This is a genomic window from Dactylosporangium aurantiacum, from assembly GCF_000716715.1.
Classification (GTDB): Bacteria; Actinomycetota; Actinomycetes; order Mycobacteriales; family Micromonosporaceae; genus Dactylosporangium; species Dactylosporangium aurantiacum.
Window position 1 is genome coordinate 112,083 of the sequence record NZ_JNYJ01000024.1, and the last position, 57,221, is coordinate 169,303.

The 57,221-nt window shown below is 73.7% G+C and carries 48 protein-coding genes (2 of these 48 cut by a window edge); 13 read left to right on the forward strand and 35 right to left on the reverse strand.

Annotated features, from left to right (window positions below; genetic code table 11):
- The 5 genes in view from OP18_RS26530 to OP18_RS26550 are tightly spaced (at most 6 nt apart) and all read right to left on the reverse strand, a layout consistent with a single transcriptional unit that may run on beyond the window.
- Positions 1-170: the start of an ABC transporter ATP-binding protein gene (locus OP18_RS26530; RefSeq protein ID WP_052387360.1), read on the reverse strand. The gene continues 670 nt to the left of window position 1, outside the view; only the first 170 of its 840 coding nucleotides appear in the window; it begins with the start codon at positions 168-170; its stop codon lies beyond the left edge, outside the window.
- Positions 167-1,054: an ABC transporter permease gene (locus OP18_RS26535; protein ID WP_052387361.1), complete on the reverse strand. Its 888-nt coding sequence runs from the start codon at positions 1,052-1,054 to the stop codon at positions 167-169. Before OP18_RS26535 ends, OP18_RS26530 begins: the two co-directional genes overlap by 4 nt.
- Before the next feature lie 6 nt (positions 1,055-1,060).
- A complete protein-coding gene (locus OP18_RS26540) occupies positions 1,061-2,131 on the reverse strand; it encodes an ABC transporter permease (RefSeq protein WP_052387362.1) in 1,071 nt (356 codons plus the stop codon).
- Entirely contained in the window at positions 2,113-3,012 is a 900-nt protein-coding gene (locus OP18_RS26545) for an ABC transporter ATP-binding protein (protein WP_156089799.1), read from the reverse strand. Before OP18_RS26545 ends, OP18_RS26540 begins: the two co-directional genes overlap by 19 nt.
- A 2-nt stretch (positions 3,013-3,014) precedes the next feature.
- Positions 3,015-4,535: an ABC transporter substrate-binding protein gene (locus OP18_RS26550; RefSeq protein WP_162189838.1), complete on the reverse strand. Its 1,521-nt coding sequence runs from the start codon at positions 4,533-4,535 to the stop codon at positions 3,015-3,017.
- Between the two features lie 198 nt (positions 4,536-4,733).
- On the opposite strand from OP18_RS26550, the gene OP18_RS53075 reads away from it, so the two are divergent.
- The 3 genes from OP18_RS53075 to OP18_RS26565 are packed head-to-tail and all read left to right on the forward strand — an operon-like array spanning position 4,734 to position 6,780.
- Entirely contained in the window at positions 4,734-5,456 is a 723-nt protein-coding gene (locus OP18_RS53075) for an enoyl-CoA hydratase/isomerase family protein (protein WP_052387363.1), read from the forward strand.
- Complete coding sequence (locus OP18_RS26560) at positions 5,453-6,271, forward strand: VOC family protein (protein ID WP_033361749.1); 819 nt, start codon at positions 5,453-5,455, stop codon at positions 6,269-6,271. Before OP18_RS53075 ends, OP18_RS26560 begins: the two co-directional genes overlap by 4 nt.
- Positions 6,268-6,780 carry a flavin reductase family protein gene (locus OP18_RS26565; RefSeq protein WP_033361750.1) on the forward strand — a complete coding sequence of 171 codons (513 nt, stop codon included), beginning with the start codon at positions 6,268-6,270 and terminating at the stop codon, positions 6,778-6,780. Before OP18_RS26560 ends, OP18_RS26565 begins: the two co-directional genes overlap by 4 nt.
- Positions 6,781-6,795: 15 nt before the next feature.
- On the opposite strand, the gene OP18_RS26570 is transcribed toward OP18_RS26565, so the two are convergent.
- From OP18_RS26570 to OP18_RS26610, 9 genes are all read right to left on the reverse strand, one after another.
- Positions 6,796-7,218 carry a GNAT family N-acetyltransferase gene (locus tag OP18_RS26570; RefSeq protein WP_052387364.1) on the reverse strand — a complete coding sequence of 141 codons (423 nt, stop codon included), beginning with the start codon at positions 7,216-7,218 and terminating at the stop codon, positions 6,796-6,798.
- A 43-nt stretch (positions 7,219-7,261) separates the two neighbouring features.
- Positions 7,262-7,747, reverse strand: coding sequence for a MaoC family dehydratase (locus OP18_RS26575; protein ID WP_033361751.1), 486 nt, complete (start codon positions 7,745-7,747; stop codon positions 7,262-7,264).
- Positions 7,748-7,749: 2 nt separating this feature from the next.
- Positions 7,750-8,463 carry an enoyl-CoA hydratase/isomerase family protein gene (locus OP18_RS26580; protein ID WP_052387365.1) on the reverse strand — a complete coding sequence of 238 codons (714 nt, stop codon included), beginning with the start codon at positions 8,461-8,463 and terminating at the stop codon, positions 7,750-7,752.
- A 5-nt stretch (positions 8,464-8,468) separates the two neighbouring features.
- Complete coding sequence (locus tag OP18_RS26585; protein WP_033361752.1) at positions 8,469-9,422, reverse strand: zinc-binding dehydrogenase; 954 nt, start codon at positions 9,420-9,422, stop codon at positions 8,469-8,471.
- Positions 9,419-10,126, reverse strand: a complete 708-nt coding sequence (locus OP18_RS26590; protein WP_033361753.1) for a nitroreductase family protein — start codon at positions 10,124-10,126, stop codon at positions 9,419-9,421. The genes OP18_RS26585 and OP18_RS26590 overlap by 4 nt, the downstream gene beginning before the upstream one ends.
- On the reverse strand, positions 10,123-10,884 hold the full coding sequence (locus OP18_RS26595; protein ID WP_063745595.1) for a nitroreductase family protein: 762 nt from the start codon (positions 10,882-10,884) through the stop codon (positions 10,123-10,125). Before OP18_RS26595 ends, OP18_RS26590 begins: the two co-directional genes overlap by 4 nt.
- A complete protein-coding gene (locus OP18_RS26600) occupies positions 10,881-11,846 on the reverse strand; it encodes a nuclear transport factor 2 family protein (RefSeq protein WP_156089800.1) in 966 nt (321 codons plus the stop codon). The genes OP18_RS26595 and OP18_RS26600 overlap by 4 nt, the downstream gene beginning before the upstream one ends.
- Positions 11,847-11,948: 102 nt before the next feature.
- Positions 11,949-12,587, reverse strand: a complete 639-nt coding sequence (locus OP18_RS26605) for a TetR/AcrR family transcriptional regulator (protein WP_052387367.1) — start codon at positions 12,585-12,587, stop codon at positions 11,949-11,951.
- 152 nt (positions 12,588-12,739) lie between these two features.
- Positions 12,740-13,378 (reverse strand): DUF305 domain-containing protein, encoded by a 639-nt coding sequence (locus tag OP18_RS26610; protein ID WP_033361755.1) that lies wholly within the window; start codon positions 13,376-13,378, stop codon positions 12,740-12,742.
- A 328-nt stretch (positions 13,379-13,706) separates the two neighbouring features.
- On the opposite strand from OP18_RS26610, the gene lepB reads away from it, so the two are divergent.
- Positions 13,707-14,231 (forward strand): signal peptidase I, encoded by a 525-nt coding sequence (lepB, locus tag OP18_RS53080; RefSeq protein WP_052387368.1) that lies wholly within the window; start codon positions 13,707-13,709, stop codon positions 14,229-14,231.
- Between the two features lie 67 nt (positions 14,232-14,298).
- Here lepB and OP18_RS26620 read toward each other — a convergent pair whose 3' ends face one another.
- From OP18_RS26620 to OP18_RS58725, 15 genes are all read right to left on the reverse strand, one after another.
- On the reverse strand, positions 14,299-15,099 hold the full coding sequence (locus tag OP18_RS26620) for a TIGR02569 family protein (RefSeq protein ID WP_156089801.1): 801 nt from the start codon (positions 15,097-15,099) through the stop codon (positions 14,299-14,301).
- Between the two features lie 147 nt (positions 15,100-15,246).
- Complete coding sequence (locus OP18_RS26625; RefSeq protein ID WP_033361756.1) at positions 15,247-15,861, reverse strand: hypothetical protein; 615 nt, start codon at positions 15,859-15,861, stop codon at positions 15,247-15,249.
- 381 nt (positions 15,862-16,242) lie between these two features.
- Positions 16,243-17,235 carry a class I SAM-dependent methyltransferase gene (locus OP18_RS26630; protein ID WP_081971142.1) on the reverse strand — a complete coding sequence of 331 codons (993 nt, stop codon included), beginning with the start codon at positions 17,233-17,235 and terminating at the stop codon, positions 16,243-16,245.
- Positions 17,232-18,167: a lysylphosphatidylglycerol synthase domain-containing protein gene (locus tag OP18_RS26635; RefSeq protein WP_052387370.1), complete on the reverse strand. Its 936-nt coding sequence runs from the start codon at positions 18,165-18,167 to the stop codon at positions 17,232-17,234. The genes OP18_RS26630 and OP18_RS26635 overlap by 4 nt, the downstream gene beginning before the upstream one ends.
- Positions 18,164-19,222, reverse strand: coding sequence for an endonuclease/exonuclease/phosphatase family protein (locus tag OP18_RS26640; RefSeq protein WP_033361757.1), 1,059 nt, complete (start codon positions 19,220-19,222; stop codon positions 18,164-18,166). Before OP18_RS26640 ends, OP18_RS26635 begins: the two co-directional genes overlap by 4 nt.
- Positions 19,219-20,223, reverse strand: coding sequence for a glycosyltransferase family 2 protein (locus OP18_RS26645; RefSeq protein ID WP_033361758.1), 1,005 nt, complete (start codon positions 20,221-20,223; stop codon positions 19,219-19,221). The genes OP18_RS26640 and OP18_RS26645 overlap by 4 nt, the downstream gene beginning before the upstream one ends.
- Positions 20,220-21,215, reverse strand: coding sequence for a glycosyltransferase family 2 protein (locus OP18_RS26650; protein ID WP_033361759.1), 996 nt, complete (start codon positions 21,213-21,215; stop codon positions 20,220-20,222). Before OP18_RS26650 ends, OP18_RS26645 begins: the two co-directional genes overlap by 4 nt.
- Positions 21,212-22,294, reverse strand: a complete 1,083-nt coding sequence (locus OP18_RS26655; RefSeq protein WP_063745596.1) for an endonuclease/exonuclease/phosphatase family protein — start codon at positions 22,292-22,294, stop codon at positions 21,212-21,214. The genes OP18_RS26650 and OP18_RS26655 overlap by 4 nt, the downstream gene beginning before the upstream one ends.
- Positions 22,291-23,319: a glycosyltransferase family 2 protein gene (locus OP18_RS26660; protein WP_156089802.1), complete on the reverse strand. Its 1,029-nt coding sequence runs from the start codon at positions 23,317-23,319 to the stop codon at positions 22,291-22,293. The genes OP18_RS26655 and OP18_RS26660 overlap by 4 nt, the downstream gene beginning before the upstream one ends.
- 38 nt (positions 23,320-23,357) lie before the next feature.
- Positions 23,358-24,311, reverse strand: a complete 954-nt coding sequence (locus OP18_RS26665) for a UbiA prenyltransferase family protein (RefSeq protein WP_063745597.1) — start codon at positions 24,309-24,311, stop codon at positions 23,358-23,360.
- Between the two features lie 13 nt (positions 24,312-24,324).
- Entirely contained in the window at positions 24,325-25,404 is a 1,080-nt protein-coding gene (locus tag OP18_RS26670; protein ID WP_260710387.1) for an NAD-dependent epimerase/dehydratase family protein, read from the reverse strand.
- Positions 25,401-26,717 (reverse strand): aspartate aminotransferase family protein, encoded by a 1,317-nt coding sequence (locus tag OP18_RS26675; RefSeq protein WP_211273687.1) that lies wholly within the window; start codon positions 26,715-26,717, stop codon positions 25,401-25,403. Before OP18_RS26675 ends, OP18_RS26670 begins: the two co-directional genes overlap by 4 nt.
- A gap of 161 nt (positions 26,718-26,878) precedes the next feature.
- The gene (locus OP18_RS26680) at positions 26,879-27,430 is read right to left on the reverse strand and encodes a hypothetical protein (protein WP_033361761.1); all 552 of its coding nucleotides are present in this window, start codon (positions 27,428-27,430) and stop codon (positions 26,879-26,881) included.
- 197 nt (positions 27,431-27,627) lie between these two features.
- Positions 27,628-30,819, reverse strand: coding sequence for an AfsR/SARP family transcriptional regulator (locus tag OP18_RS26685; RefSeq protein WP_052387372.1), 3,192 nt, complete (start codon positions 30,817-30,819; stop codon positions 27,628-27,630).
- A 229-nt stretch (positions 30,820-31,048) separates the two neighbouring features.
- Complete coding sequence (locus tag OP18_RS58725; protein WP_162189839.1) at positions 31,049-31,492, reverse strand: ester cyclase; 444 nt, start codon at positions 31,490-31,492, stop codon at positions 31,049-31,051.
- A gap of 183 nt (positions 31,493-31,675) precedes the next feature.
- Here OP18_RS58725 and OP18_RS58730 point away from each other — a divergent pair, with 183 nt between their 5' ends.
- From OP18_RS58730 to OP18_RS26705, 3 genes are all read left to right on the forward strand, one after another.
- Positions 31,676-32,104 carry a hypothetical protein gene (locus OP18_RS58730; RefSeq protein ID WP_052387374.1) on the forward strand — a complete coding sequence of 143 codons (429 nt, stop codon included), beginning with the start codon at positions 31,676-31,678 and terminating at the stop codon, positions 32,102-32,104.
- Positions 32,101-35,250, forward strand: coding sequence for a tetratricopeptide repeat protein (locus OP18_RS26700; protein ID WP_052387375.1), 3,150 nt, complete (start codon positions 32,101-32,103; stop codon positions 35,248-35,250). The genes OP18_RS58730 and OP18_RS26700 overlap by 4 nt, the downstream gene beginning before the upstream one ends.
- 167 nt (positions 35,251-35,417) lie before the next feature.
- A complete protein-coding gene (locus OP18_RS26705; RefSeq protein WP_033361762.1) occupies positions 35,418-36,860 on the forward strand; it encodes an FAD-binding oxidoreductase in 1,443 nt (480 codons plus the stop codon).
- Here OP18_RS26705 and OP18_RS26710 read toward each other — a convergent pair.
- Positions 36,848-37,468, reverse strand: coding sequence for a TetR/AcrR family transcriptional regulator (locus OP18_RS26710; protein ID WP_033361763.1), 621 nt, complete (start codon positions 37,466-37,468; stop codon positions 36,848-36,850). The two genes, OP18_RS26705 and OP18_RS26710, sit on opposite strands and share 13 nt — an antisense overlap.
- A 111-nt stretch (positions 37,469-37,579) precedes the next feature.
- Here OP18_RS26710 and OP18_RS26715 point away from each other — a divergent pair, with 111 nt between their 5' ends.
- Together OP18_RS26715 and OP18_RS26720 are read left to right on the forward strand one after the other, a co-directional pair.
- Positions 37,580-38,560 carry a zinc-binding dehydrogenase gene (locus tag OP18_RS26715; RefSeq protein ID WP_033361764.1) on the forward strand — a complete coding sequence of 327 codons (981 nt, stop codon included), beginning with the start codon at positions 37,580-37,582 and terminating at the stop codon, positions 38,558-38,560.
- A 331-nt stretch (positions 38,561-38,891) separates the two neighbouring features.
- Complete coding sequence (locus OP18_RS26720; RefSeq protein WP_033361765.1) at positions 38,892-39,863, forward strand: DUF6292 family protein; 972 nt, start codon at positions 38,892-38,894, stop codon at positions 39,861-39,863.
- Positions 39,864-39,920: 57 nt separating this feature from the next.
- Here OP18_RS26720 and OP18_RS26725 read toward each other — a convergent pair whose 3' ends face one another.
- Positions 39,921-40,211 (reverse strand): TraR/DksA family transcriptional regulator, encoded by a 291-nt coding sequence (locus tag OP18_RS26725; protein WP_033361766.1) that lies wholly within the window; start codon positions 40,209-40,211, stop codon positions 39,921-39,923.
- 183 nt (positions 40,212-40,394) lie between these two features.
- Positions 40,395-43,031, reverse strand: coding sequence for an ATP-binding protein (locus OP18_RS53090; protein ID WP_052387376.1), 2,637 nt, complete (start codon positions 43,029-43,031; stop codon positions 40,395-40,397).
- 452 nt (positions 43,032-43,483) lie between these two features.
- On the opposite strand from OP18_RS53090, the gene OP18_RS26735 reads away from it, so the two are divergent.
- The 3 genes from OP18_RS26735 to OP18_RS26745 all read left to right on the forward strand — a co-directional run bounded on the left by OP18_RS26735 (position 43,484) and on the right by OP18_RS26745 (position 49,681).
- Complete coding sequence (locus OP18_RS26735) at positions 43,484-44,062, forward strand: hypothetical protein (protein WP_033361767.1); 579 nt, start codon at positions 43,484-43,486, stop codon at positions 44,060-44,062.
- Positions 44,059-48,396 (forward strand): HAD-IC family P-type ATPase, encoded by a 4,338-nt coding sequence (locus OP18_RS26740; protein WP_052387377.1) that lies wholly within the window; start codon positions 44,059-44,061, stop codon positions 48,394-48,396. The genes OP18_RS26735 and OP18_RS26740 overlap by 4 nt, the downstream gene beginning before the upstream one ends.
- A 91-nt stretch (positions 48,397-48,487) precedes the next feature.
- Positions 48,488-49,681, forward strand: a complete 1,194-nt coding sequence (locus OP18_RS26745) for an MFS transporter (RefSeq protein WP_052387378.1) — start codon at positions 48,488-48,490, stop codon at positions 49,679-49,681.
- Positions 49,682-49,710: 29 nt separating this feature from the next.
- Here OP18_RS26745 and OP18_RS53095 read toward each other — a convergent pair whose 3' ends face one another.
- From OP18_RS53095 to OP18_RS53100, 3 genes are all read right to left on the reverse strand, one after another.
- Entirely contained in the window at positions 49,711-51,576 is a 1,866-nt protein-coding gene (locus OP18_RS53095; protein WP_052387379.1) for a DUF4118 domain-containing protein, read from the reverse strand.
- A gap of 282 nt (positions 51,577-51,858) precedes the next feature.
- Positions 51,859-52,983, reverse strand: coding sequence for a site-2 protease family protein (locus OP18_RS26755; protein WP_033361768.1), 1,125 nt, complete (start codon positions 52,981-52,983; stop codon positions 51,859-51,861).
- A 382-nt stretch (positions 52,984-53,365) separates the two neighbouring features.
- Entirely contained in the window at positions 53,366-55,861 is a 2,496-nt protein-coding gene (locus tag OP18_RS53100) for a glycosyl hydrolase (RefSeq protein ID WP_081971146.1), read from the reverse strand.
- Between the two features lie 474 nt (positions 55,862-56,335).
- Here OP18_RS53100 and OP18_RS53105 point away from each other — a divergent pair, with 474 nt between their 5' ends.
- Positions 56,336-57,221, forward strand: the 5' portion of a protein-coding gene (locus OP18_RS53105; RefSeq protein ID WP_052387381.1) for a cellulose binding domain-containing protein. It continues 869 nt past the right edge of the window; the window shows 886 of its 1,755 coding nt (coding positions 1-886); its start codon is at positions 56,336-56,338; the stop codon falls past the right edge of the window.

Sequence of the window (57,221 nt, forward strand, 5' to 3'; positions counted from 1 at the left end):
CCGACGACGCCGACGATCTGGCCGCGGCGGACCTCCAGGTCGACACCGTCGAGCAGGCGCAGCCGGTCGGTGGCGAGCCGGGCGGTGACGGACAGGCCCTCGATGTGCAGCAGGCTCGTGTCGGGGCCGGTCGTGAGGCCGGTCGCGGGGCCGGTCGCGGGGCTGGTCATCGGCGCCTCTTCCGGGGGTCGTGGTGGGTGAGCAGCGCGTCGCCGAGGAGGTTGACCACGAGCACCAGGAGGGTCACGGCGAGGCCGGGGAAGAACGCGATCCACCACGCCTGGCTCAGCTCGTCCTGGCCGGCCGCCAGCAGCGAGCCCCAGCTGTTCATCGGCGGCACCACGCCCAGGCCGAGGAAGCTCAGCGCGCTCTCGATCAGGATGGCGGTGCCGACCTGTAGGGTGCCGAGCGCGACGATGGTGCCACCGAGGTTGGGCAGGATGTGCCGGAACACGATGCGCAGCTCCGACGCCCCGGCGGCGCGCAGCCCGAGCACGAACTGCCGTTCCCGGATGGCGAGGGTCGCCGAGCGGGTGACCCGGGCACAGACGGCCCAGCCGGTGAGCGCCAGGACGAGGAACAGCACGGGCAGGGAGCTGCCCCGGTTCGCGATGATCGCCAGGGCGACGAGGATGAACGGCAGGGCCAGCTGGGCGTCGATGAGCACGGAGATGACCCGGTCGACCCAGCCGCGGAAGTACCCGGCGAGCAGGCCCAGCAGCGTGCCGGGGCCGATCGCGACGATGGCGCCGACCAGGCCGATCATGATGGTCAGCCGGCCCGCCTCGATGAACTGGGTGAGCAGGTCCTGGCCGAGCTTGTCGGTGCCGAGCGGGTGTGACCAGGTGCCGCCGGTCAGGAAGCCGGGTGGCCGGCGGGTCGCGTCGAGGTCCTGCCCGGCGTCCGGGAGCAGGCCCGTCAGCGGCAGGACGAACACGGCGACGGCGACCACGACGATCGGTACCGCCAGCCAGAACGCCGAGGTCCGCCGGCGTTTCACGGGTGGCTGGGTCGCGCCGTCGCTGGTTTTGATCTGGAGCTCGAGTTCGCTCATGTGGTGTCACCTCACCCTTGGATCGACGATCGAGTGGATGACGTCGACGAGCAGATTGAGCAGGACGAAGACCAGCGCGCCGAACACGACGATCGCCTGGACCAGGGGGAAGTCGCGGAACTGGATGGCCTGCAGGGCGAGCTGGCCGAGGCCGGGCCAGGAGTACACGTACTCGACGGCGACCGCGCCGGACAGCAGGATGCCGGTCTGCAGCACGACGATGGTGAGGATCGGCATCATGGCGTTCTTGAACGCGTGCCGCCACACCACCCGGCGGCCGGTGATGCCACGGGCCTTGGCGGCGTCGATGTACGGCTCGGCGAGGGCCTCGCTCATCGAGGCGCGGGTGAGGCGGGCGATCTGCGCCATCGGGTACACCGACATCGTCAGCGCCGGCAGCACCAGGTGTGCGGGGGTGCCGGACTGCCCGGCCGGCAGCCAGCCGAGGTTCACCGCGAACAGGACCACCAGCATCATCCCGAACCAGAAGACCGGCACGGACTGGCCGAGCAGGGCGACGGTGGACGCGGCCCGGTCCCACCAGGTGCCCTCGCGGGTGGCCGCGAGCACGCCGAGCGGGACGCCGACGAGGATCGCGAGGGCCATGCCGGCCGCGACGAGCTGCAGGGTGAACGGCAGCCGGTCCAGGATCATCGAGGTGTTCGACTGGTAGAACTGCAGCGACTGGCCGAGGTCGCCGGTGACGACGCCCTTGAGGTAGTCGAGGTACTGCACCAGCAGCGGCCGGTCGAGCCCGAGCTCGTGGCGCAGGGCCTCACGCTGCTCGGGTGTCGCCATCGGGCCGAGGATGGTGGTGGTCGGGTCGCCGGACAGCCGGCCGAGCATGAACGCCATGCTCAGCGCGATGAGCAGCGATGCCAGCAGCGCGGCGAGGCGGGCGGCGGCGCGGCGCAGCGCACCGGCCCGGCTGCGTCCCGCCGCGGCTGGGGTTGCCCCGCCGGTCGGCGCCGCCGGCATGCCGGGCCTGGTCAGCGGGGTCGCGACGTGGTTCGTCGCCGGGGGCGCGGGGCCCTTCGCCGGCGGGACCGGGCTGGTCTTCAACGGCGTGACCTCCATCGTGCTCCTGGCATCGCGGCGAGCAGCTCGCGGGTGTAGTCGTGCTCCGGCCGGGCGAAGACGGTCTCGCAGGGCCCGGACTCGACGACCCGGCCGTGGTACATGACGTGTACGACGTCGCAGAGCGAGCGGACCACGGCCAGGTCGTGGCTGATCATGAGCAGGGCCGCGCCCGTGTTCGCGCGGATCTGCTTGAGCAGGGCCAGCACGTCGGCCTGCACGGAGACGTCGAGGCCGGAGGTCGGCTCGTCGGCGACGATGAGCCGGGGCCGCATCAACAGCGCCCGGGCGATGCAGACGCGTTGCGCCTGCCCGCCGGAGAGCTGGTGCGGGTAGCGGTCGAGGATCGACGGTTCGAGCCGGACCCGTTCGAGCAGCTCGGCGTCCTCGATCCACGCGGTGCGCTCCGGCTGCAGCGAGCGCAGCTCCCGCAGCCCGGACCGCACGGACTGGCGGGGGTCGAGCGAGCCGTGCGGGTCCTGGAAGACCACCTGCGCCTCGGGCCGCAGCCTGCGCAGCTGCTTGCGCCCGACCGCAGACAGCGAGTGCCCGAGCAGCCGGATGTCGCCGTCGCCGCGGGTGCCGAGCCCGGTCGCGGCCATCGCGAGGGTGGTCTTGCCGGAGCCCGACTCGCCGACGACGGCGACGCTCTCGCCGGCGCTGATGCGCAGCGACACGTGGTCGACGGCCCGGAACACCTCGCCGGTGCGCCGGTTGCGGTGTTCGACGACCAGGTTGTCGACCTCCAGCACCGGGGTGCGTGAGTCCGGCTGCCGGTTCAGGTGCCGGTGGTCGGTGGCCGCCGTCGGGTCCGTGGTGTCCAGGGCGCGGGGGTGCCGGGCGTCGCCGCCCGGCATCCCCTGGTGCACGACGTCGGGCATCGTCAGCGGGTCGTCTGGGTGAAGTCGACGGTGTTCAGCGGGCCGAACACCAGACCCTTGACGCTGCCGGCGGTGGCGTAGTTGAACACCTGCCGGTACAGCGGCACGTAGCAGTGCTTCTCGACCACGCCGATCGTGTTGAGCTGCTCGTAGATCGGGGCGGCAGCGGCGGCGTCAGTCTGCTCCAGGGCCTTCTGGGACAGCTCGTCGATCTGCGGGTCCGGGCAGTTGCCGGTGATCGACTTGCTCTTCATGAAGCCGCTGGCGAAGAAGTCCGGGACGGCGACGTTGGGTACGCCGGCGAAGATGGCGATGCCGGGGACCTGGCGGCCGACGACCCGCTTCACCAGGGTGCCGTAGTCGATCGGCACGTAGGTGACCTTGAAGCCGGCCTTCTCGAGGGCGCCGCCGACCGCCTGGGAGACCTCTTCGATGTTGGTGTACTGCGCCGCCGGGTAGTGGATCTGCACGGCGGGGGCGGCGGCACCGACGAGCTCCTTGGCCTTGGCCGGGTCGGCGGTCACGCTCTGCGCCGGCTTCTGGCCGGGGCTGACGTTGAGCAGGCCGGCGTCGGCGACGGCCTGGCCGTCGAAGATGCCCTTCACGATCGCGTCCCGGTCGATGGCCAGGGCGGCCGCCTCGCGCAGCTTCGGGTCGTCGAAGGGCGCCTTGGTCGAGTCGAGGAACGCGATGATCTTGATCGCGGTCTCGGTGCTCGTCACCTGGATGCCGGCCTTCTTCGCCGTGGTGGCCTGGGCCGGCGGCAGGTCGAAGGAGACGTCCACACTCTTACTCTGGATCAGGGCCAACCGCTGCGCGGCCTCGTTCGCCCAGGTGAAGGTGATGCCGTCGTTGATCGCCTTCTTCGGGCCCCAGTAGTCGGGGTTCTTCTTGACCGACATGTCGCGGCCCGCGTTCGCGCCGGCCCACACGTAGGGGCCGGTGCCGACGGGGGCGGCGGCGAAGCCCGCCGAGCCCTTCTCCTGGTAGTACTTCGGCGGCACCAGGTACACGGTGGTGAGCAGGTCGGCGAAGTTGTACTGGGAGGTCTTGGTCTTCACCACGACCGTGGTGTCGTCCGGCGCCTGGATGTCGGCCACGTTGGTGAAGTAGGACTTGAGCTGCGAGGCCGCGACGTCCCGGGTGAGCGTGAGGGTGTTGGCGACCGCCGCGGCGTCGGCCTTCTCGCCGTTGCTGAAGCTGATGCCGGGCCGCACCTTGAACGTCCAGGTGGTGGCGTCGGTGCGGGTCCAGCTCGTGATGAGGCCGGTGTCGACGGCCTTGAGGTTGGCGTCGGTGTTGATCAGCGGCTCGATCATGGTGGCCCAGACGATCTGGGCCGACCGGGCGCCGACGATCGGGTCGAGGGTCGCGGGCTGGGCCGCGAGCAGCGCCCGGACGGTGAACGGGCCGGCCGACTGGGTGGCACCGGGCGCCGAGTCGCCACAGGCGGTGAGGCCGGCGGTCGCGAGGGCAAGGGAGGCGACCAGCGCCAACGGCCGCCGGGATCGCAAGGAGTTCATGAGCATGTATGGACGTCCTTCACAACGATGGACCCGTCATGTCGCCGCGAGCCGCGGCCGTGACGCTCGCCACAAAGTACCGACCAGCCGGTATCAAGTCAACAGGTCCAACCGGTGTCGCGCTCGTAACGACCGCGTGACAGACCCCTGCCTGCCAGCGTCGTTGTGTTCATACCGACTGGTATGTATGCTCGCGGCGTGGCCATCACCCTGACCTCCGAGCACGACGGTCGCATCGCCCGCGTCCGCTACGACAACGCGGCCCGCGGCAACTGCTTCGACGACGCCGCCCTCACCGAGCTCGTCGCCACGATGGAGACCGCCGCCGCGAACGCCGCCTGCGCCGTGATCCGGCTCGACATGGCCGGCCGGCACTTCTGCGGCGGCTGGGACACCACGTCGTTCGCCGCGCTCGCCGGCACCACCCAGGAGGCGGTCGCCGACGGGCTGCGCGCCAGCGACGCCGCGCTGCGCCGCATCCGGCAGCTGCCGGTGCCCGTGGTCAGCGCGGTCCGCGGGCAGGTCATCGGCTTCGGCGCCGGCCTGCTCGACGCCATCCACCTGCCGGTGGCCGCCGCCGACGCCCGCCTGTCGCTGCCCGAGGCCCGCTTCGGCTTCGCCCCCGCCGGCGTCGGCTACGCCATCGCCCGCGCGCTGCCCCGCCCGCACGCGTACGCGCTGGTGACCGGGGCCAGCACGGCGACCGCCACGCAGCTGCTCGGCTGGGGGCTGGTCGCCCGGGTGGTCGCCGACGACGACCTCGACGGCGAGGTCGACGCCCTCGTCGAGGCGCTCGCCGCCGTCCCGCCGCACACTCTGCGCGCGGTCGTCGAGGTGGTCGAATCGAGCCTCGCCACCGGCTCCCCCGAGCACGCCTACGACATCTCCGCCCGCACGATCGTCGCGGGCGTGACCGCGTGACGCGCGCGTTCCAGGCCGGCGAGGCCGTCTGGGTGGAGCTGTGCACCACCGACCCGCAGCGGGCCGAGGACTTCTACCGCGAGCTGCTCGGCTGGACCGTGCGGCACGAGCGGCTCGGCGCCACCACGTACCGGATGTGCAGCATCGACGGCCACGACGTGGCCGGCATCTCCGACGCGGCGGGCCTGCACGGCGACCGGCCCCGCGGCTGGATCGCCTACTTCGCCGTCGACGACGTGCGGCGGTCCGCGGAGCGGGCGGCCACGCTCGGCGGGGAGCTGGTCACCCCGCCGCGCTACCTGCCGGCGGCCGGCACCGGCGCCGTGGTCGTCGACCCGTTCGGCGCGGCGTTCGGCCTGTACCAGGGTGAGTCCCGCGCGGGGGTGCAGACGCTCAACACCGTCGGCGCCCTGTGCTGGAACGAGCTGGACACCGGCGAGCCGCAGCGCTCGGTCGCCTACTACCAGCGCCTGTTCGGCTACACCGCGTCGCAGCGCGACGACTCGCCGACCGCCCACCCGTACACGGTGCTCATGCTCGGCGACGTCCCCGTCGCCGGGGTCCTGGAACTGGACAACGAGTGGCCGAACATCATCCCGTCGAAGTGGATCACGTACTTCAACGTCGGCTCCCTCGACGACGCGCTGACCCGCCTGTCCGACCTCGGCGGCACCCCGACCGTCGGCCCCGTCGACAGCCCGCACGGGCGGCTCCACCTGGTGAAGGACCCCGGTGGGCACACCCTGTGCCTGGTGCAGCTCGAGGACGGCCTGCGCCCCGACCCCCACTCTTCTCACCCGGCGGTGGACCGATGACGACCGAGCCCCTCTTCGACTCCGCCGAGTTCCGTCAGGTCTGCGGGCACTTCCCCACCGGGGTGACCGCCGTGACCGCGACGGCGGCCGGCGGCGCCGTGGCGGCGCTGACCGTCAACTCGTTCACCTCGGTGTCGCTCTCCCCGGCCAAGGTGCTGTTCTGCGTGGCGACGGCGTCGTCGAGCTTCAAGGTGCTCGTCGCCGCGGACCGCATCGCGATCCACATCCTCGGGCAGGACCAGGAGGACATCGCCCGGCGGTTCGCCACGTCGGGGCTCTCCGGCGCGGAGAAGCTCAGCGGCGTGTCCTGGGCGCCCGGCCCGGACGGCGTGCCGCTGCTGCCCGGCACCCCGGCCATCCTGGCCGGCGTCCGCGATGACGTGATCACCAGCGGCGACCACGTCATCGTCCTGGTGGACGTCGACCACGTGCACCTGAAACCGACGAAGGTGCCGGCCCTGTCGTTCTACCGCGGCCGCTTCGTCGCCCCGACCGGCCCCACGCAGTAGCGGCCCGCCTCGGGGTCAGGGGGCGTCCTGCTCCCACAGCAGCAGCTGCCGGTGCTGCCGGAAGCCGTTGCGCAGGTAGAAGTCGACGGCGCGGCGGCCGGAGTGCACCGTCACGTGCAGCAGGCCCCGCGCCCGCGCCTCGGCGAGGATCGCGCGCATCAGCGCGCCGCCAATGCCTCGGCCGCGGTGCTCCTGCCGGACCATGACCGACTGGATGTCGCCGTGCCACCGCTGCGGCGCCCCGTGGCCGGGCACCCGCTCCGCGACCAGCAGCCAGGCGGCGCCGACCACCTGCCCGTCGAGCTCGGCGACGAACGGCAGGTGCGTCTCGGCGTGGGCGGCGATCCAGCCGGTGAACGCGGCGAGCTCGTCGGCGTCGATGTCACGCAACTGGGCGAGCGCCGCCGCGTCCGCCACGCCCGCCCTGCGCACGATCACCCGGCGGAGTCTACGGTGCGTGCGCCGCGGAGAGAGGGACCGGTCAGCTGTAGTAGCGGAACAGGATCTCCGCGGCGCAGCAGGTCTCGCCGTCGCCGGCGAACTCCACGACCACCGACGCCTTGGCCTGCACACCGGCGGGGTGGCCGGCGCCGGCCGCGATCGGTGTCGCGGACAGCAGCGTCGCGCTGCCCTGGATCTGCACGCCCGGCGGGAGGGGTTTGACGAAGCGGACCCGGTCCAGCCCGTAGTTGACGCCCATCGAGTAGGTGCGCACCTCCAGCACGTCGGCGAGCAGGCGCGGCACCAGGGACAGGGTCAGGAAGCCGTGCACGATGGTCGTGCCGAACGGGCCGGAGCGGGCGCGTTCGACGTCGACGTGGATCCACTGGTGGTCCTTGGTGACGTCGGCGAACCGGTCGACCTGGTCCTGGGTCACCACCTGCGGCTCGCTGGCGCCGAGGTCCTGGCCGACGAGGGCGAGCAGGTCGTCGGGGGCGGGCACCGTGGTGCATCTGACGGGTCGCATGGTCACTCCGATCCGGTGGCAAGGGCGGCGATGTGTTCGCTGAGGGTGCGCCATTCGCGGTCCCACGCGTCGGCGGCGATGACCGGCCGGGCGACGCGCAGCGTGCGCCGCACCGCCGCCTCGTCCAGGGCCGCGATCCGCTCGGCGAGGGCGTCGACATGCCGGTCGAGGTCCGCGGCGGGGACCGCCTCGCTGACCAGGCCCCGGCGCGCGGCGTCCGTGCCGGTCCAGGTCTCGCCGGCGACGAGCAGCCGCCGGGCGAGCGCCGGGCCGACGGCGAGCGGCAGCAGCACGCTGGAGCCCCAGCCGGGGACCTGGCCGGCGGCGAGGTGCCCGTCACCGATGCGGGCGGTGTCCGCGGCGACGGCGACGTCGCAGGCGAGCAGGAGCTCCAGGCCGCCGCCGAAGGCCGCGCCGTTGACGGCGGCGATGGTCGGTACACCTGCCGACATCACCGCACGGACGAGGCGGCGGCCCCGGTCCAGCCACGACAGCAGCGCGGGCAGGTCGCCGAGGAGCGCGGTGGCCTCATTGAGGTCGGCGCCGGCGCAGAAGCTGCGGCCGGTGCCGGTGAGCACGAGGACGCGGACGCCGGGGTCCGCGGCCGCGGCGAGCCACTCCTCGAGCCCGGCCATCACCGCGGCGCTGCAGGCGTTGCCGGCGCCGGGCCGGTCGATCCGCGCCCACACCGCGGCGCCCCGCCGGGTCAGCGTCACCGGCGTCATGCGACGCGCACGCAGAGCTTGCCGAAGGCGGCGCCGGACAGCATCCGCTCGGCCTGGGTGGACACCTCGGCGAGGTCGACGGTGCTGTCGACGGCCGGCCGGAGCCGGTGCTCGGTGACGAGGTCGAGCATCGCCCGGAACTCCGCCAGGGAGCCCGTCGTCGACCCGTGGACGGTGATCTCCCGGGCGAACAGCCGGGTGAGGTCGAGGCTCGCGGTGAAGCCGCTGGTGCCGCCGCAGACCACGATCGTGCCACCGGTGCGGGTGGAGCGGGTCGAGTGCTCGAACGTCGCGGCGCCGACGGTCTCCACGACGACGTCGGCGGGCTCCGGCAGCCGCGCGCCGGTGTCGAGGGCGGCGGCGGCGCCGAGCGCGAGGGCCTGCCGCCGCTTGTCCGCCGACCGGGAGGTGACAATGACGGTGGCGCCCGCGGCGGCGGCGAGGCTGACCGCGGCGGTCGCCACTCCCCCGCCGGCGCCCTGCACCAGCACCACCTGTCCGGGGATGAGGCCCGCCTTGGTGAACAGCATCCGGTACGCGGTCAGCCACGCCGTCGGCAGGCTCGCCGCCTCCGCCCAGTCCAGGTGCGCCGGGCGGGCCGCGACGTGCCCGGCCGGGACGGTGATGTGCTCGGCGAGCACGCCGTGCCCGGCGTCGGGCAGCAGGGTCGCGTGCGCGACGGCCCCCGCCCCGGCCGAGGGCAGCACCGGGTAGACGACGACGTCGCGGCCGCCGGCCACTCCGGCGGCGTCGCTGCCGAGCACGTGCGGGCCGGTGTGCGGGCGCCGGGTGACGCCGCGCAGGGCCCACAGGTCGTGCATGTTGAGCGCGCCGGCGCGCACGTCGACGCGGACCCAGCCGTCAGGCACGTGCGGCGGGTCGAGGTCGCCGACCCGGATGGCGGCGACCGGGTCGGCCGGGGACGGCTCGGTGACGTACGCGGCCCTCACGCGGACCCGGCCCGCTCGGTGGGGCCGTTCCAGAACGTCACGTCGGCGAGGTCGGCGCGGGCGGCGGGCCGGAAGTCGAGGCCCTTGGTGTAGGCGACCGGCAGCAGGGTGATCGGCCGCCAGTCCTCGGGCAGGCCGAGCACCTCCTGCACCTGCTTCGCCTTGTGCGCCAAAGCCGTCGCCATCACCGAGCCGAGGCCGCGGGAGCGCAGCGCCAGCTGGAACGACCAGGCGAACGGGAAGATCGAGCCGTAGTAGCCCGACGCGGTGCCGCCGAGCGGGCGCCGCGGGACCGGTTTGGTGCTGCACAGCACGACCAGGACCGGCACCTCCTCCAGGTGGTCGACGAGGTGCTTGACCGCGGCCAGCACCCGCGCCTGCCGGGCCTGCGCCTCGGGGTCCGGCCGCACCGACGGCGACAGCCGGGTGGTCGTCGCCGCCTCGCCGCCGGCCAGGGGCGCCTCGACGGTCTGGTGCCAGACCTCGGTGTACAGCGCGCCGATGCGGCGTTTCAGCGCGGGGTCGTCGACGGCGACGACGCGCCAGTCCTCGAGGTTGGAGCCCATCGGCGCCTGCTGCGCCAGGCGCAGGCAGTGCTCGACGACGGCGCGCTCGACGGGCCGGGTGAGGTCCATGCGGCGGCGCACCGCCCGGGTGGTGGTCAGGACCTCGTCGATGTCGGTGATCACGGCCGGGACGCTCATGTGACGTCGTCTCCTGTCAGGCGGTCGACGGGTTTGTCCACGTAGGGCAGCGGTTCGCCCCAGCGGTCGAGGTAGGCGACGCTGCTGACGGGCTTGCGGGCGGCGACCTTGAAGTCGGTGCCCTGGGTGTAGGCGACCGGCAGCATGGTGATCTGCAGGGCGTCCTCGGGGATGCCGAGCAGCGCGGCCGCGGCCGCGGCGTGGTGCAGGTGCAGGGTGGTGATGACGGTGCCGAGCCCGCGGGCGCGCAGCGCGAGGTTGAACTGCCAGATCGCCGGATACAGCGACCCGTAGACGGCCGAGTGGGTGCCGGGGCCGCCCTTGGCCGGGTTCGGCCGGGTGGCGCACGGGATGACCAGGAACGGCGCCCGGCCGAGGTGGTGCGCGAGGTGCTCGGCGCCGCTGAGGATCCGCGCGGTCCGGGCGCTGACTGTGCCGTGCTCGTCGACCCCGCCGAGGCGGCCGCGCACGGTCCGGCTCTCGGCACCCTCGGCGCTGTGCAGCGGCGCGTGCACGTGCTCCAGGTACGCGTCCAGGTACAGGCGGGCCAGCTCGGCCTTGCGGTCCGGGTCGCCGACCACGACCCACCGCCAGTCCTCGGCGGCGCCGCCGGTCGGGGCCTGCACCGCCAGTTGGAGGCACTCGCCGATCACGTCGAGGGGCACCGGGCGGTCGTAGTCCAGCCGCCGCCGCACCGACCTGGTGGTGGTCAGGACGTGGTTGAGGTCCGTGAACGGCGGTCCGGTCATCCCGCTCATCCCGCGACCTCCGCGTCGTAGCCCATGAGGTCGGCGATGTGCAGGGTGTCGCAGTACTCGCGGACCTGCGCGATGCCGTCCGGTGCGACGTCGACGACCCACAGGTACCGGTTCTGGTACCGCAGCCCGCCGCCCAGGGTCGCGTCGCCGCTCGCCTCGACGGCGACGAGGGTGTCGTCGGCGATCCACCGGTGCGCGGTGACGGCGACGGCCGCGGAGGCGTAGGCGCCGGAGGCGATCCGGGCCCGCATCGCGGCGAGCTTGTCGGCGATGGCGACGGTGCCGTGGAAGGGACCGTTCGCGGTGATGTCGCCGGCACGGTGCGGCCGGCCGCGCGCCCGGTCCCGGCCGGAGTCCGTCCACCACGTGGCGCCGGCGCCGAACAGCGCGCCGAACGCGTCGATGTCGCCGGTTTCCAGGGCCGGCCACAGCGCGAGCGCCAGTTCCTCCGCCCGGCCGCGCGGCTGCTGGTCGCCGGGGCCGGGCACCCGGTCCAGGGTGGTGCGGGGCACCGCGGCGGCGCCGCCGACCACGTGCTGGGCGTGGATGGTGTCGAGGTACTCGCGCACCGACACGATCGCCCCGGCGGCGTCGACGTCGAACACGAACGCGTAGCGGTTCGCGTACTCCAGGCCCGAGGTGTGCACGCCGTGCCCCTCCACCTCGATGACGCAGGTGTCGGTGCCGGCGACCACCCGCCGCGGGATCTGCCGGCAGCCGGTCGGGAACGCCGTCGGCCCGAGCGAGCGCATGAGGGCGAGCTTGTCGTCCATCGGCATCGTCCCGTGCAGCGGGAACCGTCCGCTGCCGCCGGGTGACACCGCCGGGTCGCCGCCGCGCCGGTCCGGTCCGGTGTCGACCCACCAGGTCGCGCCGGGCGCGCACAGCCGGGCGAGCCCGCCGAGGCTGCCACGGTCCAGCGCCGTCACGAAGTCCATGCCTGCCCGGACCGCTCGAGTCATGGACACCACCAATCATTCCGACTGGAAGGTATCTACCACACGGAGTGCGGCCCGCTCAAGGGTCCGCCCCGCCCCGCCATGGTCAGGCACGGCCAGGCACGGTCAGGCGTACAGGCCCTCCAGGACCATGGCGCTGAACTGGCGCGCCACTTCGTCCACGCTCAGCGGGCCGCTGAGGTTGAGCCACTGGTACGCCCACGCGCACATGCCGACCAGGCCGAACGTGGCGATGCGGGCGTCGACGTCCGGGCGGAACACACCCCGGGTGACGCCGTCCTGCACCATCCCGGCGAAGGCCGCCTCGACCAGGTCCCGCTTGCGGGTCACCTCGGCGAACAGCTCCCCGGTCAGGTACCGCCGCTCCTGGTAGAAGATCGTCACGTGGGCCCGGTACTCGGCCACGCTGGTCAGGCTGAACCGGATCAGCTCCCGCACCCGCACCTTCGGGTCGTCGCTGCCGGCCTCGATCTGCTGGATCGCGGTGAGCTGCGCCTCCAGGTACTCCTCCTGGATGTGCCGCAGGAGGTCGTCCTTGCTCTCGAAGTGGTGGTAGAACGCACCCTTCGTCAGCTGCGCGTGCTCCGCGATCTCCTGCACCGACGTGCGGTCGAAGCCGCGCCGCTCGAACAGCTCCAGCGCGCTCGCGATGAGCGACTTGCGGGTGTTCTCCGGGTCGTACCCGTCGGGCCACCGCTGCCGGCGGCGGGTCGACTCCGGGCGGGCGGACGTCGCACGAGCCATTTACGGCCTCCTGTGAATCACTGCGGGACGCCGCAGCCTACCGTCCGGTCGGAAGGTCTCCAGCGGAACCCCTCGGTTTCATCCGCCAGGGTACGGCCCCGGACCCCGGTTCGTGGGGACGGCCGGGAACCGCGACGTCCGGACCGGCGCGGCTACAGCTGGTCGAGCAGCTGCCGCATCGTGGCGATCTCGGCCTGCTGGGTCGTGACGATCCGGCCGGCGAGGGCCTTGACGTCCTGGTTGGCTCCGTGGGCCAGCTCCACCTTGGCCATCATGACCGCTGCCTGGTGGTGGGCGATCATCTCCCGCAGGAACAGCCGGTCGAAGTCCTTGCCGGTCGCCGCCCGCAGCTTGGCCATGTCGGCGCCGGACATCATCCCCGGCATCGCCGGCATCCCGCTCGGCATCATGCCGCTCGGCATGCAGCCCGCGCCGGGGCAGTCAGGCATCGTGGTCGGCTGGCCCTGGGCCGCCAACCAGCTCCGCATCGTCTCGATCTCCGCGTTCTGCTGGGTGCCGATCTGCGCGGCGAGCCGTTTGATCTGCGGATCGGTCGCCTTCGTCCCGGCGAGCGCGGCCATCTCCACGGCCTGCTGATGGTGCGGGATCATCATCCGCAGGAACGTCGCGTCGACGTCGTTGAACGCGGAGCCGGCGCTCACGCTGCCATGGGCCGGCGCGACGGGGTCGTGGCCGCCGGCGTCGGCAACACCGCAGGAGCTCAGTGCGACGGTGATGGTGAGGACGGCGCCGGCCAGTACGGCACGGCGACCGAGGGTGGCGTACTTCATGGGCGCACGACCCTTCCGGCTCGATGTGCTGCGTGAAGCTGCCCCGCCTGCGCCGCGATATGCGAGCGGAACCCACGACGGTCGCGGCGGGTGATCTGCCGGGCGGGCGCGGTGCGGGCGGGTCGAGCAGGCCGCCACAGGTGCGCCGCTCCTCTCCACCGACGTGTTCGACCCGGCGACCGGCCGCTACCGTGAGAGCGACCTCTTCACCGGTGAGGCGGAACTGACCGTGCCGTTCGCCGTCGAGATGGATCTCGGTCAGTTCTGACGGTGCCGCGCTGTCGATGCGGGGCCGCCCGCGCCGCCGTGCTCTGGCAGGATCGGCCGGATGAGATCGCTGGGGTGGGTGCTCGCCGTCGTCGTGGTCGCGGGGGCAGCCGGGTGCGGTGCGGCGGCCGAGGAAGAGACCGAACGGTTCACGCAGGGCGGCGTCAGCATGGAGCCGGCGGTCAAGGCCGGGCAGGTCATCACCGTCCGGAAGGTCGGCCGCGGCTACTCGCCCCGGCGCGGCGACGTCGTGCTGTTCCGCGACGCCGGCCCGCGCTGGGTCGCCACGTCGTCGCCGCTGCTCAAGCGGGTCGTCGCGGTCGGCGGGGAGACGGTCGCCTGCTGCGACGCCGCGGGCAAGGTGACGGTCAACGGTGCGCCGCTGGACGAGCCGTACGTGACCCAGGACGCGCCGCTGGACGTGCCGCCGAACCCGCAGTCGTGCGAGTCGCGCCGGTTCGGCCCGGTGGCGGTGCCGGCCGACGCCGTCTTCGTCCTGGGCGACAACCGCGCGAGGTCGAACGACTCACGGTGCGCCGGCCCGGTGCCGACGGCATCGGTGTTCGCCGTCATGACCGGCGGGTGACGCGGCACCCCCGTGCACGTCAGCGCCGCGGCGGCCGGCGTCCGGCCGCCGGCGTTGCCGTCCGATGTCACAGGCCGATGGCGGCGGCGGCCAGGTCGTACCGCCGGGCCTCGTCCAGCAGGTCGACCGCGGCTCCGGCGGCGGCGCGCTGGTTCGTCGTGGCCATCCGGAACAGCAGCGCACGGGCCACCGCCGGCGCCGGGACGTCCACCGCGTCCAGCACTGACGCCGGCGCGTCGTGCCAGCACAGCGCGTCGGCCACGACGACACCCTCGGCGTAGGCGGGTGGGCGCCAGTACGGTGAGATGTCGATGACCGCCGGCGGGAGGCCGGGCGCGAACAGGACGTTGTTCGTCAGGTCGCCGTGCACGAGCTGTGACGGTCCGAGTGGCTCGAGCGCGCCACGCAGCCGTCGCGCCAGCTCGGTGAACTCGGGTCGGAACGAGACCTCCAGCTCGTCCCAGGCCACCCTGTCCGCGGCTGCCCACGGGTCCTGCCGGGCGTCGAGGAAACCGGGGCGCTCGAGCTGGGCGACCGCCCGGTGCAACGCCCGGCCGGCGGCGATGACCTGCCGCCACGTCGACACCGCCGAGGTGTCCGGTGCGTCGCCTTCCACCCACCGCGTGGCCGACCACCCCGCATGTTCCCACGCGCCGGTACGGGTGCACACCGGCGCGGCGAGACGGAAGCCGTCGGGCACCACGTCGGCGAGGGCACCGGCCAGCCATCCGTGCAGCGGGCCGGCGTCGGGCTTCAGCACCAGATCGCCGGCCCTCCAGGAGGTGCCCTGCCCACCGTCGAGCGGCCGCGCCGGCCCCCGGACACCGAACGCCTGCAACACTTCCGGCGGAGGCTGATCACGAGACACCCGACCCACCGTAGGAAACGCCGGCCGGCCTGTCGAGGCGGATAACCGGGGCCGTGCGGGCGGGCTGCACGCGGAATGCACGCCGGCCGAGCCGGCGGACGCCGCGCTGCGGGCGGCCGTGGGGGTCGTGGAGACGACCCCGCCGGTCTACTTCCTGAGCTTCGGCAGCACGTCCTGGCAGACCTTGAGCAGGCGGGCGATCCGGTCGTCGGCCTTGGTCGTGACGTCGCCCAGCATGCCGAAGTTGGCCCGCAGCCACAGGTTGTCGTCCCGGGCGATGAGGTACTGACCCAGGTCCTCCTCGACGTAGGAGAACGCGGCCTGGCCGAGTCCCGGGACGTTGCGGGTCTGGATGCCCTTCTCCTGCGCGTACTTCTGCTGCCCTTCGTACAGCCGCTGGGGGCCGGTGGCGGCGTTCTGCGCGTCGAAGATGTCGACCTCGATGCGCACCGTGCCGGCGTCGAAGTCGTTCTTGCCGGAGCTGACCCCGATGTCGCAGCTCACGGCCGTGAAGGAGCTGCCCGGCAACGTGTTGGGCCGCCGCTCGCGCTCCTGCGGGTACGGCTCCTTGAACGGGCTCGTGTCCACCAGCACGCACAGGTCCGGCACGACCTTGTACGTGACGGCGCCGCTCGCCGCGCCCGTCGTGCCCGAGCCGCCCGCGGGGGTCGCCGATCCGTCCGAGTCGCGCAGGCTCCTGACCGTGAAGATCGTCACGGTCGCGCACAGCAGCAGGACCACCGCGAGACCGATCCCGCCCACGAGCAGCCACGTCCGCCGGCCACCACCGGGCGGGGAAGGCGGCGCATAACCCGGCGCCACGGCCGGCGGGTATCCCGGCGCAACGGCCGGCGGATAGCCCGGGGCGGTGGCCGGCGGATAGCCGGGTGGTGCGGCCGGTGGATAGTTCGGCGCGCCAGGCTGCGGTGGCCATCCCTCGTGCGGGCCGGACGTGCCCGGTCCTGTCGTCATCGCGTACCCCCCGTGGTGGTGAACATGGACGTCGCCCCGCCGGTCATCGCGCCGGGCGCGCCGACAGCCTGCTGGACCGGGCAGAGATTCGCAAATCGCGATCCCTGCCCGTGGACAGCCGGCGTCGGCGACGACCTCAGCACTCAGTGAGGGCCCGGCGCCGTGCGGTCGTCACGCGCCCACGGAGAGCCAGAACGACGACGGTTGCAGCCGGTCGGTCAGGCCGAGGTCGGCCCACAGGTCGTCGAACAGGCCGCCGAGCGCCGGGTCGTCGGCGAGGTACGCGTTGGGCAGCTCCACCACGTACCGGCCCTGGTCGGCGAGCAGGAACGCGGCGAGGAGGTACTGCTCGGAGTACGCCCGCCACCGCCACTGCGGCGGGTAGTCCGCGGGCAGCATGATGTCGTGGATGTGCACCAGCACGCCGGGGCGCAGCCGGGGCAGCACCTCGAAGAAGAAGACGGTGACGTCGGAGCCCATGAACGCCCGGTGGGAGCCGTCGAAGAAGACGATGTCGCCGGCCTCGAGGTCGTCGAACCGGCCGAGGTCGGTGGCTTCCAGGGGTTCGCGGATCACCGTGTCGCACAGCGAGTCGACCTCGGCCCGCGGCGCCGGGTCGATGGAGGTGATGGTGGTGCGCAGCCCGTGGTCGGTGACGGCGCGGCGGGCGAACTTCGTCGAGTTGCCCGAGCCGATCTCCAGGTAGCGGCGCGGGTTCGTCCGCGCCAGGAACCCGGTGAGCGCGAGCGCGTCCAGCGGCGGCAGCCAGCCGTTGCGCCAGTAGGGCGTGGGATCGGTCAGCTCGGCCTGTACGGGGATGGCCCGCAGCGAGTCGAGGTGGGCGCGGAAGCCGGACAGGTGGGCGCGGTAGCGCTCCTCCCCCGCCGCGAACCGGGCGGCGAGGCCCGCGTGCACCGGCCGCCCGTACCCGTAGCGGGGCTGCGGGTCGCCGAGGTGGTCGACGAACAGAGGGCGGCGCAGCCCGAACGCCGACAGCACCGCGCCGTGCAGGACCGGGTGGCGGTCGAGGTAGCGCACCGGCCGGCGCAGCAGCGGCAGCGCGTTGAGCAGCTCGATGCCGGAGGAGGTGCTGACGGCGGTGCGGACCCGCCGGCCCCAGCGGCGGACACCGGTGCGGGGGGAAGGCACGGACAGGGACGTCATGACGGGGTCCTTTCCAGTACGAGCGGAGCGGGGCGGATCACGCCGACCGCGACCAGCACGACCAGGGTGCTGATCGCGTCGACGACGGTGATGAGGATGCGGCTCAGCGCCACGACGATGACCAGGGCCGGGCCGGTGAGCAGGGTGGCCAGGGTGAGCCCGAGCACCAGCTCGCGCACGCCGAGGCCGGACGGGAGCACCAGGGCGAGGACCCCGGCGACCACCGAGAGCGCGAAGCCGCCGATGCCGACGGTGAGGGTGGCGGCCGGGTCGGCGCCGAGCGCGATGGCCAGGACCGCGACGTGGGTGCCGCTGATCAGCCAGCCCAGCGCCATCAACGCGGTGGCCTTGCTGAGCGCGGCCCGGCCGGGCAGCTGCAGGGTGGTGTCGCGGCGCAGCAGGCGGGCGCCCAGGCGCAGCGGCAGGCGCAGCGTGCCCGGCGCGACGACCGGAATGGCGGCGGCGGCGAGGACCGGCAGCAGCAGCCACCACAGCGGGTTGACCGCGACCAGCGCGGGCAGGGCGAGCAGCCCGACGAGGAGCCCGGCCACCACGGCGAGCCCCTGGCTGGCCAGGAACGCCGCGGCGAGGCGGGCCGGCGGCTCGCCGAGGGACGCGGCCATGCCGGCGTGCGCGACGGCCGGCCAGACCCCGCCGGGGATGTAGCGGGCCAGTCCGGCCAGGAAGTACACGCGCAGCGCCTCGCGGGTCGGCAGCCGGGTGCCGAGGCCGGCCAGCAGGACCCGCCAGCCGAGCATGCCGGGCACGCCGCCGACGCCGGCGAGGACCGCGGCGAGCAGGGCGTTGCCGAGCCCGATGGTGCGGATGCCGTCGGCCAGGCCGTGCCGGGCCAGCCACAGCTGGCCGCCGAGGAACAGCACGACGAGCACGTACGCGGCGGTGCGCAGCACCTGGAAGATCCGCCGTCTCATCGGGCACCCCGCACGGTGAGCTCGATGCGTTGCAGGTCGTGGTCGGACATGCCGAGCGGGTCGACGAACTCGTCGCGCCGCACCGTCACCTGGTCCGAGGTGAACGCCCAGTCGAGGCGCCACAGATCGACCGGCCAGTAGGAGCGCCACGAGGCCGGGTACAGGCTGCGGTTGGCGTCGGCCGCGTCGTTGAGGCCGCTGAACCGGCGCAGGTCGCCCATCGCGGGGCTGGTGTTGAAGTCGCCGGCGACGACGACCGGGTGGCGGTTGCCCCGCACGTCGCGCTCCAGTGCGGTGTACTGCCGCTGCCGGGCGTCGAAGCGCAGCCGCAGCTGCTGGCGGAAGCGGGCCGACAGCGGGTTGACCAGGTCCAGCGGGATCGGCATGTGCACGTTGTAGAGCGACACCGTCTCCTCGCCGGCGGTCACGTCCACGCGCAGCGACTTGACCTGCTCGTACACCTGCCGCCAGGTGCTGCCGGCGGCCGGCTCGGCGGGCAGGGCGACGACCTGCCGGACCGGCAGCCGGGTGAGCGTCAGCAGCTCGCCGCGCTCGATCGCGGTGTAGCCGGGGAAGTCGCCGGGGCGCAGGCCGTGCTCCTCGTACTCCTGCAGCAGGTACACGTCGGCGTCCTGGGCACGCAGGAACGCGAGGAAGCGCGCCGGGTCGTCCCAGGCGTCCCACACCTCCGCGTTCCACGACACGACCGTGAGCGGGGTGCCGGCGCCCCGCCCCGGCGCCGGCAGCAGCGCCGCCGGGTTGAGGCCGGCCTGGGCGCCGCCGACGACCAGACCGACCAGGGCGACCAGCAGCTGCCGCCGGCCGAGCCGCAGCGCGGCGACGCAGGCCGTGACGGCCGCCGGTACGAGCGCGAACACCAGCGGCGGCAGCAGGTCCGGCAGCAGCCACGGCCACCAGCGCCCGCTCAGCACCGCGTTCAGCACGGCGAACACCAGCCAGGCGACGCTCAGGGCCACGACCAGGCGCCGCCGCCGCGGACCGGCCGGCCGGGCGAGCGCCGGCGCCGGCGCCGGCGCGACGAGGGTCGCGGTCATGTCGCGAGCCCGGTGTACAGGCGCCGGAAGCGCGTGGAGGTGACCCACTGCGCCAGGCCGACGGCGATCCCGGCCGCGGTGGTCAGGTTCACCAGGTAGTGCAGCGCGACGACGGCGGCGGCGAAGCCGGGCCCCCGGTGGCGCAGGGCGGCGCCGAAGAAGCGGCGTTCGCCGAGGTACCAGGCGGCGAAGAAGGCCAGCGGGAGCAGCGCACCGACCGCGCCGAGCAGCGCCGGTGCCGGCGCGGCGGCCAGGGCGAGCGCCGCGGCGAGGCAGCCGCCGGACTGCTGGCTGGTCGCGACCTGGGCGACCCGGCTGCGGTCGAGGAAGAACGGGATGTGCAGCCGGGTGCGGTGGAACACCTTGCGCAGCACGATGCGCAGCGTCGGGTCGTTGTCGTGCTTGCCGCGCACCGCCGGGCTGAGCAGCATCCGGTGCCGCGCGCCCAGCCGCCGGCCGAAGTCGGCGCCCTCCGTCTCGCGCAGATGCGGCAGGAACCCGCCGACCTCGGCGTACACGATGGCGGGGATGGCCATGATCGCGGTCGGGACGAAGTCGTGCAGCTCGCCGGCGGCGGCCTCCAGCCAGTAGTACTGGTGGAAGTTGCGGTACCGCTCGACGACCCCGGCGACGATGAGCGGCTCCGGCTCGTACAGGCCGGCGACGACGCCGGTGCTCGGGTCCGCCCGCAGCGCGGCGACGGCGTTGGCGACCGCGTCGGGGTGCATGGCGACGTCGGAGTCGACGAAGACGAGGATCTCCCCGGACGCCTCGGCCGCGCCGAGGTTGCGGGCGACGGCGACGCCGCCGTTGACGCCGGTGGACACGACCCGCGCGCCGAGCGCCCGGACGACCTCGACGGAGTCGTCGGTGCTGCAGTCGTCGACGACGAGGATCTCGATCGGCTGGTACGTCTGCCGTTGCGCGGCCTGCACGCACAGGCCGATCGTGGTGCCGTAGTTGTAGTTGGGGATGATCACGGTGACGAGTGGGTCGGTCATGACGTGGCACCAATCGTGACGCGGCGGCTCGGGCCGAAGGTCGGGTCGGTGAGGATGCGCAGCAGCCCGCGGGCGCAGCCGGCCAGCATCGCCAGGTGCAGCAGCAGGTTGACGCCGGTGAAGTACGCCAGGTAGGGCCAGCCCTTGCGGCGGGCCACGAACCGGGACAGCGGCGGGTCGGCCACCGCGAAGGCGGCCAGCAGCGCGCCGGGCACGGCCAGCAGCGCCGGGTCGGCGAGGCCCAGCGGCAGCGTCGCCAGCATGAGCGCCACGGCGGCGACCCCGCCGGTGCGGTTGATGGCCAGGCCGGCGCGGCGCATCCGGTTGCGGGCCGAGAACGGGATCAGCTGCGCCCGCCGGTACTGCTCGTGCAGCGCGTCCGGCAGCCGGTCGACCTCGTCGTGGAAGCCGACGACGGTGTCGGTGAGCCGGATGTGGTACCGCTCGCGGAGCCGTTCGCTGATCTCGTCGTCCTCGGCGCTGCGCAGCCGCTCGTCGAACCCGCCGATGTCGTCCAGGACGCGGCGGGGCACCGCGGCGAGGGCGAACACCGCCGTGTCGGTCCGCCCGACCTGCCGGGTCAGCGCGAAGTGCAGGTGCAGCACCCGGTGCCGCTCGACCGGGCCGTCGTCGATGAGCGGCTCCGGCCCGTACACGCCGAACGCGCAGCCGCAGTCCGGGTCCCCGGCGAGGACCCGCAGGGCCTGCTCGATCGCGTCCGGGGCGAGCGCGACGTCGGAGTCCAGGAAGAAGATGACGTCGCCGCGGCTGGCCGCCACGCCGGTGTTGCGGGCGGCCGACACGCCGCGGTTGACCGGGTGCCGGATCACGGTCGCTCCGGCGGCCTCGGCGATGCGGACCGAGTCGTCGGTGCTGCAGTCGTCGACCACGATCACCTCGATCGGCGGCACGGTCTGCCGCTGGACCGAGCGCAGGCAGCGGCCCAGGGTCTTGGCGTAGTTGTGGTTGGGGATGACCACCGAGACGTTCATTGGTGTCCTTTCAGCGCGATCCGTACCCGTTGCGCACGGTGATCGGACAGCCCGTCCGTGCCGACGAGGCGGTACCCGTCGGCGGCCAGGCCGGCCGTGGTGAAGGTCCAGTCGATCCGCCACAGCGGCAGGCCGGCCGGCCACGACCCGGGGTACAGGGCCGTGCTGGCGTCGTGCAGGGTGTCGCGCAGCACGGCCAGGTCGCCCATGGCGGGGCTGGTGTTGAAGTCCCCCGCCACGATCGCGGGGTGCGCGTTGCCGGCGAGGTCGGCCCGCAGCCCGGCGAGCTGGCGGCGGCGGGCCCCGTCGCGTTCGTGGATCAGGGCGAAGAAGCGTGCGCTGACGGCGAGGTCGATCTGGACCGGCAGGTGCACGTTGTAGGCGGAGACGACCTGCCCGCCGACCTCGAGGTCGGTGCGCAGCACCTTCGCCGTGGCGAACACCTCGTCGAAGCCCGCGGCGCGGCCGGCGAGGTCACGGTCCGGGCCGACCGGCGGGGTGGCGACGATCGGCCGCCGGCTCAGCGTCAGCAGCTCGCCGCGGCTGGCGATCGCGTAGCCGGGGAACGCCGCCCGCAGCGCCGCCTCGTCGTCGACCTGCCGGGCGCCGTCGAGCCCGGCCGTCTCGTCCCAGTGCAGGTACTCCTGCAGCAGGTAGACGTCGGCGTCCTGGGCCCGCAGGAAGGCGTAGAACCGGTCGCGGGGGACGTCCTGGCCCCAGTACCCGGTGTTCCACGCGAACACCCGCAGGCCCGGGCCGGTGCCGTCCGCCGCGTTGGCGACGCTGACACCGCCGATGCCGCCGATGCCGTTGTACGGCCAGCCGAGCGCGGCGGCCACGACGGCGCCGGCCAGCACCACCCGGGCCGCGCCGGTCGGCACCCGGCGGCGCAGGAGCCGCGCGGCGGGCAGCACCGCGGCGAGCAGGACCGGCACGAGCAGGAACGTCAGCGGCGGCAGCAGGTCCGGCAGCAGCCAGAGCCACCAGCGGCCGGTGAGCAGGTGCTGCAGGCACACGAAGGCCAGCCAGGCCACGGTCGCGGCGACGGTCACCCTGGTGGCCCGGCACCATGTGCTCATGCCAGTTCCGCCGTGAGCGGCCGCAGCCGCGGCGCCTGGTCGTACAGGCCGCGGAACTCCCGGGACACCAGCCACTGCAGCACGCCGACGCCCGCGCCGGCGGTGATCGCCGTGTTCTGCAGTACCTGGACGCCGGTGAAGAAGAGCCCGACGGCGATGCCCCGGCGGCGGAACACGAACCGGTACATGTCGGCGTCCAAGCCGATCGACACCGCGAGCAGCACCGCCGGGACCAACGCGAGGACGGCGCCGGCGGCGAGCACGGGAAGGCTCAGCACCGCGGCGGCGGCGGCGACGCTGCTGTAGATGCGGGCGGAGGTCTCGAAGCCCTTCGCGAACCTGCGGCGTTTCGTGTACAGCGGCACCCGCAGCCGGGTGCGGTGGAACACCTTGCGCAGCAACGGCCACAGCCGCGGCTCGTCACGGTGCCGGCCGGACAGCGCCGAGGTGAGCAGCACCTCGTAGCGGGCGGACAGCCGCTGCCCGTACTCGACCTCCTCGGTCTCGCGCAGCCGCTCGTCGAACGGGCCGGCCTCGGCGAAGACGTCGGCGCGCATCGCGCAGATCGCGCTGAACAGGAACGACACCACACCCTCGGAGCTGATCCGCCAGTAGTGCGCCTGCAGGCACCGGCACTCCTGCAGCAGGCTGTCACGCTCGAGGGGGACATCGTCGAGCATGCCGCAGACCGCGCCGGTCTCCGGCCGCTCGTCCAGCAGCGCCACCGCCCGCTCGATCACCGTCGGGGCGAGCTCGACGTCGGAGTCGAGGAAGAGCAGCACATCGCCGGTGGCGAGCCGGGCGCCGAGGTTGCGGGCCGCGGCCGGTCCGCTGTTGACGGGGGTACTGGCGACCCGGACGCCGGCGGCCCGGGCGACCGCCACGGAGTCGTCGGTGCTGCAGTCGTCGATGAACAGGATCTCGTGCGGCGGCACGGTCTGCGCGCGGACGGCCGCGATGGTGCGGCGCAGGGAGTTCGCGTGGTTGTAGTTCGGCATGATGACCGAGACCCGGGGGACGGACACGGTGGCTTCTCCTTGGTCCGATGCGGTGATGGTGAGGATCAGTTCAGGAACGCCTGGAGGCGGCCGGCGAGCGCCGGGTCGTGCGAGAGCACCAGGGCGGTGACGAACAGCAGCCCCCACAGCGCGGCGGTGCCGACGATGGCGCGGTCGCGCAGCAGGGTGCGCACGGGGTCGCCGGCGCCGCGGACCAGGACGACCTGGATGTAGCGGGCGAGCACGAACAGCACCAGCGGCACCGAGACCAGCATCGCCGGCTCCGCGAACGCGCCGAGCTGTGCCTCCCCCCGCAGGTGCATGAGGAACGCGACGGCGGTGAGGACCGCGGTCAGCTGGATCAGGTGGTCGGTGAGCTCGACGGTGTAGCCGCGCAGGGCGGGCCGGTGCTGGGCGCCGCCGACGGACAGCTCCTGCCGGCGCTTGCCGAGCACCAGCAGCAGGCACAGCGAGAAGACCGCCACGAGCAGCCAGGTCGCGGTGCGGGCGCCGGCGGTGAGGTAGCCCTCCAGGACCCGAAGGACGAACCCGGCGGCGACGCAGCCGGCGTCGACCAGCGGCACGTGCTTGAGCAGCCGGCTGTACAGGACGTTGAGCACCAGGTAGGCCAGGATCGGGCCGGCCGGCACCGCAGGCACGGCGACGAGGAGCAGGGCGAGCAGGCCCAGGACGCCGGCGGCGACGGTCACGGCGAGGACGCCGGAGATCCGGCCGGAGGCGATGGGCCGCAGCCGTTTCACCGGGTGCAGCCGGTCGCGGGCGCGGTCGGCGAGGTCGTTGCCGAAGTACACGGCGACCGAGGCGAGGGTGAACGCGGCGGTGGCGAGCAGGACGTGCCCGGCGGTGTCCGCCGCGACCGAGGGCACGGCGAGCAGTGCCGCGGGGACCACGAGGGCGTTCTTGGCCCAGTGGATCGGCCGGGCGACCCGGATCAGGTCGACCAGGACGGGGGTGGGGGCGGGCAGGGTGGTGGGTGCGGTCGTTTCCAGGGTTGTCATCGCGGTTCCCGTCTCAGAAGAGCACCTTGGCGGCGGCGAGCGCCCCCTGCTTCCATGGCTCGCGGCTGGTGATCCCGTCGGCGTTGCCGTTGCCGTCGCCGGTGGGCGCGTGCAGCTGCTCGCGCCACCACGCGTACGTGGCGAGGATGGTGTCCCGGTTGGAGTAGGCCGGCGCGTAGCCGAGCCGGTCCTGGGCCTTGGCGATGCTCACGTACGAGTCGGCGAGCAGCTTGTACAGCAGCCGCCCGTACACCGGGGACAGCCGCACGCGCTGCAGCAGCGACAGCACCGCCACGGCCGGGCGGGCCGGCACCCCGACGACGCGCCTGCCGTGCCCGGCGGCGTCGAGCACCGCCTGGAAGTCCTCGCGGAGCGTGCCGAAGTCGGCGGCGGCGATGTTGTACGTGTCGATCGCGACGTCCGGCGGTGCGGCGAGGGCGGACTCGATCGCGGTGACCAGGTCCTGCACGGCGAGCATCTGCACCCGCACGTCGCCGTGGCCGAGGACCGGGAAGTTGCGGCCCTCCTCGGCCCACTCGAACAGCATCGCGAACAGCCCCATCCGGCCGGGGCCGAGGAACGTCTTGGGGCGCAGGGTGGTGAGGCACATCCCGTCGGCGCGGGCCTTGTCCGCCACGACCTCGGCGTCGGCCTTGGCCTCGCTGTAGGTGTCGACCGGCTCGCGCGGGTGGTCCTCGGTGGTGGGCACGATCTTCGGCAGGCCGTACACCGCGGTCGAGCTGATCTGCACGACGCGCGGCACCTCGGCGGCGCCGGCCGCGTCCAGGACGCTCTGGGTGCCGTCGACGATCACCGACCGGATCACGTCGGCCGGGTAGCTGGGCAGGGCCGAGGCGCAGTGCACGACCGCGGCCGCGTCGCCGAACGCCCGCCGCATGGCGGCGGTGTCGCGGATGTCGGCCTCGACGTGCTCCAGCCGGGGGTGCGCCGGCACGGCGCTGCCGCGCCGGTCGACCCCGCGGACCCGGGCGCCGGTGTCGAGCAGCCGCTGCACCAGGTGCGTGCCGAGCATGCCGGCCGCGCCCGTCACCACGACGGTCGTGGCCCGCTCGTCGCCGGGCCCGGCCGTCACTTGGTCACCTTCTCGCGGACGAACGAGGTGAGCAGGCGGGTCAGGCCGCGGCTGAGCGTGGCGTCGAGGCTGTCCAGGAAGTAGTCCACGTCGTCGTCGGAGACGACGAGGCTGGGCGCGACCATGAGCGGGTTCTCGACGTTCGGGCTGTAGTAGGTGATGATCCCGTGCTCGCGGAACAGGTGGGAGATCACCGACAGCGTGATGAGCTTGGTCCGGAACCGCGGGTCGTGGCTGAAGCCGGGCACGAGCTTGCCGGCCAGGTCCAGGATCCGCGGGCCGCCGTCGAGGAAGACGCCCCACAGCGCCCCGGTGCCCTTGACCTCGCCGACGATGTCCGGGTGGGCCTTGGCGATGCGCTGCAGGCCGGGGCCGAGCGTCGCCTCGAGCCGCCGGGCGCGGGCCGGGTAGTCGTCCTCGACCACGACGTTGACCGCCTCGATCGCGGTGGCGGTCTCCTCGCCGAAGCCGTAGTACGTGGTGCTGTGCAGGATGACGTCGGACAGCCGGTCGTACGCCTTGCGGAACACCCGCTCCCGCGCGGTGTAGCCGGAGATCGACGCCTTGCCGCCGCCGAGCGACTTCGAGTAGGTCAGGATGTCGGGGACCAGGCCCTCGTGCCGCATGAAGGCGAACAGGCTGCCGGTCTTGCCCCAGCCGGTGTAGATCTCGTCGAAGATCAGGATGATGTCGTTGCGGTCGCACAGCGCCCGCACGGCCCGCAGGTCGGCCTCCGACCACTGCCGCAGGCTGGAGGCGCTGAACGGCTCCAGCATGAGGGCGTAGACGTCGCATCCGCCGTCGGGCCGGCGGGCCGCCTCGACGGCGGCGGTGAGCCCGGCGAGGTCGCCGTACGGGTAGACGCCGATGTTCGGCAGGCCGGGGAAGGCGAACGCGTTCTCGGTCGAGCCGGTGAGGCTGCCCGCGCCCAGGGTCTTGCCGTGGAAGCTGATGTCGGCGCGCAGGATCGTGCGGCGGTTGCCGCCGTGGTACTTGTACGCCATCTTGATGGCGCCCTCGTTGGCCTCGGCCCCGGAGTTGGGGAAGTAGGAGATGTTCAGGTCGCCGGGCAGCAGCGCGGCCACGTTACGGCTCAGCGCCGCCAGGTACGGCGAGAAGAACGCCTTGTGGACCTCCATCCGGCGCTGCTCGTTGTACCGCTGCCGGGCCCGCAGGATCCGCGGGTGGTTGTGGCCGTGGTTGAGCACGCCGACGCCGCCGGTGAAGTCGAGCACGCGCCGGCCGTCCCGCAGCCAGATCGAGGTGCCCTCGGCCCGCTCGACGAGCTCCCGGCCGAAGCCGAACGTGGTCATCAACGAGACCTGACTGCGGCTGACGTAGCGGCGGTACAGCTCGTGCACCTCCCCGGTGGACAGCCGCTCCACCTCGTCCAGACTGATCAGCATCATGTGCCCCTTTCCGGTGCGTTTGCGGTGTGCAGATCGGGAAGCTGGCGGCAGCTCAACGCGCCGGCCTATTGGGCGGACATCCGGCGGCTATCGCCCGTGCGGCCGGCCGGCAGGTCCACCACGACGAGCTCGGCCCGGTGCAGCCGGCGGGCCATGACGGCGAGCAGCACGGCGCCCGGGTCGGCGGCGGTGAGCAGCACGCCGGCGGCGGTGCGCAGCGGGGTGGGCAGGCGCGGCTCACCGAGGTGCAGCACGACCGTGCCGGCGGCGAGCCAGCCGGCCCGCAGCGCGGCGGCGTGCGCGGCGTCGGCCAGCAGGACGAGGTCGGTGCCGCGGACCACGTCGCGGGCGTGCCGGGTGACGCACAGCTGGACGCCGCGCCGGCGCAGCGGCTCGACCAGCCGGTCCAGCAGGGCGTCGGCGGCCTGGTCGTCGGGGTCGAAGAGCACCACCTGGCTGACCGTGGGCAGCAGGTCCGGCAGCAGCGTCAGGTAGTCGCCGGCGAGCGCGCCGGCGCCGAGCAGGCCGGCGGTGAGCACGCCACGGTTGACCAGCGCGCCGGCGATCGTCAGCCCGAGGCGCGCGGTACGGTGCCGCGGGACGTCGCCGTGGACCACAACCGGGGACTGTGCCGCGCCCGGCTATCGACCCGCTATCCGTGCCGTATCGGCGATCGGTGCCGGCGGATGGATAAAACGTCGAAAGCCGTCGGTGGTCCCGTGTCTGCCATCGAGGTGCCGCCGCGGCACCCGGCAGACCAGGAGGGACACCGCCATGACGACGCAGCAGCGCGACACCAACTGGGGCAGCCCGTTCAGGCCGGCGGGATCAGCGCGCTGATCCGCTGCCGGAGCCCCCGCGTCTCCGCAGTGTCGTCGTCCCGGTCGACATCGCCGAGCAGGGTCCCGGCGCTGACCGCGGCACGCATGGCGCCGTGCGTGTCGCCGAGTCGCAACCGCTGCTCCCCCAGCACCACCAGCGCGTTGACCTGTTGCACGGTCGCCCCGACCGCGCCGAAGGTCCGCACCGCGGCGTCGAGCCGCTCCCCCGCCCGGGCCGGCTCGTCCCGTGCCACGTCCAGCAGGCCGAGCGCGAGCAGCGCGTGCGCCTGCACCAGCCGGTCGCCGAGCTCCTCGGCCAACTGCAACGCCTGCGACAGGGCGGTCTCCGCCGGGCCGTGCCGCGCCTCGCGGTGCCGGACCTTGCCGAGGCCCAGCAGCGCGTACGCCTCACCGAGCCGGTCGCCCTGGTCCCGGGTCAGCCGCAGCACCTGATGGAACGCCTCCGCGGCCCGGTCCAGCTCGTCGCGCACCAGGTGGACCTCGCCGAGCCGGAACAGCACCTGCCCCTGGACCCGGCGGCTGCCGGCGATCTGGGTGATCACCAGCGCGTCGTCGAGGATCTTCTGCGCCTGGTTGGCGTCGCCGGCCTCCAGCCGCAGCGCGGCGAGGCTGCACAGCACGTGCGCCACGGCGATCTGGTCGCCGGCCTCGCGCAGGATCGGCAGCGCCTGCTCGTACCCGGCCCGGGCCAGGTCCGGCCGTCCGGTGATCCGGTCGAGGAAGGCGAGGTTGCGCAGCACCAGCCCGCGCCCGTGGTGGTCGCCGCAGGCGGTGAAGCCGTCGAGGGCCTGCCGCAGCCGGTCGCCCGCGCCGGCGTACCGCTGCTCGACGATGTCCAGCGCGCCCAGCGTGTACTGCATCGCCGCCATCCCCCGCCGGTTGTCCACCTGCCGGGCCAGCGCGAGCGCCAGCTCGGCCGATTCCCGCCAGTCGACCAGGTAGCTGCGCGCCTCGAACAGCGTGACCAGGGTCAGCGCCAGGTCCCAGGCCAGCTCGTCCCAGCGGTTGCGGACCGCCTGGCGCACCGCGGCGGTCAGCGCCTGCCGCTCCGCCTCAAGCCAGCGGATCGGCTGCTCCAGCAGGGCGGCGGCGGCACTGCCGGGCAGCGCCCAGCGGGGTTCGGTGCCGTGCAGGATGGTGTACCGCCCGCCGTACTCGCGACGGTGCGCCTCCTCGGCCAGGTGCAGCCAGCCGGCGAGAGCCCGCCGGACCGCGGCGGTGCGCTGCCCGTCCGGCTCCTCGCTCTGCGCGCGCTCCCGGGCGAAGACCCGCACCAGGTCGTGCAGCCGGAACCGGCCCGGCCCGTCGGGCGTCTCGGCGAGCACCGCCAGCAGGTGCGCCCCGACCAGGTCGTCCACCAGGTCCTCGGCGTCGTCCAGGGCCACGTCCAGCAGCGCGGCGGCGACCCACGCGCCGAACTCGGGCGTGTCGAGGCAGGCCAGTAACCGCAGCAGCCGCTGGGCGCCGGGGCCGAGGCCGGAGTAGCTCACCGCGATGCTCGCCCGCACCCCGAGGGCGCCGTGCTCCAGCTCGTCGAGGCGGCGGGTCTCGTCGCGCATCCGGCCGATGAGCCGGCTGGGCTTCCAGTGCGGCCGTGAGGCGAGCCGGGCACCGGCGATGCGCAGCGCGAGCGGCAGCCCACCGCAGAGCGTGGCCAGCTCGGCGAGGGCCGCGTCGTCGCGCCCGGTGCCGGCCGCTCCGGCGGTGCCGACCACCGCCGCGAGCAGGTCCACCGACGGCTCGGGCGGCAGCACGTCGAGCGACACGTGCATCGCGCCCGGCAGCGCGGTCAGCCGCTGCCGGCTGGTCACGATCACGGCCGCCGGCTCGTTGCCTGGTAACAGCGGCAGCACCTGCGTCTCGTCGACGGCGCTGTCGAGCACGATGAGGATCCGGCGGTCGGAGATCAGGTCGCGGTAGATCTCGCCGAGCGAGTCGACGCCGCCGGGAATCGACAGCCCGTTGACGCCGAGCGCGCGCAGGAACCTGCCGAGGATCTCGGCCGGGTGGACCGGCTGCGTGCCGTCGGACAGGTTCGCGTACAGCGTGCCGTCGGGGAACGCGTGCCGCAGTGCGTGCGCGACGTGCAGCGCCAGGGCGGACTTGCCGACCCCGCCCGGACCGGCGATCGCGACGATCGCCGGCTGCCGGGTCGCGCTGTGACCGGCCGTGCCGGTGACCGCGGCGGTGACCCGGGCGACCTCGGTGGCGCGGCCGGTGAAGTCCGCGGTGTCCAGCGGCAGCTGGTTCGGCGGGACCGGCCGGGGCCGGGCCGCCCTCGGCGGTTCCCCGCCCGGCGGCTGCGGCGTCTCGGCCGGCTGCGCCGGGCGCGGTTCAGCCGGCTGCGCCGGGCGCGGCTCAGCGCCGTCACGGCCCGGTTCGCGGGGCGGCGGTTCCGGCGGCACCGGGCCTTCCGGCGCGCCGGCGAGCACCAGCTGTTCGATGCGGCGCAGCTCCGCGCCCGGTTCGATGCCGAGCTCCTCCACCAGGACGGCGCGGGCCCGCCGGTACACCTCCAGGGCCCTGGCCCGCCGGCCGCAGCGGTGCAGCGCGGTCATCAGGGCGCCGTAGAACCACTCGTGCAGCGGGTGCTGCACGATCAGCTCGCCCAGCTCCGCCACGAGTTCGGCGTGCCGGCCGAGCTGCAGGTCCACGTCGATGCGCCGCTCCAGCACGGCGAGGCGCCGCTCGTCCAGGTGGCGTGCGCTGGCCTCGAGGAGCTCGCCGTGCAGCCCGGCGAGCGGCGGGCCGCGCCACAGCTCCAGTGCGGTGCGGAACAGCCCGGCGGCCTCGTGCAGCGCGCCGTCGTCGGCCAGCCTGGCCGCCTGCGCCGCCCGCTCCTCGAACAGCCGCGCGTCGAGCCGGGCGCCGGTCAGGGTGAGCGCGTACCCGGGCGGGCGGGTCTCGATGAGCACCTGCGGGCCGCCCGGGCCGGCGGCGGCGGCGAACACCCGCCGGAGGGTGGAGACGCAGATCTGGACCTGCGAGCGGGCGGTGGCCGGCGGGTGCTCACCCCACAGCACCTCGATCAGCCGGTCGGTGGAGACCATCTTCCCGGCGTCCAGGCACAGCGCGGCAAGCACCGCGTGGGTGCGGGGGCCGCCGAGCTGGAGCATCCGGCCGTCGATCGAGACTTCAACCGGCCCCAGGATGCCGATGTCCATGCCGCTCCGCTCTCCAGCCGCCTTCTCCGGCAGCAACATTGGGGGCGGAGATCCACGATGGTAGATGGAGAGTAGCAGCGGACATCACCCGTCTCAAGGGTGACGGTCGCACATAGTCACCGGCGCTGGACCGGGTAGCCGGTCAGCCGGGGCTGCGGCGACAGCCCGTCCGGACGCATCAGCTCGGCGACCGTCCTGGCCGCCGCCCGCAGGCGGTGCCACCAGCGGTTCATCGGGGCGCCTCCCCCGCGACGATCCGCCCGCCGAGCTGGAGCACCCGGCCGAGGTCGTCCGCGTTGCGCCAGGTCGCCTCGATGAGGCCGCCGACGATGCGGTGCACGAACGTGGCGGTGAACACCTGGACCCGGCCGTGACCCGGTACCCCGAAGAAGCTGTCCTGGACGCACGTGTTGACGGCCCGCACCGCGACGAGGTCGCCCTCGGCGAGGAGCTGCTCCACCGTCCACGTCTGCTCGACCCGGCCGAACGTGCCGAACAGCTGGCGCAGCCCCTCAGGCCCGGCGGCCAGTCCGGGCGGCCCGCCCTGCATGGTCCAGGTCGGCGCGATCATCCGGCTCAGCCCGTCGAGATCGTGCGCCGACACCAGCTCCAGGAACCGCACGGCGATGCCCTTGTTCCTGCTCAACTGCGTGGTTGTCTGCGTGGTTGTCATGGGTCTCAGGGTCACCCCGGCCCGACCCCGTTCCCAGGGCGCCGCCCTGCCGGTCCGCCGGGGCGCAGCCCGTACCCGGCCGGTGGTGCCAGCACCACCGCGGGTCGATGGCCCATGCTGGACGGGGTGTGATACATCGATAGCAGATCGTGCGCAAACACGCGCCGGGAGCGGAGGACGGCAATGGACGCGGAGTGGATCGCGACGCTGGCGGCAACCGGCGGGGCCGCGCTCGTCGGGGCGGCGGCGACGGACGGCTGGATCGCGGCGCGCACGGCCTTCGGCCGCCTGTTCGGCCGCGGTGACGCCCGCCGCCGGGAGTTGGCCGAGTCGAGGCTGGACGCCACGGCCGCCGAGATCGAAGCCGCCGCCGACGCGGACCGAGAGGACGTGCGCCGAGCCGCCGCGCAGGCATGGACCGTCCGCCTCAGCGACCTGCTGCAGGAGGGGGACGAGGACACGGCCGCCGAGCTGCGGCGGATCGTCGCCGCGCTGCCGGACCGCAGACCGATCCGGGCGCAGGCCGTGAACACCGGCACCGCGTTCGCGACCGAAGGTGCCGTGGCCAACACCGGCGTCGTCATCGGTGATGTCACCGCCGCGGGTCGATGACCACGCCGGCGGGCCCTGCCGGCGACCGGCACATTGTTGGGCACTCCGGTGCCGCATCCGTCGCCGGTGTCGGGTTCGCGAACACCGGGATCGTGGACGGCGATGTCACCATCGGCTCGATCGGGTACATCGTGTCGCCGTTCCCGACCGAGCCGCCCACGGTGCCCGCCAGTTCCTCGCCGAGCCGCTTCCTGGACGCGCGGTGGCAGGTGGTGCCGTTTCACGGCAGGGACGAGGAGCTCGCCGAGCTGTCCTCGTGGCGCGACGGCACCGCAACCCGCGCGGTCCGCCTCGTGCACGGCACCGGCGGGCAGGGCAAGACCCGCCTCGCCACGCAGTTCGCGATCGCCTCGGCGAAGGCCGGCTGGGAGGTCGTCGCGGTCCGGCCCAGCGGAAGTCCCGCGGCGACGGGCACACCGGCGCAGCGGCCCGCCGGCGGCTGGCGAGGGCTGCTGGCGATCGTCGACTACGCGGAGCGCTGGCCCTCGGACGACCTGAGAAAGGTGCTCAACGAAGGCCTGCCCGGCCGCTCCGGCGGCCCGGTCCGGGTGCTCCTGCTGACCCGATCGGTCGGCTACTGGTGGATGAGCCTCACCCACGAACTCGACACCACCGAGGTGCGGACGGACGAACTGGAGCTGAAGCCGCTGGCGGACACCGACGACGAGCGACAGACCAGCTTCGCCCTGGCCGTGGCCGCGTTCGCGGAGAAGCTCGGCGCCACCGGCACAGTCAACCTGCCGGCGCCGCAGCTGCACGGTGAAGGGTCGCGGCTGGTCCTCGCCACGCACATGGCCGCGCTGGACGCCGTCACCGCCCATGTCGACGACCGGGCCGCCGCTGCGGCCGGACGCCCGGCACACCCCGCCCGCGCGGCGCCCACCGACATGATCGAGTTGTCAGTGAACCTGCTCAAGCGCGAGATCGCCCACTGGCAGCGCCTGCACGACGCCCGGCAGATCGCCGTCAACCCCAGCACCATGGCCCGCTGCGTCTACATCGCCACACTCACCGGCCCCCGACCTCGGGCCAAGGCTGTCCGGACACTGCGACGACTGGGCTTCGACGACGCCGGGCAGGCGGTCGACGACCACGCCATGTGTTACCCGTCGGAGCTCGGCAAGACCGTCCTCGAACCCCTCTATCCGGACCGGCTCGGCGAGGACTTCCTGGCCCTGACCACACCCGGCTCCGGCGTGGCCCGCCACCTGGTGGACCCCTGGGCCAAGAAGGCGGCCAAACACCTGCTCACGCGGCGCCGGGACGGCAACCCACCGGCCTACACCCCCGCCGCGGTCACGGTCCTGATCGAGACCGCCCGCCGCTGGCCGCATTTCGCCGCGGACGTGCTGTATCCGCTGCTGCGCAAACATCCGGAACTGGCCAAGCTTGCCGGCGGCTCGGCCGTCGCCCGTCTCGCGGCCATCCCAGACGTCGAAATCAGCGTGCTGGAGGCGATCGAGACGGTCCTGCCGAAGGACCGGCACGTCGACTTCGACATCGCGATCGCCGCCGTCGACCACCGGCTTACTGCCCACCGGGTCGGCGTCACCGGCGACCCGGCCGAACGAGCGAGGCTTTACGTGCGGTCCGCTCAGCGGCAATCGAATGCCGGTTTTCATGAGGGTGCACTCACCGCCAGCAGCGAAGCGATCCCCGTGCTGCGAAGGCTCGCCGACGACGATCCGGACAGATATGTGGCAGGCCTGGCGGACGCCATCGACCTCCATGGCATCTACCTCTACTACACCCGGCACGCAGCCGAGGCACTCGCCACAGGAGAAGAGGCGGTGCGCCTGTTCCGGCGACTCGTCGAGTCGGGTCGGGTCGAACTCCTGGACGGCCTCGCGCGAGCGCTCGCCAATGTCAGCGTTCGATACCCCGCTGAAGCATCCGAGTCCGGCCTCCGGGCTGCCCTGGAAGCGGTCGAGATCCAGCGCACCGTGGGCGCGGATGTCCGGCTCGGGCTGTACCTGAACAATCTGGTCATCATGTTGTCCAGGATGGGCAGGGACGACGAGGCGCTGGACTACTCGAGAGAAGCGCTGGAAATCATCCACGCGATGGCCGCTGCCGACTCGTCGAAGTGGGCTCCGGACCTGGCCCGGCACCTGACCGTGACCGGCCGGCAGTTCGCCGCGCTAGACCGGTGGGAGGAAGCCCTCGCAACGGCCACCGAGGCGGTGAGGGTCGAATCCCGGCTGGTCGAGGCGAATCGAGCGCTGCACGAACCCGACCTCGCCGAAGCCCTGAACTTCCTGAGCAACGCCCTCACCCGGCTGGGGCACCGCGAGCAGGCGGTCACGGCGGGCATGGATGCCGTCGCCGCGTATCGCCGGCTGAACGGGGCCGGCGACGCAACCCTCCGGTACGACCTCGGCACGACGCTGTGGAGGCTCGGCCTGAACCTCACCGAGCTGTCCCGCCATGATGAGGCGGTCTCCCGCCTCACCGAAGCACTGACCATCTTCCGCGAGCTGCACCGCTCCAGCGAGGCGAGCGGCTATCAAACCCCGATCGCCAGCACACTGTCGATCCTGACGGGGTGCTACTTGGCGCTCGGGCGGCACGACGAGGCGCTCACCGCCGCAACCGAGGCGGTGTCGACGTTCCGAGCGCTGGCCGAAACCGACCGGGAGCGCTACGAGCACAGACTCGCCGGAGCCCTGTACGGCCTGACCGCCGCCTTGTGGCACGCCGGCCGGCACGATGCCGCGCTGGAGACGGCGAGGGAGATGGTCGCCCGACACCGGCTGCTCGTCGAGACCGACCGGACGGCAGATCCGTCCGCGCTCGCCAGGTCCATCCACTACCTCGGCTGGCTCCTGTCCGCCCTGCACCACCACGACGAAGCACTTGCCGTCTCCGAGGAGGCGGTCGAGCGCCACCGGGACATGTACTCGGCCGCCCCCGGCGCGCACGAGCCCGAGCTGGCCAATGCGCTGGACACCTTCGCCACGGTGCGCCTCGCGGCACACCGCGACCTGGATGCGGCCCTGGAAGCCGCCGGAGAGGCGGTCGCACGCTTCGAGCAACTCGCCGCGACCGGCGACGGGCAGATCGACGATTGGCTACGTGTGGCCCGCGAGACCCTGGCGAAGGCAGCGGAGGAGGTCGCGCCGGCGACGCCACCCGCCGGCGCCTGACCAACGAACGCGCTGGCAGCTGGGCGGCGACGGCCGCGGCCTCCGGCGCTACCAGTAGCGGCCGGGCGGGTCGGCGTTGCTCACCCGCCTGGATGAGCGGGTTTAAGGGCCGGATCGCTGGTGATAGTCGGACCGGGGTTGGACCCGACCGGCTGGAGGACCTGGCGATGACGATGAGGCTCCGTACGCTCGACGGCGGCCAGACGGCCGTCACCGACGAGCGGTTCGACGCGCTCCGGACGGCCTTCCACGGGCCGCTCATCACGCCGGACGACCCCGCCTACGACGAGACCCGCGCCCTGCACAACGGGATGTTCGACCGGCACCCGGGGCTCATCGCCCGGTGTTCGGGGGCGGCGGACGTGATCGACGCGGTCAACCTCGCCCGGGAGCGCGACCTGCTGGTCGCGGTGCGCGGCGGCGGGCACGGCATCGCGGGTCACAGCTCGTGCGACGACGCCATGATGATCGACCTGTCGGCGATGCGCGGCGTGTGGGTGAACCCCGCGGAGCGGCTCGTACGCGTCCAGGGCGGCGCGACCTGGGGAGACGTCGACCGGGAGGCGCAGGTCTTCGGTCTGGCCGTGCCGGGCGGCGTGGTGTCCACGACCGGCGTGGCCGGGCTGACGCTCGGCGGCGGACTCGGGTGGCTGCACCGCAAGTACGGGCTCACCTGCGACAATCTCGTGGCCGCGGAGATCGTGACGGCCGACGGCGGGCTGCTGCGGGCCACCGAGACCGAGCACGAGGACCTGTTCTGGGCGCTGCGCGGCGGCGGCGGCAACTTCGGCGTCGTCACCGCGTTCGAGTTCCAGGCCCATCCGGTCGGGCCGATCGTCATGTACGGGGCCGCGATGTACGCCGCCGCCGACGCGGAGGAGATCCTGCCGGCCTGGCGGGACTGGACGGGCGGCCTGCCGGACGAGGTCACCAGCCGGGCCATGTTCTGGTCGATGCCGGCCTCGCCGCTGCTGCCGCCGGAGGTGCACAACCGGGACGTGTTCATCGTCGGCGCCGTCTACGCGGGCCCGCCCGAGGACGCCACGACGATCCTGCGGAAGGTCGGCCGGTTCGGCACGCCGCTGGCCGACCTGAGCGGGCCCCGGCCGTTCCGGGACGTGCAGCGGCTGCTGGACTGGATGTTCCCGAAGGGTGAGCTGCTCAGCTACTGGAAGTCGGTGACGGTACGCGACCTCGGTGACGACGTGCTGCGGATGGTGCTGCGCCGGGGGCTCGACCGGCCGCATCCCACCACCCTCGTCCACGTGCCGCAGATGGGCGGCGCAGTGCGGCGCCTGGGGCCGCAGGACACCGCGTTCGGCGACCGGAGCGCGGCGTACATCGTCAGCATCGACGGCAACTGGACCGACCCGGCCGACACGCAGGCCGACATGCAGTGGGTGCGGGACGCGTTCGACGAGGTGAACGCCCTGCCGTCGGCGTGCGGCACCTACCTGAACTTCAGCAGCGAGATGGATGTGGACGCCGCGGGCCGGCAGACGGCGTTCGGCGAGAACCTCGACCGGCTCGGCAGGGTCAAGCAGGCGTACGACCCCGAGAACCGGTTCCGGCTCAACAACAACATCCGGCCGGCCGGCTACCGGTCCTGACCCGCGGTCGTGAGGGTGTCCCACGCGGCCATCGCGCAGGCCACGACCGTCTCCAGCTCGGCGCGGGTGGCGCCGTCACGGGCCTGGATCGACAGACCCTGCACGACGGTCGTGTAGTAGCGGGCGACGGCGTCGAGGGCGGCGGGCGGCGCGGTGAGGTCGCCGTCGGCGACGCCGCGGGCGAGCCGGTCACGGATCAGGGCCCGCATGTCGCGCCGCCGCTCGGCGAGGAACTCGCGGATCTCGTCGTTCTCCACGGCGCCGACCGGGGCGGCGAGGATGAGCATGCAGTAGTGCGGGGTCGCCGGCCCGGTGATCTGGTCGGCGGTGGCGCGCAGCATGGCGTGGACGGCGGCGCGGGCGGTCGGCTGGTTGCGCAGCGCACGCCTGGGCGGCTCGCCCGAGGTGGCGCCGTACAGGGCCATCACCTTGCGGAAGAGGTCGGCCTTGCTGCCGAAGCAGGCGTAGATGCTGGCCGAGGCGACCCCCATGGCCTGGGCGAGGTCCTGCAGCGAGGTTCCTTCGTAGCCGCGCTCCCAGAACAGGTCGAGGGCCTGCCGCAGGGCGGTGTCGGGGTCGAAGGTGCGCGGCCTGCCGCGAGAAGCCATCTGCGTCGTCTCCGGGATTGTTTGTCGTTCGACCAACTTTAGCTTGACCGCGCTTCGTTCTTCGTGCCAACCTTTTTTGGTCGTTCGATAAACAAAACTGAGGAGCCCTGGATGCGCGCGCTGCAGCAGACGTCCCTGAACGGCCCGCAGGACCTGCGGCTCATCACCGACGCGCCGGTACCTCGACCGGGGCCGGGTGAAGTCCTCATCCGGGTCGCCGCCGCCGGTGTCAACTTCGTCGACGTCTCGCAGGCCCGCGGCACGTTCGCGGGTGGGCCGCGGCCGCCGTACCTGGCCGGCATCGAGGCCGCCGGCGAGGTCGTCGCTCTCGGCGAGGGCGTGACCGCCCCGCGCCCCGGCAGCCACGTCGTCGGCGTCAGCATCACCGGCGGCGCGTTCGCCGAATACCTGGCCCTGCCGGCTGCCGCTGCGGCACCGGTGCCGGCGGGCTGGACCGACGAACAGGCGCTGGGCCTGACGGTGAACTGGCCGACCGCCCTGGCGGCCCTGCGCCCGCTCGGCGGCCTCACCGCGGGCCAGACCGTGCTCATCCACGCCGCGGCCGGCGGGACCGGCCAGGCCGCCGTCACCCTGGCCAAGCAGTACGGCGCGACGGTCATCGCCACCGCCTCACCGGCGAAGCACGAGACGGTGCGGTCCCTCGGCGCCGACCACGTCATCGACGCCCGCACCCCGGACCTCGCCGCCGAGGTGCTGCGGCTGACCGGCGGCGCGGGCGCCGACCTGGTCCTGGAGTCGGCCGGCGGCGCCACCTTCGCGGCCGGCCTGGCCGCCACGAAACGAGTCACCGGCCGCGTCGTCGTCTACGGCCTCGCCGGCGGCGACGCCGCGATCAGCAACTGGGACCTCGTGTACCGCCACCAGGTCCACGTCGTCGGCCTGAACCTCGGCGTGCTCATCCAGGCGGCACCACAGGTCTTCGGCGAGGTGATGGGTGAGCTGTCGGCGCTGCTCGCCGCCGGGGTGATCGGCCCGGCCCGGCCGACCGCGTACGAGCTGGCGGACGGGCCGAAGGCGCTCATGGACCTGGCGGCCCGGGCCACCGCGGGCAAGCTGGCGCTGCTCCCCTGACCCCGGACAGCGTTAACCTGCGAGGCGATCTCGCCTTCCCCGGTGCTATCCGGTTCCGGTGCCGACACTTCCGTTCGACCTCTCGGTCTCCCGGTGCATCGGCCCGACTGTTTTACCAGCCGCTCGGTCGTCTCGCAGGCAAGTCCTACGCTACGCCCGTACAAGGCCGGCGCGGGGTGAGCGAGCGGGTGAGTTCGCGCCGTATCGGTGTCGGCCATCCCCGTGATGCCGTAGCGGAGGAGCAGTCCGCGAGCATCGTGAGGCACAACCGACGAGCCAACGCAGGCAGCTGATCCCCGGCCGATGAGGCCGCGCCGGGTACGGTGCGTCGGTGAGCGGACCGACGGCGGAGCCGGACCCGGCCCGGCGGACGCGGGCGTTGCTGCTGCTCGCCGACCCGGACCTCGGCGCCCACCCGTTGCGGCTCGGTGCGGCGCAGCGGGCGCTCGACGCGGGCTGGGCGGGCACGGTTCCCGAGCTGCTCGCCATGCTGCGCAACATCGACGGGCCCGGGCCCGGGCGCGGCGCGGTGGTGACCGACCACGCGGAGGCGCTGCGGGAGCAGCCGCACTACGGCTATCTCCTCGCCGTGGACCGGGCCCTCGCCGGGCGCGGGGTCCGGGTCATCGCCCGGGCCGTCCAGACGGCCCACGCGCTGCGGGGTCAGCTCACCGTCGACCTGGCCGCCTCGGTGCCCGCGTTCCCCGACAGCCGCCGGTTCGACGTCGTCTGGGACAGTGCCGGCGGCTGGTCGTACGCCCTCGACCGCCGCGGCGGCGCCCGGTCGCGCGGCCGGGCCGTGTACTGGCAGCAGGGCCTCGTGCCCGAGCCGGCCGCGGTCGCCGGCTGGATCGCCCGGTCCCTCGCCGGGGACCTGTCGCTGCCGGCGCGGCAGGGGTGGCGGTTGGACGGCGGCGAGCTGATGACGGCGCTCGGGGCGTACACGTCGCCGACGACCGGCGACCCGGCGGTGCCGACCCGAACGGCGGCGGTGCGGCCGGGCGACCTCGACCGGATCCTGCGGCGCGGCTTCGACCGCACGCTGCCACCGCCGCCGCGGGTCGGTGACGACGTCTACGTGCCGTCACGGTGCTGGCGCGACCTCGCGCCCGGTGCCGAGCTGCGCGGCGGGCTGACCCGGATCGTCAAGGTGCGGGAACGGCCCGGCGAGCTGGACTGGTACGAGGTGACGATCACCGTCGGCGAGTGGGAGGAGCAGTTCGGCTGGGACCTGCTCGCGGGGATGCAGGCCGAGCTGCGCCGGGAGCACGGCGACGCCCGCGCCACCCTGGAGGGGTGGTAGCGGCACCGGTCGCCGTCGCCGTGCGAGGTGCACGGCGGCCGCCGTGGCGGCCGTCGGCTACCGGCAGTCCGAGCAGTGGCGGGCGTGCGGCACCGCTTCCAGCCGCTGCCAGGCGATGGTCGTCCCGCACGCTTCGCAACGGCCGTAGGTGCCCTCCGACATGCGACGCAACGCCTGTGCGGTGTTGGCGATGCCGCGCCGCGCCGCTTCGACCCTGGCCTCGAACGTGGTGGGGTCCGTCATGCTGCCGCGCAACGTGAGCTCGTTCAGCCGGTTGGTGTGGATGGCGAACGCGTGCTCCAGTCTGTCCCGGAGCAGTTCCACTGGTTGCTGCATCGTGCTCGTCACGACGGTCCTCCTGCCTCACGCTGTGCCCGGGGGCCGGGATCGCGCGGCCTGCGCGCTTCCGCTTCCCGTGCACCTCCAGCGTGCCTGCCGGTACCGGTGACGCCACCGGCAGCCGTCGGCGAATTCGACCGCCGCGGGTTGCCGGTCGTCGGCAAACCCCCGGCGGTGCACGGTGCCGCCGGATCAGTGCGGCTGCGGGCTGTTCGCGTGGTCGAGGACCCGGGCGACGGTGTGCAGGAGCTGATGGGCGCTGACCGGCTTGGTGAGCAGGGTCGCGCCCGCCGGGACGGTGCTGCGGGTGGCCAGGATCGTCTCGGTGTACCCGGAAAGGTAGACGACGGGCAACCCGGGGTGGGCGGCGGCGAGCGCGGGGCCGTGCATGTCGGGCAGGATCACGTCGGTGAGCAGCAGCGCGATGCCGGGGTGGGCCGCCGCGAGGTCGCGGGCCTCGGTGACCGTGCCGGCGGACAGGACGGTGTAGCCGGACTGCCGCAGGACGCGTTCGGTGACGGCGCGCAGGCTGTCGTCGTCCTCGACGAGCAGGATCGTCTCACCGGTGCCCGGCCGGTGCTGCGCGGCGGGTGTGGTGTCCGGTTCGGCGTCCTCGCCGGTGGCGGGCAGCAGCGCGGTGATGGTGGTGCCGTGGCCGGGCTCGGAGTAGATCTGGGTGTGGCCGCCGGCCTGGGTGATGATGCCGTAGATGGTGGCCAGGCCCAGACCGGTGCCGTGGCCCTTGGGCTTGGTGGTGAAGAACGGTTCGAAGGCCCGCTCCAGGGTCTCCTTGCTCATGCCGGTGCCGGTGTCGCTGACCCGCAGCCGCATGTAGCGCCCGGTGTGCACGCCGGGGTGCTGGGCGGTGTAGTGCTCGTCGACGGTGACCGGCGCGGTCTCGATGGTGAGGGTGCCACCGCCGGGCATCGCGTCGCGGGCGTTGACCGCGAGGTTGATCAGGACCTGTTCGAGACGGCCGGGGTCGGCGCGGATCGGCCACGGCCGTGGCGCGAGCTGCATGACGAGGGTGACGTCCTCGCCGAGGGCGCGGCGCAGCAGCGTGTCGAGGTCGGCGATGACGGTGTTGAGGTCCAGGGTGCGGGTCTCGGGTGCCGGGTCGGCACGGGCGAAGGACAGCAGTTGCCGGGTGAGGGCGGTCGCGCGGTCCCCGGCGGCCACGATCTCGGTGAGGTCGGCGTGCAGGGTCCGCAGGGCCGGGTCCGCCGCGGCGAGCGGCGCCAGGTCGGCGGCGGCCATGCTCGCGTAACCGTTGATGATGCCGAGCAGGTTGTTGAAGTCGTGCGCGACGCCGGCGGCGAGCTGGCCGAGGCTCTCCAGCCGGTCCGACTGGCGCAGCCGCCGTTGCAGGTGCTCGCGTTCGGTGACGTCGGTGACGACGGCGCAGCGGGCCTTCCGGCCGGCGAACGACGTCAGGTACGTGGTGACGCTGACCTCGGTGACCGTGCCGTCGCGTTTGACGTGGCGCTGCGGCCGGTCGCGTTCGACGGGCTCGGACGGCGCGTCCCAGCCGGCTTCCGCGCCGGGCTCCGGCGGCGCCTGCAGCTGCGGGTACGCCATGGTGAGCAGCGTGCCGGCGGGCCGGCCGTAGTACGTCTCGGCGGCCGGGTTGACGGCGACGATGTCGAGGGTGTCGGCGTCGAACAGCACGACCGGGTTCGGGCTGGCGTCGAACATCTGCCGGTAGTTGCGTTCGTGCTCGCGGGCGGCGTCCTCCGCGCGGCGGCGCTCCTGCAGCTCCCGGCCGACGGTCGCGAGCAGCGCGGTGAACTCGGCACCGAGCTCGGCCACCTCCCGCGGTCCGGCGACCGCGACGGTCGTGTCCAGGTCGCCGGACGCGGTGGCGGTGCGGACCGCGGTGCGCAGCCGGCCGATCGGGGCGGTGACCCGACGCTGCACGACCATCGTGGCCAGCAGCCCCGCGAGCAGGCCGAGCGCCACGATGAGGGACTGGTGGCGGGCGAGCCGGTCGGCGGCGGCCAGCGCGGCCGTGCGGTCCGCGCCGGCGAAGACCTGCCAGCCGGTGCCGGCGACGGCCGCCCGCCCGTACAGGCGGGGCAGCCCGGTCACGTCGGTGCCGTCGTTCGCCGCCCGCAGCCGGGTGTCGCGGACCGGCGTGCCCGCCCACCGCAGCCCGTCCGGCCACCGCGTCAGCACGGTCGCGGCGTCCGCGGTGGTGATCAGGAACTCGAGGTGGCGGGCCCCGGCGAACAGCTTGCCCGCCGCCGCGCCGAGGGCGGTCAGGTCGACGAACGCGGCCGCCACGCCGAGCCCGGGGATCACGGCGGTGACCAGGTAGGCGGGGCGTCCGGTGCGCTGGTCGCGGACGGGCGCGACGGCCTGCGGCGCGCGCACCGCGCCGGGCAGCCAGGTCGCACCGGCGTAGCCGTCCGCGGGCTCGCCGCCGGCCGGTGGTCTGGACGAGCACGCGACGGTCCCATCGGGGCGCAGCACGTCCAGGTGCCCGTCGTCGGAGCCACCGAGCGTGAACGCCAGCCGGCACGCGGCCGGGTCGGCGAACACCTGCGCCACACCGGGGCTGGACGCGACGGCGTCGACCGTGCCGCGCACGATCGCCAGGCTTTCGTCGAGCTGCCGCGCGGCCAGGTCCGCGGACACGGCGGCATCGGTCCGCGCGGCGGACACGGCGTCGTGCCGGGCCCGCACCCAGCCGGCACCGATGCCTGCCACGGCGGTCGCCACGAACAGCACCAGCAGCCCGATCAGGTACGACCGCAGCGGCCACCGCCGCCGCACCGGCCCCAGCGCCCCCATGCGCGCCGCCGCGGTGCCGGGCTCGCGCATGTTCATCTGACGGCCACCTTCCCGGCACTCCACGTGACCGCCTCTGACGGTACGCCGGCGGTCCACCCGGTACGCCCGAAAGGCCAACGCCATGGCCTTCACCCTCGACATCTCGCTGCCGCGCACCGGCGGTCAGCGAGCAGGCACAGGTCACGGTGGCCGTAGCGCGACCCACGCACCACCGCGATGTTCCGGTCCTGTACCCATGGCGTTCACCCGGCGCACCTACGGTTTCGGCGCCAGGCGATCACGAGAAGGAGCACCGTCATGTCCGAACTGCTTGCCGCGATCGCGGTCGAGGTCGTCAGCGCACTGCTGATTTCGTTGGTCGTCGCCGCGTTCCGCCGCCTCGTGAGCCGGCCCGCCTGAGCGACCCGCGATCCGGGGTCGCCGGGTTGATCACGCACCGCGCGGGTAGGGCACCGTTTCCGGACAACCGCCGGTGGAGGTGCTCATCCATGACGACCCCAATCACCAGCCCACGATCACGCCAGCAGAAGGCCGCCACGGCGGCGCGCGTCGCCGGCACGCCGGTGCAGGGGCGGCGCCGCAACGCGGCCAAGGACGCCGTCCCCCCGACGGCGACCGAGCGGGCGAGCCAGACCAAGGAACGCGCGACCGCCGTCGCGACCGCGCCCCCTGTGCCGCCGGAAGTCGCACAGGCCAGGGAACGCACGACCGCGACCGCCGAACCGCCCGAATCCAAACTGGTGACGTGGCAGGAAATCCCGATGCCGCACGTCAAGGTGCCGGTCGTCCACATGGCCGGGACGGCGGCACGGTCAATGGTCACGAACGTCGGCTGGACGGCGAGAACCATCGGGTCTGCCGTCCCGCAGCCACGGCAGCTGCTGTACTACGGCGGCGTCGGCCTGCTGACCGCGCTCGGCGTGCTGGAATGGCCCGTCGCCCTCGCCGCCGCGGCGGGGGTCTGGGTGGCGACCCGCAGCGCTCAGCCCGCGCAGCCGCACGGACTGGCGCAGCTGCCGGGCAGTGAGCCAGAGGTCAAGGCCCGTCCCCTCGCCGCCGCCCAGTGACGCCAGCCCCGACCCGCCCGACGCCGGCCGGCCGGGCTTCGACCCGGCGGCTGCGCGGCGGGCGGAAGGCGTGGGCCCGCGACGGCCTCGCCCACATCCAGGTCGGCGACGCCGAGCACCACCCGATCGGCGCCGAACGCGGCGAACTGCTGGAGAAGGCGCTCCAGACGCTGCGCGGCGTCGACTGGGCCGCGTGGAACGCCGCCCTCGGCCGGCTGCTCATCAGCTACGACGAGGACGAACTCGGCCTCGACGACCTGATCGAGTCGGTCACGGCCGCCGAGGCGGACCAGGTCCCGGCCGGGCCGCCGACCCTCGACACCGAGACCCGTCACCTCACGACGCTCATCGTCGACCTGCTCAGCGCGGCCGGCGGCCTCACCGCCCGCGGTCTGCGGCTGCCCGCGGCGCCCCGTGAGCTGGCCGCGCTCGTCGCGCTGGTCGACCACATACCCGGGTTGCGCGCCCGGCTGCGCGGGGCCGTCGGCCGCAACTGGGCCGACCTGGCCGTGTCCGCGGCGAGCGCCGGCATCGACGCCGCGGGGCAGGTGTGGCTGACCGCGCTCGCCGACGCCGCCATGCGGATCGTCCTGCTGCGCGAGGCCACCGCTCAACGCGCCGCGTGGCAGCGGCGGGCGACCGAACTGCCCCGGGAACCCGGCGCGAGCCGCGCGGACCGCCTCGACGGCGGCCGGCCGGCGGCGCCCGCCGACGGCCCGATCGAGCAGTACTCCCGCCGGGTCAGCACGCTGGCACTGCTCGCCTCCGGCGCGGCCGCGCTCATGCCCCGCGGCGTCCGGCGCGCCGCCCGGGTGCTCGCGGCCGGGTCGCCGGTCCCCGCGTACGCCGGACGTGAGGCGTACGCGGGCGAACTGGGCCGGCTCCTGGCCCGACGGGACGTGCTCGTCCGCGACCCGGCCGCGCTGCGCCGGCTCGACCGGGTCGACACCGTCGTGGTCGACGTGCGGGCGCTGACCGGAGGGCGGCACGTCATCACGCACCTGGAGCCCGTCAACGGCACCGAGGAGGCCGCCTGGCAGGCCGCGAACCGGCTCGTCGACGGGCACCGGGGCACGGTGCCGGCCGGCGAGGACGCCGAGGGGTGGGCCCTCGTCCCCCCGCAGCGGCTCACCACCGCGCCCCCGGACGCCGTCCTGGACGCCGTGCGTTCCACGGACGGCACCGCGGGCAAGGTCTACGCGTTGACCCGCGACCGGCAGCCCGTCGCGGCCGTCGTGGTCGAGCCGGCGCTGGACCCGTTGACCTCCGCGCTGATCGCGGCGGGGCGCCAGGTCGGCCGGGTGCTGCTCGCCGGGGCACCGGCCGGGCTGCGGCGCCGGGTACCGGCGGACGGCACCGTGCCGGGAGGCTCACGGCTGGCCGCGTCGATCCGCGCGCTGCAGCGCGACGGCCACGTCGTCGTGCTCATCGGCGAGCGCGACGACGCCGCCCTCGCCGCCGCGGACTGCGGTTACGGCGTCCTGCGACCGGACCGCCGGCCGCCGTGGGGTGCGCACCTCATGGGCGGGCCCGGGCTGGAGACCGCGTGGCTGCTGCTCGAGGCGGCGACCGTCGCCAAGGCGGTGAGCAAGCGCAGTGTCCTGGTGGCGGCGCAGGGCTCGGTGGCCGGCGCGCTGCTGGGGATCACCGAGGGGGCGGAGCGGGGCGCCCGCCACGCGACGCTGGCCACCGGTGTCGCGCTGGCCGCCAACGTCGCCGGCGCGGTGTGGTCGGCGCGCGGCCTGGGTCGCCGGGCGGTGCCGGTGCCCGCCGCCGACGTCGCCTGGCACGCACTGCCCGTCCAGGAGGTCACCCGGATCCTGGAGACGTCACCGGACGGCATCAGCGAGGAGGCCGCCGCACGACGCCGGCGCGCCGACACCCCCGACGAGACGACGCCCGGGATACGCGGCCTGCTGGGCACCGTCGTCGGCGAACTGAACACCCCGCTGACGCTGCCGCTCGCCGCCGGCGCCGGCGTCTCCGCCATGATCGGCGCGAAGAGTGACGCGGCACTGGTCGGCGCCGTCATCCTCGCCAACGCGCTGATCTCGGGCATCCAGGACGTGGCCGCCCGGCGGGCCCTACGGCGGCTGGTGAACGCGGCGACGCCACGGGTGCGGTTGCGCCGCGCCGGCGTCGAGCGGGCCAGCGGCATCGACGAGCTGGTGCCCGGCGACGTCGTGCTCCTGGAGCCCGGTGACGTCGTGCCGGCGGACTGCCGCCTGATCGACACCTCCGGCCTGGAGATCGACGAGTCGTCACTGACCGGCGAGTCGATGCCGGTCACCAAGCGGGTCGCCGCCACCCGCGCCGCCGCCGTCGCCGAACGCACCAGCATGGTGTACGCGGGCACGACGGTCGCCGCCGGCACGGCGACATGCGTCGTGGTGGCGACGGGCGAGCGGACGGAGGCCGGCCGCAGCGCCCTGGTCGCGCTGCAGGAAGCCCCGAAGAGCGGCGTCCAGCGCCGGCTGCGCGAGCTGACCAGGGCGTCGGTGCCGGCGGCCGGTGCCGCCGCGGCGGCGCTGTTCACCGCGGGCCTGCTCCGCGGCCGGCTCAGCGAGTCGATCAACAGCTCGGTCGCGCTCGCCGTCGCCGCCATCCCCGAGGGGCTGCCGTTCATCGCCACCGCGGCCGAGCTGAGCGCCAGCCGCCGGCTGTCCGAACGCAACATCCTCGTCCGCGACCCCAGGTCCATGGAGGCGCTCGGCCGGGTCGACGTGATCTGCTTCGACAAGACGGGCACCCTGACCGAGGGGCAGATCGCGCTGCGGACCCTGTCCGACGGCCGGGTCCAGGCGCCGATCGACCGGCTCGCCCCGGCGCACCGGCTGATCCTCGCCGCCGCGCTGCGGGCCAGCCCGGTGCCCAACGGGCAGGGGACGCTGCCGCACCCCACCGACCAGGCGGTGGTGGACGGCGCGGCGGCCGCCGGGGTCAGCACCGACGAGCCCGCCCGCGGCTGGCGGCCCGTCCGCGAGCTGCCGTTCGAGCCGGCGCGCGGGTTCCACGCCGTGCTCGGCACCGCCCGGCACGGCCAGGTGCTCAGCGTCAAGGGCGCGCCGGAGATCACGCTGCCGCGGTGCGTCACGTGGCGTCCGGACGGCACCGCCCGCGAGATCACGCCCGCCGACCGGCACGAGATCGAGGCGGAGGTCGACCGGATGGCCCGGCAGGGCCTGCGGGTGCTCGCGATCGCGGAACGGGCCGCGTCGGCGCGGCGCCGCCTCGACGACGAACGCGTCGACAACCTCGAGTTCCTCGGCCTCCTCGGGCTGGCCGACCCGACCCGCCCGACCGCCGCCGAGGCGGTCGACCGGCTGCGGCGCGCCGGCATCAAGGTGATCATGCTGACCGGCGATCATCCGAGCACGGCCGCGGCGATCGCCGCCGAGCTCGACCTGCTCGACGGCGGGACGGTGGCGACCGGACCGGACCTCGACGACGCCGACGACGCGACCGTCGACGCGCTGGTGGCCAAGGCCTCCGTCTTCGCGCGGGTCAGCCCCGGGCACAAGGCCGCGGTGGTCCGCGCGCTGCGGCGCGCCGGGCACGCCGTCGCGGTCACCGGCGACGGCGCCAACGACGCGCCCGCCATCCGGCTCGCGGACGTCGGCATCGCGCTGGGCGAGCAGGCCACCGCCGCCGCCCGCGAGTCGGCGGACATGATCGTGATGGACGGCCGTATCGAGACGATCGCCGAAGGGGTCGTCGAAGGCCGCGCCATGTGGACGTCCGTGCGTGAGTCGCTCGCCCTGCTCCTCGGCGGCAACCTCGGCGAGATCCTGTTCACGGTCGGCAGCTCCCTGCTGGCCGCGACGCCGCCGCTGAACGCCCGGCAGATCCTGTTCGTCAACCTGATGACCGACCTGCTGCCGGCCATCACGGTCGCCGCACGACCGCCGAAGCACGTCACCGTGGAGCGGCTCATCCGCGAAGGCCCGGAAGCGTCGCTCGGCGAGACACTCATCGTCGACGTCGCCCGCCGCGCCGTCGCCACGTCGGCGGCCACGACGGCGGCCTGGCTGGCGGCCAGGGCCACCGGGACGGCGACCCGGGCCAGCACCGTGGCGCTCGCCTCCCTCGTCGGCGCGCAGCTGGGCCAGACCGCACTCGCCTCCGGTGGTGACCCGGTCGTCCTCGGCGCGGCCGGCGCCTCCGCGGCGGCGCTCGCCGGCGTCGTGCAGACCCCAGGCCTGAGCCAGTTCTTCGGCTGCCGGCCGATGGGGCCCGTGGGCTGGGGCATCGTCCTGGCGGCCACGACCGCGGGCACCGCCATGGGAGCGCTGCGGCTGCCCCGCCGGCTGCTGCCCGGGACCACCGGCCGGTGACCAGGTAGCTCCCGGCCCGCCGGACGCGCCGGCACCGCCAGGTCGCCGACGGCCGGGTTACGGTCGCACCGGGGATGGGCATGGGGAGGCGATGACGCGTCCCAAACTGCCGCCGCTGCTGGTGGGCGTGCTGGTGCTGGGCATCGCCGACTCGATGATCGGGCCGTACCTGGTGCTGCTGGGCACGGACCGGGCGCGGCTGAGCCCGGTGCAGGTCGGCGTGTTCATGTCGCTCATCGCCGCCAGCGGCCTGGCCGTCAGCACGTGGCTCGGCCGCCGCTTCGACGCCTCGCACGGCCGGTGGCCGGCGCTGGTCGCGGTGGCCGCGCCGGCCGCCGGGTACCTGGCGCTGACCACGACCACCAGCTACGCCCTGCTGCTGCTCATCGCCGGGGCGCTGCTGGGCGCCGGCATGGCCGCGTTCCCGCAGCTGTTCGCGCTGGCCCGCACGCACCTGGACGGGGCGTCCGGCGCCGGCCGGGCCGGGACACCGCTGCTGCGGTCGGTGTGGTCGCTCGCGTGGGCGATCGGGCCGTTGATCGGCGCCGGGGTGCTGGCCTGGCAGGGGTACCGCGGGCTCCTCGTGCTCACCGCCCTGGCCTTCGGGCTGGTGGCGCTGCCGGTGCTGCTGCTCGGACCGACGCCCGCACCCGCGCCCGGGCCGGCCGAGGACGCCGGGGCCCGCCGGGCGGGTCGCACCGTGCTGCTGGCGGCGGCGAGCTTCACGCTGTTCCACACCGCGATGCTCGCCGGTTCGGTCGCGCTGCCGCTGTACGTGACGCGCACCCTCGATCGCCCGGACAGCGTCGTCGGCCTGCTGTTCAGTGCCTGCGCGATCGTCGAGATCCCGGCCGCGCTGGCCCTGGTGCTGCTGCCCGAGCGGGCCCGCCGGCGGCCGGTGATCCTGGCCGGCATGGTCGTGTTCGTCGCCTACTTCCTGCTCGTCGCGGCGAGCACGACCGTCGCGGGGCTGGTCGGCACCCAGGTCGCCCGGGGGGTCGGCATCGCCGTCGTCGGCGCGCTGGGCATCACGTACATGCAGGACCTCCTGCCGGGCGCTACCGGCCGCGCCACGACCCTGTTCGCCAATACCCTCACCTTCGGCTCGCTGGTGTCCGGTGTCCTCGGCGGCGCCGCGGTGCAGGCGCTCGGGCCACGGGCGGCGCTGCTGCTGTGCGGCGGGATCGCGGCCGCCGGCTGGGTGCTGCTGGCCGCCGCCGGGCGGGAGCCGGCCGGCGGCCTGCCGGACGAGGCGGAGGCGGCGCGTCCGGTCGTCGCCCGCTGACACCCGCCGACCCGCCCGCGGGCCGGACGTCAGGTCGCGACGGTGGTCGGGATGGTGGCCGTGAGCAGGGTGCCGCCGCCGGTGGGGCTGGTGACGGTGAGCTGTCCGCCGAGTGCCTCGACGCGGTCCTGGAGGGCGATGAGGCCGGTGCCCCGGTGGGGATCGGCGCCGCCGGCACCGTCGTCGCTCACCGACAGGTGCAGCGCGCCGTCCTGCGTCGCGGTTCGGACGTGCACCAGCGAGGCCCGGGCGTGCCGGCCCGCGTTGGTCAACGCCTCGGACACCATGTGGTAGGCGGCCACCTCGACCACCGAGGGCAGGCGCTCATCGGTGTGCAGGTCGAGGTCGACCGGCACCGGGGATCTGCGCGCGAGCGCCTTGAGCGCGGGTGGCAGCCCGCCGGCGGCGAGCAGCGTCGGATGGATGCCCTGGCAGATCTCCCGCAGGTCGTCCACGGCACGGTTGAGGCCGTCCAGGGCACGCGACAGCTCCGCCTTCGTCTCCTGCTGGTCCGGCGGCAGCCCGGCCTGCGTGGCGCCGAGCCGCATGGCGACGGCGAGGAAGTGCTGCAGCGCGCCGTCGTGCAGCCTTCGCTCGATGCGCTCACGGGTCTGGTCGGCGGCGACGACCAGGCGGGCCCGGGACGCGGCGAGCTCCTCCCGGCTGTCGGCGTTGGCCACGGCGGTGGCCGCGAGCCGCACGAACCCCGCGACGCGGGCCTCGGTGTCCGCCGGCAGCGGCTCGGGCCGGGTGGACGCCACCGACGCCAGGCCCCACAGCCGGCCTTCGACCACGATCGGCAGCCCGACCGCGGACCGGATCCCGAACTCGCGGGCCAGCTCGGCGCCGTCACCGGCGGCGAGCTGGAAGCTGTCCATCCGGGCCGGGCGTCCGGTCTCCCTCACCCGCAGCGGGATGTTCTCGCCCCGCAACGGCCAGCGCGTCTGTCCCGGCTGCAGGCCGGGCATGCTCGTCGAGAGGATGGTGACCGTCCCGTCCGGCTCGTAGCGCAACAGCCAGGTGCTGAAGTCGCTCAGCAGGCCGTGCAGCTCCGTCGTGATGGCGTCGAAGACCTCGGCCGGCCGGCCGCCCCGCGCCACCAGCGTCGCCACCCGCCCCAGCGCGGCCTGTTCGGCGGCGAGCCGGCCGAGGCGCTTGCGGCTCGACTCGAGCGAGTGCAGCACCGCCGTTCGTTCCCACCCGGCGTGCAGCAACGACGCCAGCGACGGCACCACCCGCTCCCGCAGCCGCCCCATCGTCCGGCCGGGAACGGTGGCCGGCACCAGCAGCGTGCCGATCCGGTCTGCCCCGGCGCTCAGCGGCAGTGCCGTGCGCCGGTCGTCACCGGCCACCGCGGCGAGGTGGATCTCCGCTTCCGGCAGTTGCAGCGACTGCGCGATGCACCGCGCGACCGCGGGCAGCACCGTCGCGACATCGTCCGTGTGCAGCAGCAGCTGGGCCATCGCCGCGGTGAGGTCGGACTCCTCGGCCTCGACGGTGCGCGCCCGGGACAGGTCCGCCAGCGCGCTCGTGGCCAGCACGACGGCGAGGAACACCGCCAGCCCGGCCAGATCCTGCACGTCCGAGGCCGTGAACCTGCCGACGGTCAGGCCGTGGGATACGGCGAACGCGGCGGTGCTGGCCAGCGCGGTGAACATGCCGAGCCACCGGCCCCACACCGCCGAGATCACCAACACGCCGATGATGTAGACCATGGCGGGAGAGAACGACGTCATGACGCCCCGGAACGGCGCCACCGCGACGGTCTCCAGCGTGATCAGCAGGAGGGCGACCGCGATCCCCGTGGCCCAGGGCGGGCGTACCGGTCGTACCAGCCAGGACAGCGGCGCATGGCGGATGGCCGCCATCCTCGGACTGCCCTGCTCGGCGGCCATGACTTCAGCCGACCTCAGGCGGGCGGCACGGTGGGCGCGGCCGGGGTGCGACCGGCCCGGCGGTGCACGCCGCACGGCGGTGACCTACCTGGTTTGCGGCAACCTGTTCGCACATGGCTCCTCACACGGGATGCGCGGCAGCACGGCCGGCTCGCGCGACCGGCCAGGGACGCGCCCTTCGACGCTCCTGTCGCGGGACCGGATGCGGCTTCTTCGACGACAATGCCCCCTGTCCCGCCGCTTGAACCGGCGCCTGGCGTCCGACCTGCGCTGATTTCGGCGTCAGCGGGCACGGTCGCCGGCCGGCGCGTGCAGCCGCGCCACCTCGACCGCGCGGGCGATGTCATCACTGGACAGCACACCGACGAGCCGGCCGTCGTCGACGACGACCGCGCTGCGGGTCGGTCCCGGCAGCACGACGGTCGCCACCGCCTGCCCCGCGTCGACGCGGGTGGCGGGCCCGGCGACCTGCTGCAGCGTCGTCGCCGCCCGGGCCGTCGCGGGCACGTCGACGAGGGCCGTGAGCCCTACCATGCCGGTCGGGTGTCCGGCGTCGTCGCAGAGCGGGAACCACCGCTGGCGGGAGCCCGCGGCGACCGGGACGAAGCTTTCGACGCTCTGCCCGGGCTCGCCGCACACCGCACCGGTCCGCATCACGGCTCGGACCGGCGTGTCGTCCAGGATCGCGCGGGTGCGCGCGGTGACGCCCTCGGCGATCGCCGCGGCGAGCACGAACCAGCCGAGCAGTCCCAGCCAGATGCCGCTCAGCGCGCCGAAGACCAGCAGTTCGGCCAACCCGGCGAACAGCAGCGCGATGCCCAGCCAGCGACCGGTCCGGGTGGCGGTCAGCGCGGCGCGGGTACGGTCACCGCGCCACCACCACAGCGCGGCGCGCAGCACCCGGCCGCCGTCGAGCGGCGCGCCCGGCAGCAGGTTGAACACGGCGACGACGAGGTTGATCATCGCCAGCCAGCCCGCCGTGGCGACCACGGCGGGCGGTCCGTCCAGGCCGGACACCAGCAGCGCGACAGTGCCGAAGCCGACGCCGGCGGCGAAACTGGTCAGCGGACCGGCGATGGCCACCAGGAAGTCGGCGCGGGCGCTGGGCGGCTCGTCACGGAACTCCGCCACGCCACCGAGGAGCCACAGGGTCAATCGTTCGACCCGGATGCCGAACCCACGGGCCACGAGCGCGTGGGCCGCCTCATGCGCGAACAGCGACAGCAGGAACAGTGCGGCGCCGCCGACGCCGAGCAGCCACGCGACCGTCCAGGGCAGGTCCGGCACGCTGGCCGGCAGGACACCGACCACGAGGCTCTGCGCCAGCAACACCATGATCACCAGCGCCGACCAGTGCACACCGACCGGAATCCCGGCGATGCGACCGAACTTCAGCGTCTGTTTCATGCCTCACCTCGGTGCACGCTGACGCTACGGGGTCGACGTCGAACGCACCGGTCGCATGAGTGCCCGCCGTGCGGCGCACCGCCGCCGGGCCTGCCCCATGCATGAACCTGCGAGGCGATCTTCCCGTCACCGGTGCCACCGGATCAGGTGCTCGATGACACCGATCGACCTCGCGGTCTCCTGGTGCATCGTCTCGGCCGCGTTACCAGCTTCGCTCGCTCAATCGTCTCGCAGGCACTTGTCACAGTACGCCCGGACAGGCCCGGCGGCGGGTGAGCGAGCGGGTGACGCCGGGTGCCCGGGAGGCCGCCGGATGGTCCGTGCCCCTCGGGGGCGGGCCGCGGCCCGCCCCCGAGCGGTGTTCTTCGCGCGGATCCTCTGGTCAGCCGGCGGTGCAGGTGAGCGCCGGCGCGGTGTTGGTGCCGCCGACGTTGGCGCTGAAGCCGAACGACGTGGTTGCGCCGGCGGCGATCGCCGCGTTGTAGCTGACCGGTTTCGCGGTGACGGCGGCGCCGGCCGTGGTCAGCGTCGTGTTCCACGAGTTGGTGATGGTCTGGCCGTTGGCGAACGTCCAGGTGACGGTCCACGTGCCGATGCCCGTGGTGCCGGTGTTGCGGACGGTGACCTCGGCGTTGAACCCGCCCGCCCAGGAGTCCGTCACCGCGTAGCCGGCGCTGCACGCACCCTGACCGGCAGGCGGGCTCGTCGGCGGCGGTGAGGTCGGCGGCGTGGTGCCGCCGCTGATCGAGACCTCGCCGAGGTTGAGCGTCCACGGGTCGTTCATGAGCGCGCCGGAGTTCTGGTTCTGCGGCGGGCCCCACTTGTCGTTCCAGGCGAGGAAGTAGGACGTCTTCGGGTAGTACTGCTTGATCGCGTTGATCCACTTGCCGTAGTCGAACGGCGAGTTGTCCGGGCCGATCTCGGTGAAGGCGAACGGCTTGCCGAGACCCAGCAGCTGGTTGTAGGTGCTCTGGATACCGGACGCGGCCGGGTTGTCGTCGTAGGCGTCCATGCCGACGATGTCCACGACGTTGCCGCCGGCGAAGTAGCCGGTCGCGTTGCCGCGGCTGAAGTCGGGTGCGTAGACCCAGACGAGGTTGTCCAGACCGCGCGTGTTGACCAGGTAGTTGTGCATGGAGTTCCAGACGTTCTTGAACGTCGTGGGGTCCTGGTTGCCCCACCAGAACCAGTCACCGTTCATCTCGTGGAACGGCCGCCACAGCACGACCACGCCGGCGCTCTTGAGGTCGGCGAGGCCGTCGCCGACCTGCTTGAGGCTGTTGAGCCAGGCGCTGCCGACGGCGGTGCCGGGGTTGGTGATGTCGGCGAAGTTGGGCAGCTTGGTGCCGAAGCCGCCACTGCCCGGGTTCGGCCAGTGGATGCCGACGCTGACCAGGCCGCCCCGCTGCTGCCAGCTCTTCAGCGTGCTGTTGCAGGAGCTGTTGACCTGGGTGTTGCTGCTGGTGACCCAGTTGCCGTAGTCGCAGGCGAGCACCGCCGGGTACTGGCCGGTCTGGTTGTGCAGCTGCTCGGTCTGGTCGAGGTTGAAGGTGCCGCCGCTGTAGCCGCCGAAGAAGCCGGAGGCGACCCGGTTGGTGCTGCCGTTGGGCAGCCCGGCGAGCCAGTTCAGCACGGTGCTGCGGGTGACCGGCCCCGGCGGGGGTGGCGGCGGCGCGCCGGTGCTGTACGCCTCGATCTCGTAGAGCGAGTAGCCCCAGCTGGTGTTGGCCCGGGCCGTGCCGTACACGCGCAGATAGCGACCGGTGGCGGTGACGGCCAGGTCATTGACGCCGCCCGTGCCGGTGCTCGTGGTGTAGACGGTCGTCCAGTTGGTGGCATCGGCGGACGTCTGGACCTGGTAACCCTTGGCGTAGGCGGCCTCCCAGCGCAGCACCACCCGCTTGATCTGCTGGCTGGCGCCCAGGTCGACCTGGATCCACTGCGGGTCGCTGTAGGCGCTGCCCCAGCGGGTGGAGGTGTTGCCGTCCACGGCGAGGGCGGCCCCGAGACTGCTGCTCTCGTTGGACGACGAGGTCGCCGGGCGGTTCAGCGCCAGGTTGCCCGACGCCGGCGGCTCGCTCGTCGGCGTCGGCGTCGGCGTCGCGCCGGTGGTGACCGAGAACGACTGGACAGTCAGTCCGGCACCGCCCGTCCACGGCTCGAAGCCGGCCTGCACGCTGGTCAGGTACCAGCCGGACTGCGCGTAACCGCGGCCGACCGCGTCGTCGAAGAACGCCGAGACCGCGAAGTCCATCGAGGTCGCGGCCGCCTGGCGGACGTAGGACACCACGTTCCAGCCGCCGTTGTCGGCGATGCGCCCGCCCCACACGTCGAAGGCGGCACCGGCCACGGTGGCGGTGGCGATCTTGCTGCCCACCGGCTGGATCGGGCCCAGATGGTTGAGCCACACCATGATCTCGACGCCGTTGTTCTGCCCGGTGGTCTTGGCCGCCGGGTCGAACCAGATGTCGTACGCCGCGTCCCAGGCGCCGCCGCTCGGGTAGGTCATGGAGACGCTGGTGGTGATCTGCCGGAAGCGGCTGTCGGAGGCCGGCAGCGGCAGGATCGTGCCGGGGCTGCAGTTGCCGTAGTGGCAGCCGTAGTAGACCGACGGGTACGACGCCGGCGCGCCGTTGGTCGGGTTGTTCGCGTTGCCGGTGTCGAGGCTGAAGCCGTCGACCGCGCTGTTGACCGTGATGCACTGCGCGACGTCGGTGCCCCAGCGGTTGTTCTGCACGACGTACCGGCTGCCGGTGGCGCTGCCGTACTGGTCGCAGATCTGCGTCGCCGCCTGGGCGTTCGTCATCTGCACGACGACGGTGAGCACTCCTGCGGCCAGGACGGCGCCTGCCAGGAGCGCTGCTCGGAACCTGTTCATCTGCTCCTCGGAACCCTCTGCTCGGGTGGATGGGGGTGTGCGTGGCGGGGCCGCGGACGTCAGGACGTTGCGGTGCTCGCAGGTGGCGGCTGCGGACCGGTGGGGTGGACGACGGCGGCGTGCCGAGGGTCGAACAGGGTCGATACTGATGCTTAGGCGCTTCAGAAGCAAGCGGTGAGCGCGAATTCCTACCGCCGGTCAGCGACGAGCCGATGGTCGATGTACTTGCCAGCCACTTGCGGGCAGCGGGGCCTGGCAGTATCGAAGCGATTCGACGATGCAGTGGCTCTGACAGGCCATTCAGCGCGCGATTCGCCGCGCCGGGAAATCGCCGGCGGCGACGTCGACCGGCCGCACCGCTGCGGTCGGCGTGGAACTTTCAGGCGCGGCACCCAGCGCTGCGGTCGATCCGTTGACAACTTACGCGCTTAAGGATCAGCATCGCGTTTTCACGAATCTGCCCAAGGAGGCGCAATGAGACGTCGTGCACTCGCTCGGCTCGCCACGGCCGTAGCGGCCGTCGCCGTCACCGTGCTCGCGGCCGGCCTGGCGCTCACCCCGTCCGCCCGAGCCGCCGCCGATGGCTGCCAGGTGAGGTACGAGGTCACCAACGACTGGGGATCGGGCGCCACCGCGACGGTGGTCGTCACCAACACCGGCTCCACCGTCGTCAACGGATGGACGCTCGCCTGGAGCTTCGCGGCCGGCCAGACGATCACCGACATCTGGAACGCCACGAAGACCCAGTCCGGCGCCGACGCCACCGCGACCAACGTCGGCTACAACGCGGCCATCCCCGCCGCGGGCGGGTCGGTCAGCTTCGGCTTCAACGTCACCTATGCCGGGTCCAACCCGGCCCCGGCGGCGTTCGCGCTCAACGGCGTGGCCTGCTCGGGCCCTGGCCCGACACCGTCAGGCAGCGCGAGCGCGTCCAGCAGCCCGAGTCCGAGCGGCCCGGGCACGCCGTCGGGGAATCTCGCCCTGCGCCGCCCCGTGACGGCCTCGTCGACCGAGGGCGCCGGGCTGTCCCCGGCGAACGCGGTGGACGGCGACCGCACCACCCGCTGGTCCAGCCTGTACGCGGATCCGCAGTGGCTGCAGGTCGACCTCGGCGCCGACTACCCGGTCCGGCAGGTGATCCTGCGGTGGGAGGCCGCCTACGCCCGCTCGTACCAGGTCCAGACCTCCACCGACGCGACCACCTGGACGACGGTCGCCGGCACCACGAGCGGCGACGGGGGCGACGACGTGCTCACCGTCGACGGCCGCGGCCGATACGTGCGGATCTCCGGCACCGCCCGCGGCACCGCCTGGGGCTACTCCCTGTTCGAGCTCGAGGTGTACGCAGTGCCGGTCCCGG

Excerpts from the sequence above, each read along its gene's own strand:
- OP18_RS26535 (WP_052387361.1), bottom strand. The coding sequence starts at position 1,054 with ATGAGCGAACTCGAGCTCCAGATCAAAACCAGCGACGGCGCGACCCAG.
- OP18_RS26540 (WP_052387362.1), bottom strand. The coding sequence starts at position 2,131 with ATGGAGGTCACGCCGTTGAAGACCAGCCCGGTCCCGCCGGCGAAGGGC.
- OP18_RS26545 (WP_156089799.1), bottom strand. The coding sequence starts at position 3,012 with ATGCCCGACGTCGTGCACCAGGGGATGCCGGGCGGCGACGCCCGGCAC.
- OP18_RS26550 (WP_162189838.1), bottom strand. The coding sequence starts at position 4,535 with ATGAACTCCTTGCGATCCCGGCGGCCGTTGGCGCTGGTCGCCTCCCTT.
- OP18_RS26565 (WP_033361750.1), top strand. The coding sequence starts at position 6,268 with ATGACGACCGAGCCCCTCTTCGACTCCGCCGAGTTCCGTCAGGTCTGC.
- OP18_RS26575 (WP_033361751.1), bottom strand. The coding sequence starts at position 7,747 with ATGCGACCCGTCAGATGCACCACGGTGCCCGCCCCCGACGACCTGCTC.
- OP18_RS26590 (WP_033361753.1), bottom strand. The coding sequence starts at position 10,126 with ATGAGCGTCCCGGCCGTGATCACCGACATCGACGAGGTCCTGACCACC.
- OP18_RS26595 (WP_063745595.1), bottom strand. The coding sequence starts at position 10,884 with ATGAGCGGGATGACCGGACCGCCGTTCACGGACCTCAACCACGTCCTG.
- OP18_RS26600 (WP_156089800.1), bottom strand. The coding sequence starts at position 11,846 with ATGACTCGAGCGGTCCGGGCAGGCATGGACTTCGTGACGGCGCTGGAC.
- OP18_RS26605 (WP_052387367.1), bottom strand. The coding sequence starts at position 12,587 with ATGGCTCGTGCGACGTCCGCCCGCCCGGAGTCGACCCGCCGCCGGCAG.
- OP18_RS26610 (WP_033361755.1), bottom strand. The coding sequence starts at position 13,378 with ATGAAGTACGCCACCCTCGGTCGCCGTGCCGTACTGGCCGGCGCCGTC.
- lepB (WP_052387368.1), top strand. The coding sequence starts at position 13,707 with ATGAGATCGCTGGGGTGGGTGCTCGCCGTCGTCGTGGTCGCGGGGGCA.
- OP18_RS26630 (WP_081971142.1), bottom strand. The coding sequence starts at position 17,235 with ATGACGTCCCTGTCCGTGCCTTCCCCCCGCACCGGTGTCCGCCGCTGG.
- OP18_RS26635 (WP_052387370.1), bottom strand. The coding sequence starts at position 18,167 with ATGAGACGGCGGATCTTCCAGGTGCTGCGCACCGCCGCGTACGTGCTC.
- OP18_RS26640 (WP_033361757.1), bottom strand. The coding sequence starts at position 19,222 with ATGACCGCGACCCTCGTCGCGCCGGCGCCGGCGCCGGCGCTCGCCCGG.
- OP18_RS26645 (WP_033361758.1), bottom strand. The coding sequence starts at position 20,223 with ATGACCGACCCACTCGTCACCGTGATCATCCCCAACTACAACTACGGC.
- OP18_RS26650 (WP_033361759.1), bottom strand. The coding sequence starts at position 21,215 with ATGAACGTCTCGGTGGTCATCCCCAACCACAACTACGCCAAGACCCTG.
- OP18_RS26655 (WP_063745596.1), bottom strand. The coding sequence starts at position 22,294 with ATGAGCACATGGTGCCGGGCCACCAGGGTGACCGTCGCCGCGACCGTG.
- OP18_RS26665 (WP_063745597.1), bottom strand. The coding sequence starts at position 24,311 with ATGACAACCCTGGAAACGACCGCACCCACCACCCTGCCCGCCCCCACC.
- OP18_RS26675 (WP_211273687.1), bottom strand. The coding sequence starts at position 26,717 with ATGACCACGTTCGGCTTCGGCCGGGAGCTCGTCGAGCGGGCCGAGGGC.
- OP18_RS26685 (WP_052387372.1), bottom strand. The coding sequence starts at position 30,819 with ATGGACATCGGCATCCTGGGGCCGGTTGAAGTCTCGATCGACGGCCGG.
- OP18_RS58725 (WP_162189839.1), bottom strand. The coding sequence starts at position 31,492 with ATGACAACCACGCAGACAACCACGCAGTTGAGCAGGAACAAGGGCATC.
- OP18_RS58730 (WP_052387374.1), top strand. The coding sequence starts at position 31,676 with ATGGACGCGGAGTGGATCGCGACGCTGGCGGCAACCGGCGGGGCCGCG.
- OP18_RS26700 (WP_052387375.1), top strand. The coding sequence starts at position 32,101 with ATGACCACGCCGGCGGGCCCTGCCGGCGACCGGCACATTGTTGGGCAC.
- OP18_RS26705 (WP_033361762.1), top strand. The coding sequence starts at position 35,418 with ATGACGATGAGGCTCCGTACGCTCGACGGCGGCCAGACGGCCGTCACC.
- OP18_RS26710 (WP_033361763.1), bottom strand. The coding sequence starts at position 37,468 with ATGGCTTCTCGCGGCAGGCCGCGCACCTTCGACCCCGACACCGCCCTG.
- OP18_RS26715 (WP_033361764.1), top strand. The coding sequence starts at position 37,580 with ATGCGCGCGCTGCAGCAGACGTCCCTGAACGGCCCGCAGGACCTGCGG.
- OP18_RS53090 (WP_052387376.1), bottom strand. The coding sequence starts at position 43,031 with ATGAACATGCGCGAGCCCGGCACCGCGGCGGCGCGCATGGGGGCGCTG.
- OP18_RS26735 (WP_033361767.1), top strand. The coding sequence starts at position 43,484 with ATGACGACCCCAATCACCAGCCCACGATCACGCCAGCAGAAGGCCGCC.
- OP18_RS26745 (WP_052387378.1), top strand. The coding sequence starts at position 48,488 with ATGACGCGTCCCAAACTGCCGCCGCTGCTGGTGGGCGTGCTGGTGCTG.
- OP18_RS53095 (WP_052387379.1), bottom strand. The coding sequence starts at position 51,576 with ATGGCCGCCGAGCAGGGCAGTCCGAGGATGGCGGCCATCCGCCATGCG.
- OP18_RS26755 (WP_033361768.1), bottom strand. The coding sequence starts at position 52,983 with ATGAAACAGACGCTGAAGTTCGGTCGCATCGCCGGGATTCCGGTCGGT.
- OP18_RS53100 (WP_081971146.1), bottom strand. The coding sequence starts at position 55,861 with ATGAACAGGTTCCGAGCAGCGCTCCTGGCAGGCGCCGTCCTGGCCGCA.